At 72.3% G+C, this 56,732-nt stretch carries 52 protein-coding genes (1 of these 52 running past the window's edge); 15 read left to right on the top strand and 37 right to left on the bottom strand.

Translation table 11 applies throughout. From position 1 onward, the window contains the following. Positions 1–184, top strand: partial view of an amidohydrolase gene (locus Pta02_RS09210; RefSeq protein WP_203874291.1) — the 3' portion only. Its footprint begins 1,445 nt before the window's first position; only the last 184 of its 1,629 coding nucleotides appear in the window; the start codon falls outside the window, past its left edge; its stop codon occupies positions 182–184. A 113-nt stretch (positions 185–297) separates the two neighbouring features. Here the strand turns inward: Pta02_RS09210 and Pta02_RS09205 are convergent, their stop codons facing one another. The 5 genes from Pta02_RS09205 to Pta02_RS09185 form a co-directional block, all read right to left on the bottom strand. Continuing rightward, positions 298–672 (bottom strand): spore germination protein GerW family protein, encoded by a 375-nt coding sequence (locus tag Pta02_RS09205; RefSeq protein ID WP_203874290.1) that lies wholly within the window; start codon positions 670–672, stop codon positions 298–300. A gap of 115 nt (positions 673–787) precedes the next feature. Beyond that, positions 788–1,246 carry a hypothetical protein gene (locus tag Pta02_RS09200; protein ID WP_203874289.1) on the bottom strand — a complete coding sequence of 153 codons (459 nt, stop codon included), beginning with the start codon at positions 1,244–1,246 and terminating at the stop codon, positions 788–790. Position 1,247: 1 nt separating this feature from the next. Beyond that, entirely contained in the window at positions 1,248–3,881 is a 2,634-nt protein-coding gene (locus Pta02_RS09195) for a molybdopterin oxidoreductase family protein (protein WP_203874288.1), read from the bottom strand. Between the two features lie 187 nt (positions 3,882–4,068). Continuing rightward, positions 4,069–5,169, bottom strand: a complete 1,101-nt coding sequence (locus tag Pta02_RS09190; protein ID WP_203874287.1) for a winged helix DNA-binding domain-containing protein — start codon at positions 5,167–5,169, stop codon at positions 4,069–4,071. Positions 5,170–5,254: 85 nt separating this feature from the next. Continuing rightward, on the bottom strand, positions 5,255–6,049 hold the full coding sequence (locus tag Pta02_RS09185) for an alpha/beta fold hydrolase (protein WP_203874286.1): 795 nt from the start codon (positions 6,047–6,049) through the stop codon (positions 5,255–5,257). Positions 6,050–6,103: 54 nt separating this feature from the next. Between Pta02_RS09185 and Pta02_RS09180 the strand changes: the two genes are divergently transcribed. Both Pta02_RS09180 and Pta02_RS09175 read left to right on the top strand, forming a co-directional pair. Then, the gene (locus Pta02_RS09180) at positions 6,104–6,739 is read left to right on the top strand and encodes a TetR/AcrR family transcriptional regulator C-terminal domain-containing protein (protein ID WP_203874285.1); all 636 of its coding nucleotides are present in this window, start codon (positions 6,104–6,106) and stop codon (positions 6,737–6,739) included. A gap of 189 nt (positions 6,740–6,928) precedes the next feature. Further along, a complete protein-coding gene (locus tag Pta02_RS09175; protein WP_203874284.1) occupies positions 6,929–7,276 on the top strand; it encodes a DoxX family protein in 348 nt (115 codons plus the stop codon). Positions 7,277–7,301: 25 nt separating this feature from the next. Here Pta02_RS09175 and Pta02_RS41860 read toward each other — a convergent pair whose 3' ends face one another. Beyond that, positions 7,302–9,842, bottom strand: a complete 2,541-nt coding sequence (locus tag Pta02_RS41860; RefSeq protein ID WP_203874283.1) for an ATP-binding protein — start codon at positions 9,840–9,842, stop codon at positions 7,302–7,304. A gap of 204 nt (positions 9,843–10,046) precedes the next feature. Here Pta02_RS41860 and Pta02_RS09165 point away from each other — a divergent pair, with 204 nt between their 5' ends. The 3 genes from Pta02_RS09165 to Pta02_RS09155 all read left to right on the top strand — a co-directional run bounded on the left by Pta02_RS09165 (position 10,047) and on the right by Pta02_RS09155 (position 12,820). Beyond that, positions 10,047–10,412, top strand: a complete 366-nt coding sequence (locus Pta02_RS09165) for a DsrE family protein (protein WP_203874282.1) — start codon at positions 10,047–10,049, stop codon at positions 10,410–10,412. A 102-nt stretch (positions 10,413–10,514) separates the two neighbouring features. Beyond that, positions 10,515–12,485 carry an ATP-binding protein gene (locus tag Pta02_RS09160; RefSeq protein WP_239130003.1) on the top strand — a complete coding sequence of 657 codons (1,971 nt, stop codon included), beginning with the start codon at positions 10,515–10,517 and terminating at the stop codon, positions 12,483–12,485. Positions 12,486–12,511: 26 nt separating this feature from the next. After that, a complete protein-coding gene (locus Pta02_RS09155; protein ID WP_203874281.1) occupies positions 12,512–12,820 on the top strand; it encodes a hypothetical protein in 309 nt (102 codons plus the stop codon). A 70-nt stretch (positions 12,821–12,890) separates the two neighbouring features. Here Pta02_RS09155 and Pta02_RS09150 read toward each other — a convergent pair whose 3' ends face one another. Then, the gene (locus Pta02_RS09150; RefSeq protein ID WP_203874280.1) at positions 12,891–13,670 is read right to left on the bottom strand and encodes a crotonase/enoyl-CoA hydratase family protein; all 780 of its coding nucleotides are present in this window, start codon (positions 13,668–13,670) and stop codon (positions 12,891–12,893) included. Between the two features lie 96 nt (positions 13,671–13,766). Next, positions 13,767–15,794, bottom strand: coding sequence for a hypothetical protein (locus Pta02_RS09145; RefSeq protein ID WP_203874279.1), 2,028 nt, complete (start codon positions 15,792–15,794; stop codon positions 13,767–13,769). Between the two features lie 232 nt (positions 15,795–16,026). On the opposite strand from Pta02_RS09145, the gene Pta02_RS09140 reads away from it, so the two are divergent. Next, a complete protein-coding gene (locus Pta02_RS09140) occupies positions 16,027–17,205 on the top strand; it encodes an ADP-ribosylglycohydrolase family protein (RefSeq protein ID WP_203874278.1) in 1,179 nt (392 codons plus the stop codon). 11 nt (positions 17,206–17,216) lie between these two features. On the opposite strand, the gene Pta02_RS09135 is transcribed toward Pta02_RS09140, so the two are convergent. Continuing rightward, positions 17,217–18,269, bottom strand: coding sequence for a zinc-binding dehydrogenase (locus Pta02_RS09135; protein WP_203874277.1), 1,053 nt, complete (start codon positions 18,267–18,269; stop codon positions 17,217–17,219). 240 nt (positions 18,270–18,509) lie between these two features. Between Pta02_RS09135 and Pta02_RS09130 the strand changes: the two genes are divergently transcribed. Continuing rightward, entirely contained in the window at positions 18,510–18,761 is a 252-nt protein-coding gene (locus Pta02_RS09130; protein ID WP_203874276.1) for a hypothetical protein, read from the top strand. 60 nt (positions 18,762–18,821) lie between these two features. On the opposite strand, the gene Pta02_RS09125 is transcribed toward Pta02_RS09130, so the two are convergent. Next, positions 18,822–19,028, bottom strand: a complete 207-nt coding sequence (locus Pta02_RS09125; protein WP_203874275.1) for an EF-hand domain-containing protein — start codon at positions 19,026–19,028, stop codon at positions 18,822–18,824. A gap of 179 nt (positions 19,029–19,207) precedes the next feature. Between Pta02_RS09125 and Pta02_RS09120 the strand changes: the two genes are divergently transcribed. Beyond that, positions 19,208–20,734, top strand: coding sequence for an N-acyl-D-amino-acid deacylase family protein (locus Pta02_RS09120; protein ID WP_203874274.1), 1,527 nt, complete (start codon positions 19,208–19,210; stop codon positions 20,732–20,734). After that, a complete protein-coding gene (locus tag Pta02_RS09115; RefSeq protein ID WP_203874273.1) occupies positions 20,731–21,585 on the top strand; it encodes an IclR family transcriptional regulator in 855 nt (284 codons plus the stop codon). Before Pta02_RS09120 ends, Pta02_RS09115 begins: the two co-directional genes overlap by 4 nt. Before the next feature lie 136 nt (positions 21,586–21,721). Here Pta02_RS09115 and Pta02_RS09110 read toward each other — a convergent pair whose 3' ends face one another. The 5 genes from Pta02_RS09110 to gap all read right to left on the bottom strand — a co-directional run bounded on the left by Pta02_RS09110 (position 21,722) and on the right by gap (position 25,534). Then, entirely contained in the window at positions 21,722–22,069 is a 348-nt protein-coding gene (locus Pta02_RS09110) for an RNA polymerase-binding protein RbpA (protein ID WP_012892502.1), read from the bottom strand. Positions 22,070–22,149: 80 nt separating this feature from the next. Then, positions 22,150–22,380, bottom strand: a complete 231-nt coding sequence (secG, locus tag Pta02_RS09105) for a preprotein translocase subunit SecG (RefSeq protein ID WP_068899030.1) — start codon at positions 22,378–22,380, stop codon at positions 22,150–22,152. Between the two features lie 136 nt (positions 22,381–22,516). Continuing rightward, the gene (tpiA, locus tag Pta02_RS09100; RefSeq protein WP_203874272.1) at positions 22,517–23,302 is read right to left on the bottom strand and encodes a triose-phosphate isomerase; all 786 of its coding nucleotides are present in this window, start codon (positions 23,300–23,302) and stop codon (positions 22,517–22,519) included. A 40-nt stretch (positions 23,303–23,342) separates the two neighbouring features. Further along, a complete protein-coding gene (locus Pta02_RS09095) occupies positions 23,343–24,530 on the bottom strand; it encodes a phosphoglycerate kinase (protein WP_203874271.1) in 1,188 nt (395 codons plus the stop codon). Then, on the bottom strand, positions 24,530–25,534 hold the full coding sequence (gene gap, locus Pta02_RS09090) for a type I glyceraldehyde-3-phosphate dehydrogenase (protein ID WP_203874270.1): 1,005 nt from the start codon (positions 25,532–25,534) through the stop codon (positions 24,530–24,532). The genes Pta02_RS09095 and gap overlap by 1 nt, the downstream gene beginning before the upstream one ends. 231 nt (positions 25,535–25,765) lie before the next feature. On the opposite strand from gap, the gene Pta02_RS09085 reads away from it, so the two are divergent. Then, a complete protein-coding gene (locus tag Pta02_RS09085) occupies positions 25,766–26,269 on the top strand; it encodes a hypothetical protein (RefSeq protein ID WP_203874269.1) in 504 nt (167 codons plus the stop codon). A gap of 164 nt (positions 26,270–26,433) precedes the next feature. On the opposite strand, the gene whiA is transcribed toward Pta02_RS09085, so the two are convergent. The 7 genes from whiA to uvrA all read right to left on the bottom strand — a co-directional run bounded on the left by whiA (position 26,434) and on the right by uvrA (position 35,796). Beyond that, positions 26,434–27,414, bottom strand: a complete 981-nt coding sequence (gene whiA / locus Pta02_RS09080; RefSeq protein WP_203874268.1) for a DNA-binding protein WhiA — start codon at positions 27,412–27,414, stop codon at positions 26,434–26,436. 93 nt (positions 27,415–27,507) lie between these two features. Beyond that, positions 27,508–28,485: a gluconeogenesis factor YvcK family protein gene (locus tag Pta02_RS09075; protein WP_203874267.1), complete on the bottom strand. Its 978-nt coding sequence runs from the start codon at positions 28,483–28,485 to the stop codon at positions 27,508–27,510. 119 nt (positions 28,486–28,604) lie between these two features. Continuing rightward, positions 28,605–29,477 (bottom strand): RNase adapter RapZ, encoded by an 873-nt coding sequence (gene rapZ / locus Pta02_RS09070; RefSeq protein WP_203874266.1) that lies wholly within the window; start codon positions 29,475–29,477, stop codon positions 28,605–28,607. A 56-nt stretch (positions 29,478–29,533) separates the two neighbouring features. Beyond that, complete coding sequence (gene uvrC, locus Pta02_RS09065; RefSeq protein WP_203874351.1) at positions 29,534–31,603, bottom strand: excinuclease ABC subunit UvrC; 2,070 nt, start codon at positions 31,601–31,603, stop codon at positions 29,534–29,536. A 221-nt stretch (positions 31,604–31,824) separates the two neighbouring features. Next, positions 31,825–32,301 (bottom strand): Rieske (2Fe-2S) protein, encoded by a 477-nt coding sequence (locus tag Pta02_RS09060; RefSeq protein ID WP_203874265.1) that lies wholly within the window; start codon positions 32,299–32,301, stop codon positions 31,825–31,827. A gap of 149 nt (positions 32,302–32,450) precedes the next feature. Continuing rightward, complete coding sequence (locus tag Pta02_RS09055) at positions 32,451–32,873, bottom strand: Rieske (2Fe-2S) protein (RefSeq protein ID WP_203874264.1); 423 nt, start codon at positions 32,871–32,873, stop codon at positions 32,451–32,453. A gap of 82 nt (positions 32,874–32,955) precedes the next feature. Further along, positions 32,956–35,796 carry an excinuclease ABC subunit UvrA gene (gene uvrA / locus Pta02_RS09050; RefSeq protein ID WP_203874263.1) on the bottom strand — a complete coding sequence of 947 codons (2,841 nt, stop codon included), beginning with the start codon at positions 35,794–35,796 and terminating at the stop codon, positions 32,956–32,958. A gap of 290 nt (positions 35,797–36,086) precedes the next feature. On the opposite strand from uvrA, the gene Pta02_RS09045 reads away from it, so the two are divergent. Both Pta02_RS09045 and Pta02_RS09040 read left to right on the top strand, forming a co-directional pair. Beyond that, positions 36,087–36,890 (top strand): maleylpyruvate isomerase family mycothiol-dependent enzyme, encoded by an 804-nt coding sequence (locus Pta02_RS09045; RefSeq protein WP_203874262.1) that lies wholly within the window; start codon positions 36,087–36,089, stop codon positions 36,888–36,890. Next, on the top strand, positions 36,887–37,528 hold the full coding sequence (locus Pta02_RS09040; protein ID WP_203874261.1) for an MBL fold metallo-hydrolase: 642 nt from the start codon (positions 36,887–36,889) through the stop codon (positions 37,526–37,528). The genes Pta02_RS09045 and Pta02_RS09040 overlap by 4 nt, the downstream gene beginning before the upstream one ends. 100 nt (positions 37,529–37,628) lie before the next feature. On the opposite strand, the gene pssA is transcribed toward Pta02_RS09040, so the two are convergent. The 13 genes from pssA to Pta02_RS08975 form a co-directional block, all read right to left on the bottom strand. Continuing rightward, the gene (gene pssA, locus Pta02_RS09035; protein WP_203874260.1) at positions 37,629–38,456 is read right to left on the bottom strand and encodes a CDP-diacylglycerol--serine O-phosphatidyltransferase; all 828 of its coding nucleotides are present in this window, start codon (positions 38,454–38,456) and stop codon (positions 37,629–37,631) included. Beyond that, on the bottom strand, positions 38,443–39,090 hold the full coding sequence (locus Pta02_RS09030) for a phosphatidylserine decarboxylase (RefSeq protein WP_203874259.1): 648 nt from the start codon (positions 39,088–39,090) through the stop codon (positions 38,443–38,445). Before Pta02_RS09030 ends, pssA begins: the two co-directional genes overlap by 14 nt. A 128-nt stretch (positions 39,091–39,218) precedes the next feature. Then, positions 39,219–40,211 carry a TerC family protein gene (locus tag Pta02_RS09025; protein WP_203874258.1) on the bottom strand — a complete coding sequence of 331 codons (993 nt, stop codon included), beginning with the start codon at positions 40,209–40,211 and terminating at the stop codon, positions 39,219–39,221. Positions 40,212–40,587: 376 nt separating this feature from the next. Then, on the bottom strand, positions 40,588–41,733 hold the full coding sequence (locus Pta02_RS09020; RefSeq protein ID WP_239130001.1) for a glycosyltransferase family 4 protein: 1,146 nt from the start codon (positions 41,731–41,733) through the stop codon (positions 40,588–40,590). A gap of 144 nt (positions 41,734–41,877) precedes the next feature. After that, positions 41,878–43,683, bottom strand: a complete 1,806-nt coding sequence (gene murJ / locus Pta02_RS09015) for a murein biosynthesis integral membrane protein MurJ (RefSeq protein WP_275423568.1) — start codon at positions 43,681–43,683, stop codon at positions 41,878–41,880. Further along, positions 43,683–44,546, bottom strand: a complete 864-nt coding sequence (locus tag Pta02_RS09010) for a hypothetical protein (RefSeq protein ID WP_203874257.1) — start codon at positions 44,544–44,546, stop codon at positions 43,683–43,685. The genes murJ and Pta02_RS09010 overlap by 1 nt, the downstream gene beginning before the upstream one ends. A gap of 5 nt (positions 44,547–44,551) precedes the next feature. Further along, a complete protein-coding gene (locus Pta02_RS09005; RefSeq protein WP_203874256.1) occupies positions 44,552–45,565 on the bottom strand; it encodes a copper transporter in 1,014 nt (337 codons plus the stop codon). Further along, positions 45,562–46,764, bottom strand: a complete 1,203-nt coding sequence (gene steA, locus Pta02_RS09000) for a putative cytokinetic ring protein SteA (RefSeq protein WP_203874349.1) — start codon at positions 46,762–46,764, stop codon at positions 45,562–45,564. Before steA ends, Pta02_RS09005 begins: the two co-directional genes overlap by 4 nt. Positions 46,765–46,879: 115 nt before the next feature. Continuing rightward, the gene (gene recN / locus Pta02_RS08995) at positions 46,880–48,592 is read right to left on the bottom strand and encodes a DNA repair protein RecN (protein ID WP_203874255.1); all 1,713 of its coding nucleotides are present in this window, start codon (positions 48,590–48,592) and stop codon (positions 46,880–46,882) included. Between the two features lie 88 nt (positions 48,593–48,680). Continuing rightward, positions 48,681–49,586, bottom strand: coding sequence for an NAD kinase (locus tag Pta02_RS08990; RefSeq protein WP_203874254.1), 906 nt, complete (start codon positions 49,584–49,586; stop codon positions 48,681–48,683). Between the two features lie 25 nt (positions 49,587–49,611). After that, entirely contained in the window at positions 49,612–50,430 is an 819-nt protein-coding gene (locus Pta02_RS08985) for a TlyA family RNA methyltransferase (protein ID WP_203874253.1), read from the bottom strand. Continuing rightward, a complete protein-coding gene (locus Pta02_RS08980; RefSeq protein ID WP_203874252.1) occupies positions 50,427–50,600 on the bottom strand; it encodes a hypothetical protein in 174 nt (57 codons plus the stop codon). The genes Pta02_RS08985 and Pta02_RS08980 overlap by 4 nt, the downstream gene beginning before the upstream one ends. Continuing rightward, positions 50,597–52,372, bottom strand: coding sequence for a phasin family protein (locus tag Pta02_RS08975; RefSeq protein WP_203874251.1), 1,776 nt, complete (start codon positions 52,370–52,372; stop codon positions 50,597–50,599). Before Pta02_RS08975 ends, Pta02_RS08980 begins: the two co-directional genes overlap by 4 nt. 122 nt (positions 52,373–52,494) lie before the next feature. On the opposite strand from Pta02_RS08975, the gene Pta02_RS08970 reads away from it, so the two are divergent. Beyond that, complete coding sequence (locus tag Pta02_RS08970) at positions 52,495–52,842, top strand: SCP2 sterol-binding domain-containing protein (protein WP_203874250.1); 348 nt, start codon at positions 52,495–52,497, stop codon at positions 52,840–52,842. Positions 52,843–53,243: 401 nt separating this feature from the next. On the opposite strand, the gene Pta02_RS08965 is transcribed toward Pta02_RS08970, so the two are convergent. Both Pta02_RS08965 and Pta02_RS08960 read right to left on the bottom strand, forming a co-directional pair. Continuing rightward, positions 53,244–54,263, bottom strand: a complete 1,020-nt coding sequence (locus Pta02_RS08965; RefSeq protein WP_203874249.1) for an HAD-IIA family hydrolase — start codon at positions 54,261–54,263, stop codon at positions 53,244–53,246. Positions 54,264–54,393: 130 nt separating this feature from the next. Continuing rightward, a complete protein-coding gene (locus Pta02_RS08960; RefSeq protein WP_203874248.1) occupies positions 54,394–54,870 on the bottom strand; it encodes a tetratricopeptide repeat protein in 477 nt (158 codons plus the stop codon). Positions 54,871–54,981: 111 nt separating this feature from the next. On the opposite strand from Pta02_RS08960, the gene Pta02_RS08955 reads away from it, so the two are divergent. Continuing rightward, positions 54,982–56,334, top strand: coding sequence for a DUF1015 family protein (locus Pta02_RS08955; RefSeq protein WP_203874247.1), 1,353 nt, complete (start codon positions 54,982–54,984; stop codon positions 56,332–56,334). The last annotated feature ends 398 nt before the right edge of the window (positions 56,335–56,732 follow it).

Raw genomic sequence — 56,732 nt, 5'->3', positions numbered from 1 at the left:
GGCGTACACGGCCGGGTCGGCCTGGATCAACCACGACGACGAGGCGGGCGTCATCGCGGCCGGCAACCGCGCCGACCTCGTCGTCCTGGACCGCGACCCGTTCACCGAGCCGCAGGCCGACATCTGGCGGGCGAAGGTGGCCATGACCTTCGTCGGCGGACAGCAGGTCTACCGGGCCCGATGATCCGTCCTCCGGCCGGGGCCCGCGGGCCCCGGCCGGACCGGACTCCATCGTGCCCGCCGGAGGTCCGGCGCCACGTGCTCACCGGGGCGGACGATCGGCGATCCGCCGGATCGTCAGCTCTTGCGGATCCGCCGGCCCCGCCGCCGCCGGGTGGTCATCCGCACGATCGCGCGGACGGTGAGCAGCAGGACGACTCCCAGGATCTGGCCGCCCAGGACGATCCGGTTGACGTCGACCGCGGGCTGCCAGCGGACCTCGCCGTCCTTGATGACGAACACCCCGGCCGGGGTCGCGCTGAGCCCGTACCCACCGCCGGAGCCCTCACCCGGGCGCTCGCCGCCCTCCTGCTTGCCCCTGCCGCCTCCCCCGCCGCCGGCGATCTTGGCGACCGGGACGACCGTCACCCCTTCACGGGTGATCGGCTCGCCGAAGACGCGGTTCACGGTGGCGTTGTCCTTCGCCTGGTCGATCACATCCATGATGTCCATCGCGATCCCCCTTGCCTATCCCGGTTCCCGGGGCTGCGTCCCCGGCCTCGCCCCCACGCTAGCCACCGGACGGCGCCGCGGACAGCCCTTGCCCGGCCGGAGGATCCGCCTGCGTTCAGGAGGCGACCACGAGCGCCTGGGGCGCGGCCTGCTTCATCCGGGTGCTCAGCCACGTCATCTGGGTGGCGGTCTCGCTCTCGCACCGGCTGACGACCTCCAGCAGCCCGGTGTCGCGCGCGCCCTGCGCGGCCTGCCCGATCAGCGTCCAGGAGATGTCGCACTCGGCGGCCATCAGGTACAGATCGTGCAGGTCGCGCAGGAGGCCGAGCCCACCGGAACGGGTTCCCGAGAAGAGCGTGGAGTGCAGCCGCTCGGGCTCCTGCGGGGCCTCCTCCGAATAGCGCCGGACGAACGGCTCCAGCCTGCCGGCGTGGTCGTCGCACTGCGCGGCCAGCCGCTCGCAGACGTGATGGACGTCGGGCTCGTCGCGGTGGTGCTCCCCGATCTCACGCAAGGCCCCGGCCAGCTCGATCTGGGAGCGGTGCAGCAGTCCCAGGTAGTGCGCGAGATGCATGTCACTCCTCCTCCGTCCGCCGCGGCACGCGGTCTCGTGGCGTGAAACGCTCGCGGTCGCCCGGATCGCGCCGGAGCCCCGAGCGTTCCTGCACCCCGGGCCCGCCGTCCCCCGGCCGCTCGAACGCCTCGGAGGCCTCGGCCGCCGGGCCGCCTGCCGTACGCGGGACACGCGGGTCGTGAGGGGCCGCGGCGCCCACGGTGGGAGCGGCCGACAGGGCGCCGTCCGCCCCGGCCACCTTGCTCACCCGGACCGCCGCGACCTTGTAGAGCGGCTGCTTGGACACCGGGTCCCAGCTGGTGATCGTCAACTCGTTGGCGGCGCGGGCGGTCCCGTCGCCGGGGCCGGAGTCGTCACGGTCCCAGTAGCCGTAGTGGAACGGGACGAACACCACCCCCGGCCGGGTCCCGCACACCCGCGCCCTGGCCTCCAGCGCTCCCCGGGGCGACTCGACCCGCACCGTGTCCCCCTCCGAGACGCCCATCGCGGAGGCGTCGCCGGGGCTGAGCTCCACCCACGGCTCGGGGGCCGCGTCGTTCAGCTGCGGGGCCCGGCCGGTCTTGGTCCGGGTGTGGAAGTGGTAGACGGTGCGGCCGGTGGTCAGCAGCAGCGGATACTCCTGTCCCGGCACCTCGGGCGAGGGCTGGTACGGCGCCGCCTGCAGGAAGGCCCGTCCCCCGGGCTCCTTGGCCCGGTACTGCTCCTCGCTGTACTCCGCGCCGGTGAGCAGGTCGTGGCCGTAGGTCTCGCAGTAGCCGGGGTCGGTGTTGAAGCGTCCCCCGGTGTACAGGCGCTCGGTGCCGCGCGGCGCCCCCGGGGTGCACGGCCACTGCACGCCGCTCTCGCCCCGCAGCTTCTCGTAGGTGATGCCGGTGTAGTCGCACGGGCGCCCCGCCGAGCACGCCTTCCACGCCTCGAAGGCCGACTCGGGATCGTGCCACTTGATCAGCGGCGCGCCGTCCTTGTCGCGGAAGTCCATCCGGCGCGCGTAGTCGAGGAAGATGTCCAGGTCGGGACGGGCCTCACCGGGCGGCTCGACCGCCTTGTCCGCGAGGTGCACCGTACGGTCGACGCTGGTGAACGTCCCCTGCTTCTCGCCCCAGGTCGCCGCGGGCAGGACCACGTCGGCGAAGCGGGCCGTCTCGGTCAGGAAGAGGTCCTGGACCACCAGGAACAGCTCGTCCCCGGCCAGGATCCGCCGGATCCTGGCCAGGTCGGGCAGGGAGACCGCCGGGTTGGTCGCCGAGACCCACAGCAGCTTGATCGAGCCCTGCTCGGCGTACCGGAAGACCTGCATGGCGTGGGTCGGCGGCGCCCAGTGCGGGATGACCGACGGGTCGACGTTCCACAGCTCGGCGAGCCGGCGGATGTGCTCGGGGTTGTCCCAGTTGCGCATGCCCGGCAGGTCGCCGTTCGCCCCGGCCTCGCGGGTGTTCTGCGCGGTGGGCTGGCCGTTCATCTGGTAGAGGCCGGCGCCCGGGCGGCCGAGCATGCCGCGCAGCAGGTGGATGTTGTTGACCTGGCAGGCCGCGGCGGTCGCCTGGTTGGACTGGTAGAAGCCCTGCAGCACGGTGGACAGCAGCCGGTCGCACGACCCGAGGAGCTCCGCCGCCTGCTCGATCAGGCGGACCGGCACGTCGCAGATCTGCGCCGCCCACTCGGGCGTGCACTCGGCCACGGTCCGCTGGAGTTCCCCGAACCCGAGCGTGTGGGCCCGGACGTAGCGCTCGTCGTACCAGCCCTTGTCGATCAGCACGTGGATCAGCGCGTTCATCAGCGCCATGTTCGTGCCCGAGCGGATGGCCAGGTGCACATCGGCCTCCCGCGCCACCGGCGTCTCCCGCGGGTCGACGGCCAGCATCGCCGGCGGCCGCGGCCCGCGGCGGCGATCCAGCATCCGCGCCCACAGCACCGTCTGCGTCTCGGCCACGTTGTGCCCCCACAGCGCGATCGCGTCGCAGTGGTCGACGTCGGTGTAGGAGCCGGGCTGCCCGTCGGTGCCGAAGCTGGCCTTGAGCGCCGCGGCGGCCGTCGCCGTGCAGAGCCGGGTGTTGCCGTCCATGTGCGGCGTGCCGATGCCGGCCTTGCCGATCACGCCGAGGGTGTAGTACTCCTCCAGGAAGAGCTGACCGCTGGTGTGGAAGCCGAAGTGCCCCCAGCCGCCCGGCCCGTCCAGCAGCTCCTTCGACTTGGCCACGATGAGGTTCATCGCGGTGTCCCAGTCGGTCTCGACCAGCTCGCCGCCGCAGCCGCGGATCAGCGGGCGGGTCAGCCGGTCGGGGCTGTTGTTCGCCTGCCAGCCGTACAGGTCCTTCGGGTCGAGCCGCCCGTGGTTGACCCGGTCCCCCGCCCGGCCGCGCACGCCCACGATGCGGCCGTCCTTGACCGCGATGTCCATCGCGTCACCGTTGGAGTGCATGATCGAGGCGGCCTGGACCCAGGCGTCCACGTCCTGCTCGCCGATCCCCTCCTGCAGGAACGTGTCCACCCGCACCGGCCAGGGACTGCGGCGGCCGAGATCCCCCGGGAGCACGTCCTTCAGGCGCCCCGGCAGACTCGCGGCCAGGCGCTCCACGACGGCGGGCGGGCCGTACGGCGTGCGGCTCCCCCATGGGTCGGCGATGCGATCGGACATCCGGCTGCTCCCTCCCGGCGGGCACACCACCTCGATGACCAGGCGGTCTACCCCGCCCGGAACCGGGTATGCGGCCCGGCGGAGAGGAAACCGGCGACCGGGGGGACGGCCACGGCCGGGACACCCGACCCGCTGGATCGGCGGAGGCACCTGTCCGGCGCCGGCTGCCCGGCCGACCGCGACGTGGTCAGGAGTCCTCCACGCGGACCTCGTGAGCGGTCGCGTCGGGTTCGAGGAAGCGCAGGAGTTCCTCGCCCTCGGCGGTCAGGGCGGCGATCGCGTCCTCGGGCAGCGGCTCGAACGCGGTAAGGATCAGAACGGCGCTCTTGCGCTTAGTCTCCGCCTGCCAGGTGCCGCGCACCCGGCCGTCCCACAGGAACGTCGCGCGCACCCGCAGGTTCTTGGTGGTGACGCGCGAGCGGTACTCCTCGGCCATCAGGCGGGTGCGGTCGGCGTGGGCCAGGACGAGGTTGTCGAAGTCGGGCAGGAAGCGCGCGGGGGCGGGCACGTCCTCCTGCGGCCGCGGCGCCTCGGGCAGGTCGAACAGCTCCCGGCCCTTCTCGTCGCGGAAGGTGACCAGTTTCGGACGCAGGCCGTCCAGTACGGCGCGCAGCCCCTTGAGCCCCGACCAGGTCTGCGCGTCGGCGGCGGTGGCCGGGCCGAACGCCGCCAGATAGCGCAGCACCAGCGCCTGCACCGGATCACCCGGCGGCTCCTGGCCCGTCCCTCCCAGCCAGGTCTGCGCCATGGTGAAGTCCGCCGAGGGCGGGAAGGCCCAGCGGTGCTGCGTGGGAACCATGACCAGCGGCAGCCGGGTCCGTACGGCGTAGCCCAGCGCGCGGTCGCCGGCCTCGGGGAACCGCTCCTGGAGCAGGGCGCGCAGCGCGGTGAAGTCGCGCGGCCCGTCGGCCAGGATCGTCCGGGCGACCGGCAGGAGCGCCTCCAGGTCCAGCCCGGCGGTCAGCTGCCCCCGCCCGTTCAGCGCCGCGGCGAGCACGGGATCCACCGCGGCGTGGAATGCGGCGTAGTCGGCCGCGCTCACCAGGTGCAGCGTGGCCCGCATCATCATGCCCCGCACGACGGACCGCTCGTGCAGCGCCCGGTGCAGGTCCTCCCGCCGGAACCCGTCGATCCGCGTCCACAACCCGGTGAAGGGATGCCTCGCCTCCTGCGCCTGCATCCCGCCGAGCCGTTCCACCGCCGTCACGACCTCGGCCTTCTGCCGGGCGAGCAGCATCTGCCGGGCCAGCGTCGCACGGTTGAGCCGCCGTGCCGTCAGAGTCTCCATGGACTCATCATGGCGGCCATACCTGACAACCGGCGGCAGGTACGGCGAGTGCCTTCCGGACCAGGCCTCGGGCGGCATCAAGTGATCAGCGGGAGACCTTCCGGTACTGCTCCTCGATGATCCGGGCCACCCGGTCGGGGGCGCGCATGTGGCCGCCGTGCCCCTCGCGGGGCAGAGTCACGCGCTCGGTCTCCGGCAACACCCCGGCCAGCGCGTCGAGCCGCTCGCCCAGATGCGCGGGGCTGGTCTCACCGCCCAGCAGCACGGTGGGGACCTCGATCGCCCGGTAGGCCTCCAGGCGCTCGCCCAGCTGGTCGATGGCCTGCAGGTCGTCGATCTGGCGGGGCACGAAGGCCCGGAGCTTCGGATGGACACAGGTGATCGCTCCGATGAGCCGTGCCTGCCATCGCGGCAGCCGTACGACGTCCCGCATGAAGATCACCATTGCCCTTCCCCGGCGCCCGCGCCTCAGCGCGGCCCGGGCCGCCGCGGTCGCCGGGCCGCCCAGAGACGACCCGACCACGACGGGCGGCTCGTAGAGCACCAGGCCGGTGAAGGCCCCGGGCAGGGCGAGCGCGGCCTCCAGTGCGAGTACGCCGCCGGAGGAGTGCCCGACGAGCAGCACCGGCCGGCCGCCGAGTGCGGCCACCACGGTCCGCACGTCCTCGATCTCTTGCGCGATCGTGATCGGCGGCGGCAGGTCCAGCCGGTACCGCCGGCGGTGCAGGCGCACGACCCGCAACCGGGGCGTGAGCCGGTCGGCGACCTTCTTCCAGCGCGAGCCGTCCTCGAGGCCTCCGTGCAGCACCACGACGACCGGCCCCTCGCCCTCGTCCACCGCGCGGACCTGCACCCCGTCCGCGGACGTCGCAAGAATCATGGTCTCTCCTTAGCACCGCTAAGGAGAATTTAGCACTGATAAATTGATGGGTCGATGGGCGAGAACAGACGACCGGGACTGACCCGGCAGATCATCGTCGACACCGCGCTCCGCCTGCTGGACGAGGTCGGCCTGGACGGCCTGACGGTGCGCCGGCTGGCCGTGGAGCTGGGCGTGCAGTCCCCGGCCCTGTACTGGCATTTCCGCACCAAGCAGGAACTGCTGAACGGCATGGCGGCCGTCATCGTGCTGTCGGCCGGAATGGGCCCCCCGCGCGAAGGCGAGTCCTGGCAGTCCTGGCTGGCCCGCCGCGCCCGCTCCTACCGCCGGGCCCTCCTGGCCCACCGTGACGGGGCCCGCGTCGTCGCCACCGCCACCGATCTGGGCCCCGAAGCGGTCGGCAACCTCAACACGGAGATGGCGGCGATGCTCACGCACGGGTTCACACCCGTGCTGGCACTGCGCACGATCACCACGTTGAGCCACTACGCCCTCGGCTTCGTCCTTCAGGAACAGGCCGCGCCCGCGGCGGGCGGCGCTTGGCTCGACCCGCTCATCGCCGTCCTGGACGACGCCGAGGCGCCGCTGGTCATCGCGTTGGAACAGAGCCCGCCCGCGCACTGGGACGCGAACTTCGAACACGGGATCCAGGCCATCATCACCGGCACTTCCCCGTCCGGCCCACCCTGAGCCTCCGGCCCACCCGGCAGGAATCGTCGAAGCGACGCCTTCGAGGCGGGGTGAACCTGGAAGGCCGGGCTCAGGCGCCGTCCTCAACCCGGCGACCCGCCTCACACGAGGGCATGTCACGTCGCGGGCGGGCGATCTCGTCCGTGAGGCGGACAACCGATCCGTCACCCTCACGGACAGGGGATCTCAATGTTCACCGCCTATCTCACGGTCACCCTCCTCGCCTCGGCCGTCACCGGCCTTGCCGCCGTCGCCAACCTCATAGGCCATGAGTACCCCAAGAAGCAGGCGGACAAGATCCGCGTGCCCCGGTCCTGGACGCTCCCGCTGGGCGCACTGCTGGCCGCGGGCTCGCTGGGCCTGCTGGCCGGGTTCGCCGTACCGGTGCTGGGCACGCTCGCCGCCGCCGGCCTCGTGCTGTACTTCCTCGCCGCGTTCGGCGCCCACCTGCGCGCCCACGCCTACGACCTCGGCCCCTGGGCCCTGTTCTTCTCCCTGGCGGTGGCCGCCCTGAGCGTGAACCTGGCCTACCACTGAGCTCGCCCGGGCTCAGCCCTCGTCTTCAGTCGCTCTGAAGAAGACCTGTTCCCAGGGGAGGGCCGGGGCTGTCCAGCTGTTCGGCCGGGGGCGTGCCGTACCCGGCGGCGAAGGCGGCCTCGAAGTCCGCCGGGCCGATCCGCTCGCGCAGCGCCGCGGGCAGCCGGGGGTCGGGGACGAGGCCCTCCCAGGGTGCGGGATCGAGCCGTTCGGCGGCGCCGAGCAGGGCGGCGGCGCGCTCGAAGCGGCCGGTGGCGTGGTCGGCTCCGGCGAGCAGGCGCAGGCCGGTCGCGGTGATGCGCACGTCCCCGACGCCGAGGGCGATCCGGGTGCCCTCGGTGAAGTGCCGCCGGGCGCTCTCGTGTTCGCCGTCGAAGGCCGCGGTACGGCCCAGGCCGAGCAGGCAGCGGACCGCGCAGCGCAGGTCGCCGATCCGCCGGAACTCGGCGAGCAGGCCGGCGAGGCGTGGCCGGGCGGTCGCGTGGTCCCCCAAGTGCTGGTCGAGGGTGGTGCGGTAGAGCTCGGAGTGCAGCCGTTCGTGGTCGTTGCCCCCGGTCCGGGCCAGGCGCGCCGATTCGGCCAGCCAGCCCGGTACGTCGTCCAGGCGGATCCGGTTCTCGATCGCCCGGATGCCCATGTGGTTGAGGCAGTTGGCACGCTTGACGTGGTCGCCGAGGCGGCCGAACAGCCCGGCCGCGTGGGCCAGCCGGGCCAGGGTCGCCTCGGGGTCGGAGGTGAGCGCGAGGGCCGAGTTCCCCAGGGCCAGGGCGTGGTGCCAGTCGTCGCCCAGCCGTTCGAAGATCTCGGCCGCCCGGTTCAGCTGCCCCAGCGCCTCCACGCGCTGCGAGCCGTACAACATCGTCCAGCCGCGGGCGAGCAGGGCGAGCGCCCGGTCGTGATCGGCCCCGCCCTCCCCCCGGTCCCGATCGGCTCCCCCTCCTGCCATCCGGTACGCCCGCTCGGCGAACTCCCGGGCCCGGCCGGTGTCCTGGAAGGACAGCACGACGGCGCAGGTGATCGCGGCCCGGAAGCCCAGGTCCCCCTCCGGCAGGGGCCGCCGGAGCAGCCTGTCGAGCCAGTCGAATATCTCGCCGTTGCATCCCACGACCTCCCACGCCGTACCGATGCCGGCGATGAACTCCCAGGCGGCCGTGGCGTCGTCCCGGTCGAGGACCCAGCGCAGCGCCGCCCGCAGGTCCGCCGAGCGGCGGTCGATCCAGCGGAGCGCGGCGGCCTGGTCCCGGCCGCGAAGGTCCGGCACGCCGGCCACGGCGCCGCGCAGGTGGTGGCGGGCGTGCTGTTCGTGCGCCTCCTCGGCGGCGCCGCGGGCGAGCAGCCGCCGGTGCGCGAACTGCCGGACGCTGTCCAGCAGGCGGTACTCGGTGGTCTCGTCCAGGTGCCGGGAGGAGATCAGCGACCGGTCCAGCAGCCGCGAGAAGATCCGGAGCAGCTCGGCCGGGTCCAGCGGCGGGTAGGCGAGAACCCCCGCCGCGGTGCCGTAGTCGAACGCGCCGGGGAACACCGAGCAGCGCTCCAGCAGCAGCCGCTCATCCTCGCCCAGCAGCTCGTAACTCCAGGTGAGCGCCTCCTCCAGGGTGCGGTGCCGGTTCGGTGCGCCCCGCGCCCCGTCGGTCAGCAGGGCGAAGCGGTCGTCCAGCCGGGCCAGCAGGTCGGCCGGGGTGAAGAACCGGGTCCGGGCGGCGGCGAGTTCGATGGCCAGCGGCAGGCCGTCCAGCCGGCGGCAGATCATCGCGACCTGCCGGGCGTTGCCGGCGGTGATCTCGAACCCGGGTGAGACGGCGGCGGCCCGCTCGGCGAACAGCCGCCCGGCACCGGAGTCCAGTACGGCGGCCGGGTCGTCGAGCGCGGGCAGCGGCAGCGGCGGGATCTCGTAGACGACCTCCCCCGTCAGGTGCAGCGCCTCGTGGCCGGTGGCCAGCACGTGCAGATGGCCGGTGGTGGCCAGCAGGTCGGCGAGCAACGCCGCCACGGAGCCCGTCACGTGTTCGCAGTTGTCCACCACGAGCCAGTGCCGGCCCTCGGCGAGGGTCTCGCGGATCAGTTCGCGCAGCCGGTGCTCCTCCCCGGCGATGCTCAGAGCCTCGGCGAACGTCCGCTCCACGGCGTCCCCGGGGGACAGCGGTGCGAGGTCGACCAGGACGGCCGGGGGCAGCGCGGTCGCCTCATGGGCCAGATGCAGCGCCAGGCGGGTCTTGCCGGTGCCGGCGGTACCGGTCAGCGTCACCATCCGGTGCGCGCCGAGCAGCCGGCGCAGGTCGCCGGTCTCCCGCTCGCGGCCCACGAACGACGACAGCGGCCTGGGCAGGACGCCGCGGGGCTCACGGCCGGCCCGGAAGCGGGCCGCGGCGCCGACCAGGGCCAGCCGGTTGCTCCCGCCGAGCTTGCGCAACAACGACGAGACGTGGCTCTCCACGGTCCGTTCCGACAGCCGCAGTCTGTCGGCGATCTCCTGGTTCTGCAGGCGTTCGCCCACGAGCCACAGGATCTCCCGCTCGCGCGGCGTCACCCCGGCCGCCCGCAGGTCGGGGAAGGCGTCCGAACCCATGAATCCGAGTATGTCGTCATCCGGGCGGGTGTCCATGTCCGGCACCGAGCGGGTTCTCCGTGACGGATTTCCGTACTGAGCACGGATGCCCGGCGCCCCGGGCGCGCGGTGCAATTGCCGCATCCGGCGATACCCCGCGCCCCGGGACGCCCCGGGCGGGAGACGCGCCGGCACGTTCCATCACATCCGTCGAAGGAGAGCCGTATGGCAGGCAAGGCAGTCATCAGTTTGACCACCGGGCTGGAGGACCCCGAGCGGGTCACGGTGGCGTTCCTGGTCGCGGTCGGGGCGGCCGAGCAGGGCCGTCCGACGCTGATGTTCCTCACCAAGGAGGCCACCCGGCTGGCCCTGGAGGGCGTCGCCACCGCAGTCGCGTGCGAGGGCTGCCCGCCGCTGGCGGACCTGCTGGCGCGCTACGCCAAGGCGGGCGGGCAGTACATGGTCTGCCCCATCTGCTTCGACTCCCGCAGGCTCGACAAGAGCGGGCTGATCGAGGGCGCGGAGCTGGCCGGCACCGTCCCGATGTGGCAGTGGATCGGCGACGAGGGCGCCACGACCTTCAGCTACTGAGGGCGTTAAGCGGCCGTCAAGTCACCGCCTACCGGGTCGTCGCATGGTTGGGCACCGCAGCCGGGTGAGATCGCCGAGCCCGGCCCGGCCGGGGGGATGTCTGTGAACATCACGTACCACCTGCGAGAGCGCGCCGAGGCCCGCGGTGACGTCGAGTCGTCGCTCATGGCGGCCGAGCGCGCCCTGTACACCGAGGGCGACCTGCAGACCGCCCGATGGTGGTTCGATCTGGCCTACGGCGCGGCCGAGCGGCTGCGCGACGGCCCGGCGATGGCACGGGCCGCCGTGGGCCTGGGCGGGGTGTGGCTGCAGGAGCACCGCACCGCCGCCGAGGCGGCCACGACGCGGATGCGTCAGCAGCGCGCCCTGGCGGCCATCGATCCGAAGGCTCCACTGGGGGTACGGCTGCGCGCCAGGTTGTGCGGCGAGGAGGACTACCGCCGCGGCACGCACGACTCGATCCTGCGGGTGCTGGCCGAGGCCAGGGACAGCGGTGACGCGGTGGCGCAGGCGGAGACGCTGAGCATGGCCCACCTGTGCCTGATGGATCCCCGCTACCGGGAGCTCCGGCTGGAGCTGGCCCAGGAGCTGATCGCCGTGGCGGCCCGGACCGGCCGCCGCGGCGATGCGCTCATGGGACTGATGTGGCGCAGCGTCGATCTGCTGCTGACCGCCGACGCGCACGCCGAGCGGTCCCTGCAGGAGCTGCGCGACCTGCTGGCGGTGGAGGATCACCTGGCGGTCGGGTTCGTGGTGGACACGATCGAGGTCATGCTCGCCATCCGCGCCGGGCGGCTCATCCAGGCCGAGACGCTGGCGGCCTCCTGCGCCGAGCGGGGTCACGCCGCCGGTGACGACGACGCCGTCGGATGGTACGGCGCGCAGATCGCCGCGATCCGCTGGTACCAGGGCCGCATCGGCGAGCTCGTCCCGGTCCTGGAGAAGCTGGTGCGCAATCCCGCTCTGGGCTCGGCCGACTACGCCTACTTCGCGGTCCTGGCGGTGGCCGCCGCCGCCGCCGGAGACGAGAGCCTGGCCCGCGGCATGCTGGCCAGGCTGCGCGGAGCCGGGCTGACGGAGCTGCCCCAGAGCAGGAGCTGGCTGGCGGCGATGCACGGCGTGGTGGAGGCCGCCCATCTGCTCGACGACGGCGACACCGCCGCCCGGGCCTACGACCTGCTCACGCCGTTCGCCCGGCTCCCGATGATCGCCAGTCTGGGCGTGGTGTGCTTCGGCTCCACCCATCTGGCCCTGGGTACGGCCTCGCTCACCGCCGGGCGGCTCGAGCGGGCCGTGGGGCACTTCGAGCAGGCCGTCGAGGACAACCTGGCGCTCGGTCACTGGCCGGCCGTGACCCTGTCCCGCTGGCGGCTGGGCCACGCGCTGCGGATGCGGCACGGGGTGCGGGACGAGGCGGCCCGCAGGGCGCTGACCCTGGCGGAGCAGGAGGCCGACCGGCTGGGCATGGTGCTGTCCGCCGAGGCGACACCGCACGCGGTACGGCCGGGCGGCGGACCGGCCTCCGCGGTGTGCCGGCGCCGGGGCCGCAAGTGGCTGCTCGAACTGGCGGGCCGGAGCGTCCTGGCCGACGACAGCGTGGGCATGCGGCACCTGGCGATCCTGATCGCCAATCCGGGCCGGGAGATCCGGGCCGTCGATCTCGTCACGGGCCCGTCCCCGACCGGCGAGGAATCGGCCGTCCCCGGCGGGGAGGTGCCCGGCGAGGAGGCCGTGTCGGCTCAGCCGCTCCTGGACGAGCAGGCCAGGAACGCCTACCGGGAACGGCTGTCCCACCTGGATGCGGAGATCGAGGAGTCCGAATCGCTCGGTGAGGTGCGGCGCGCCGAGACCCTGCGCTCCGAGCGTGACTGGCTGCTGGCCGAGCTGAGCGCCGCCACCGGCCTGGGCGGGCGCGCGCGCCGGTTCACCGACGACCAGGAGCGGGCCAGGATCGCCGTGGGGAAGGCCATCCGGCGCGCCCTGGCCCGCATCACCGCCTCCGACCCGATGATCGGCGAAGAGTTGCGGGCCACCGTCCACACCGGTCTGCGCTGCTCCTATCACCCCCGCTGACCACCGGTCCGCACGGATGGAACGGGATGTCACGCCCTCCGGTCGTGGCGCCGTCGTCGAAAGGCGGCGCCCGGACCACTCAGGAGGAGTTCGATGCACCGCTCGATTCGCGCTCTACTCGCCGCGGCCGTGATCGCCGGCGCCGGATCGGCGCTCCCCACGGGAAGTGGTACCACGCCCCTTCCTACAAGTGGTGCGGCTACGGTGAGCACGCCAAGGAGTTCGCCTTCCGCAGGCACGATGTGAGCGCCGTCAAGGTCCGCGTGAGCCAGATCGGCAAGCACGGCCACCACGTGTTCGGCAAGGGCGAGTGGCACTCCGTCCCCGAGGCCTGACAGCCGCCCCGTCTCCCGCCGGCCCCACCCGGCGGGATCGTCTCAGCCGTCCCGGAGGCTCCCCCGGCTGTCAGACCTCGTCGAAGGAGCCGTGCCGGCCGGCCCCGGCGGCGAAGCGCGCCGCGCCGGCGGCCGTGTCCGCGCTCAGCGAGACCCGGCCGTGGCGGAACTCGGCGGCCAGCGCCCGCTGCTCGTCCAGGCCGTACTGCTCCAGGACCGAGGCCCGGTCGCGGCGCATGCAGGTCTGCGGGAAGGCGGCCAGCCGCGCCGCCAGCTCGCGCGCGGCCTCCATCGCCCGCCCGGCCGGGACGACCCGGTTGGCCAGGCCCATCCGCAGCGCCTCGGCGGCGTCCACCGGGCGGCCGGTGAGGATCATGTCCATCGCGTGGCTCTCGCCGATCAGGCGCGGCAGCCGTACGGTGCCGCCGTCGATCAACGGGACGCCCCAGCGGCGGCAGAAGACCCCGAAGACGGCGGTCTCGTCGGCCACCCGCAGATCCGCCCAGATCGCGAGTTCGAGTCCGCCCGCCACGGCGTGCCCGCTGATCGCGGCGATCACCGGTTTGGACAGCCGCATCCGGGTCGGCCCCATCGGGCCGTCGCCGTCCGGCTCGGCGCGATTGGCCTGCGCGGTGCCCAGCGCCTTCAGGTCGGCGCCGGCGCAGAACGTCCCGCCCTCGCCGTACAGGATCGCGACGGCGGCCCCGGGATCGGCGTCGAAGTCACCGAAGGCCTCGGCCAGCGCCCGCGCGGTCGGCCCGTCCACGGCGTTGCGGCGCTCCGGCCGGTTGATCCCGACCAGCGTCACCGGCCCGTCCCTGCGCACCACGACCGTCCCGTCCGCAGTCATCGGCTTCCCTCCCATCCGGATGGCGCGGCCGTCCCGGACGGTCGGGCGCCTGATGCCCGTCAGCATATTGAGACCCGGGGACTCCGGCAGAGAAGATCAGCGTTTCCGCTTCCTGCCGCGGCCGGTGGGCCGTCCCCGGCTCCCGGGGGCGGAAACGCGGGTCGGGCGTGACGGGTGGCGGATGCGCATCGGCCCGGCCACCAGGGTACGGAACTCCTCCATGGCCACCCGGGCCGGATGACCCGACCGCAGGACCGCCTCGGCCAGCTCGGGCGCGTCCCTGCCGGCCGCGGCGGTGAGCTGCTCGCGCACGGCCTCGGGCCCGCCGAGTTCGAGCAGGGCCAGCAGGCCTGCGGCGAGCATGAGCATCTGCTCGTGGTCGGTGAGGTCCTCCGGCCGCAGCTCGCCCGCGGTGATGAGGGCCTCGACGGCGGCCGGCCCGAGCACGGGGTCCGAGCGCAGCCGCCGCAGCAGCTCCGGCCCGTCGTCCAGCGCCCCGGCCAGGATGTTCAGCATCGCCGAGGCGCGCGTCAGGAACGGGCAGTCCCGTACGGCCTGCAGCAGAGGTTCGAGGTCCCCTCCGTGGGCGGCCAGCCAGCCCTCGATCTCCAGCCTGGCCGTCTCCTCGGAGTAGTGCTGGGCGACCACGCCGAGCATCTCGGCGGGTGCGGCGCCGGCCAGCTCCCCCACCACCGGCACATCGCGCCCCCGGGCGAGCATGCGCTCACGCATCGCCCAGGCACCGATGGGGGCCAGCCGTACCAGCGGGCCGGATTCGGCGAGCGCGGCGCGGAGCCGATCGCAGACCTCCGGCGGGAGCGGGCGCGGCACGCCCTCCTGCGCCTCGAAGTCCTCGCGGAGATCCTCCGAGAAGGCCTCGTCCGCCACGCCGTGGCTCAGCTCCACCGCCCCCAGTTCGGCCAGCACCGCCAGCGCCCGGTCCAGGTCCCGGTCGACCCGGGCCCGCCAGGCGTCGTGGCGGAGGTCGTCCTCGTCGGGAGAGAACCACAGGTACTCGCTGCAGGCGAGCCACACCGTCTCCCGCAGCCGGACCACCGGCATGGGGGCGGGCATGCCGTAGACCGAGTTCAGCACGTCATCCATGATCTCTTCGAATATCTCGCTGAGCAGCGAGACGGGCGCCCACCCGGGCTGGGCGCACACGGCCCGCCCCACCTCGAAGAACGTCTCGAACGCCCGCCGCCACAGCGCCAGGGGGTCGCGCAGCAGCGGTGCGGCCTTGGCGACCCTGAGCAGCCGTCCCCTGCTCACCCGGACCAGACGTGCCTTCTTCGCCCAGGTCAGCAGCAGATCGGTCTCGGGCATGTCGGTCGCCGTGCGCACTGTGAGCTCCTGCTCACCGGTGCCGAGCAGCTCCGCCAGCGAGCGGGCGTCCCGCAGCCGCAGGTTCCCGGCTCCGGTGAGCTCCCTGCCCTCGGTACCCGCCCAGCCGGCCACCGACACCAGCCTGCGTACCGCCACGCTGTCCCCGGCCGCCTCGGCGAGCTCACTCCCGGACGGCATGCTCACCGGGAGCTGGATGAAGGCCCGTTCCCTGTCGGGCCTCGGCTCCGTCATCTGTCTCTCCACCAGGCGGTCGAGCGCTTCCTGGTCGTAGCGCACCCGTCCGGCGTCGAGGTCGCGCCGGAACCGGGCGAAGGACCTGCCGTCGGTGAGGTCGACCCCGTGCTCCAGCGCCGTCATCGCCCAGAACTTCGCCAGCCCCCACCGGGTCATGTCCATCAGCACCCCGGGGTATTCGGCGGCCGCCTCGACGACGGCCTCCTCCAGCTCGGCGAGCGTGGCGCCGCGCGGGTCGCGCAACCCGGAGTCCGCGAGATAGCGCAGAAGCGTCATCAGGCTCCGCGGAGCGCCGGCCAGCTCCTGCGCCGGAGCGGTCACCTGGCCGGGGATCAGATCCAGCAGCGTGTAGCGGACCTCCTGCGGGGTCCAGTGGCCGAGCCGCCCGTCGACGCTCTCGTGCCGGGCGTCGAGCGCGACCGACAGGATCAGCTCGTCGGCCGGGAGCCCGTGCTCCGCGGCCCAGGCGGCGCACCGGCGGATCAGCAGTTCCCTGGCCGCCTCGAACTCCTCGGACTCCTCGGGATCGAAATGTGTCCGCACCGGTCGATCTCCTTCCGTGGGCAGCCGATTCGAGCGTTCCACACCACGAACCGTCCCGCGACCCGATCAGGGCAAGATCACAGCGGGGGCACATCTCCTCCAGGGGATTCGTCACAGCCCCGGCACGCGCCTGACCCATGCGATGACCGCCCGGCCTGGTGTTTTCCGGCCCGGCGTCGTACTTTTCTCCCTCCGGGCCCTCCGGCCGAGCTTCCACCCAGAAGGACCGATCATGAACGACTCGCCCGAGACGGTTCCGTACGGCTCCCGCGTGCGGGGGTGCCTGCTCGGCGGTGCCGTCGGCGACGCGCTCGGCAATCCCGTGGAGTTCATGTCGCTGGGACAGATCCGTTCGCGTTTCGGTCCCGCCGGGCTCACGGAGATGATCGAGACCGAGATCACCGACGACACCCAGATGACGCTGTTCACCGCCGAAGGGCTGATCCGCGCCCGGCTGCACGACGGCGACGCGCTCACCGCCGTACGCGAGGCCTATCTGCGCTGGCTCGACACCCAGGCGCACGCGGCGCCGTACTCCGGGGAGGCCGGATTCCGCACCGGCTGGCTGCGCACACAGAAGTGGCTGTACGCCCGCCGCGCGCCCGGCAACGCCTGCCTGTCCGGGCTGGGCTCCGGCATCGTCCCGCCCCCGCCCGGGTCTCCCCTGGCCGGGTCTCCTCTGGATCACGGACCCGTCAACCCACGTTCCAAGGGCTGCGGCACCGTGATGCGCTCGGCGCCGTTCGGTCTCCTGCCGCAGGCGTGGGAGCCCGGCGCACCCGCGGGGAACGGTGATGTCACGGCCCCCGCACCCGGATCGCTCGACGACCCCCTCACCCTGGCCGTCGCCGCCTCCCGGATCACCCACGGCCACCCCACCGCCGCCATCTCCTCCGGCGCCCTGGCCTGTCTCGTCGGCAGGCTCCTCCAGGGAGACCCCCTGCCGCGGGCCGTCGCGATGGCCGAGGGGTGGCTGTCCGCCTTCGACTCCCAGAGCGCCGAGCACCGGGAGACCGGCCTGGCCCTGCGCGCCGCCCGGCGGCTGGCCGGGAAGGGGGATCCCACCCCGGAGAAGGTGCAGAGCCTGGGCGGCGCCTGGGTCGCCGAGGAGGCCCTGGCCATCGCCGTCTACTGCGCCCTGGTCGAGCCGGATCCGCGCCTGGCCCTGCTGCTGGCGGTCAACCACTCCGGCGACGCCGACTCCACCGGCGCGATCTGCGGAAACATCATCGGCGCGGCCCACGGCGAGGACGCCGTGCCCACCGACTGGGCGCGCGCGGTCGAGGGACGCGAGACCATCCTGCAGGTCGCCGACGACTTCACCGCCGCCTTCACCTCGACGGGCGGCCCCGTGCCCCGTGCCGGCTCCGCCTCCACCGGTGACCTCGCCTCCCGCTATCCGGCGAGCTGACGGATCCGTCCTCAGGGCGTGAGGATCAGGCGGACCGGGTTGCCCTCCTTGCGTTCCAGGCGCCCCACCGCGGCGGCCGCGTCCGCCAGGGGGACGGTGCCGCTGATGGATCGGGTCAGGTCCAGGCGGCGATGGCGGGTGAGGTCGACCAGTTGGTCGACGTGCCCGGGCCCGGAGCCGTAGTGCCCCAGGATCTGCTGGCCGAAGTAGGAGAACGGGATGCTGTGGGTGAGGGTGAGCGGGGCGGGCGTCAGGCCGACCAGCACGAGCCTGCCGCCGGGCGCCAGACAGGAGACGGCCTGTTCCCGTACGGCGGGCACCCCGGCCATGTCGAGGGCCAGGTCCAGGCCCCGCCCTCCGGTGGCGGCCAGCAGCCGGTCGCGCAGGTCGGGCGCGGCGGGGTCCAGGGCGAGGTCGGCGCCGAAGTCCCGGGCGCGCTCGCGGGCGGCCTCGATCGGGTCGACGGCGATGATCGGGGCGGCGCCGACCAGGCGCAGGAGCTGGACGGCGTGCGCCCCGAGCCCGCCCACGCCCCACACCCCGACCGGCACGGCGGGTCGGGCCCTGCCCGTGACGACGATCGCGGCCCAGGGGGTGGAGACGGCGTCGGGGATGATGGCCGCCTGCTCGAACGGCAGGTCGTCCGGGATCGCGACGAGGGTGTGCTGGGCGGCCAGGGCGTACTCGGCCCAGCCTCCGTCGTAGTCGACCCCGCGGGTGCGGACCTGCTGGCACGGGTCGACGAAGCGCACACAGTTGGCGCACCGCCCGCAACGCTCCCCCGCCTGCAGCAGGACGCGCTGCCCGGCCGCCCAGCCGCCGGGGACGTCCGGCCCCAGGGCGTCGATCACGCCGGAGACCTCGTGGCCGAGGGTGACCTTGTCGGAGGCCAGGAAGAGCGGGTTCAGGCTGCCGTCGATCAGGTGCACGTCCGACAGGCACACGCCGGCCGCCTTCACCTTGATCCTCACCTCGCCCGGTCCGGGCTCGGGGACGGGCACTTCCTCGACGGCGAAGGTCTTGTTCCGGACGTCGAGGCGCCCGGCGAGCATGGTGTCGGTCATGAGGTCTTTCCCGGTGCGTGGGAGTGAGGTGTCCCGGTGCGCGGACGCGCGCCGCCGATGTGCCCCTACCCGGCGGCGCTCCGGAACTGCGTTGACGCGAGTAATGATCTCCCCAGCCACCGGTGGTCCCCGCGGCGGGTCCCGGCCGCGGTTCCCCCGCCGATATCCGGGCAGGAAGCGGGAGACCCTCGGAAAACGCCACAGAGGCAGAAAGCGGACTACCAGGTAAGGAGGCGCCCCATGGCGCTCATCGACCGCGAATGCGTCCGGCGGCTGCTGGAGTCACCGGATCCCGACGCCACCCTGGTCTTCGTTCGGGGGGACTGCATCGTCCTGCCGGAGAAGGAGATCGACGACGCCCACCGCGGGCTGGTCATCGCGAGCAAGCGGGACCTGACCAGGCTGATGCCCGGCGGCGACACGCTCACCGAACAGCAGATCGACACCCTGGCCGACCGGCTCGACAACATCGTGCGGGACCTGGGCGCCTGACGGGCACCGGTGATCCGGGCGCTCCGCCGCCGGGCGACGTGCCCGGCGGCGGCGTGCCGGTCAGTCCTGCGACATCATCCTGACGAACTCCTCGAAGGAGAAGCGCCCGTCGCCGTCGGCGTCGCCGACGCGGTTCAGCGAACTGATCGCCTCGGCCGGCAGGTCCGGGAAGTGCCGGACGAGCTCCTGCTCCGTGATGAACCCGTCACCGTCGCCATCGATGGCGGTGAACGCCTCCCGCAGCTCCGCCAACCGCTCCGCCGACATGTGTCCCGCCTTTCGCTGTCCGAATCAGCAGACAACCTACGAGATTTCATAACGAGGACGAAATCCCGCCCCGCCGCACGACGTCCACGGCTCGCACTGCGCGGCATCCATGTTGTGCACTGCACAATGATGTGCCGCGAACGTGACAGCACGCCCTGGTTTCTCCTACTTTGACCAGCGTGTTCGACGTGCTCATTCATGGCGGTCTGGTGGTCGACGGCACCGGCGCCCCGCCCTACCCCGCCGACGTCGGCGTCCGCGACGGCCGGATCGAGACGGTCGGCGGGCCCTCGGCCGAAGCCGTCCCCGCCGCCGTCGGCATCGACGCCACCGGCCGGCTGGTGGCCCCCGGGTTCGTCGACGCCCACGTGCACGGCGACGCCACCGTGCTGGACCCCGGCGTCCAGCTCGCCGCACTGCGCCAGGGCGTCACCACCTTCGTGCTCGGGCAGGACGGGCTGTCCTTCGCGCCGTCGTCACCCTCGACGCTGCGCTTCGTCACCCGCTACTTCGCCGCGATCAACGGGGCCCACCCGGCGCTGGGCGACGGGCCGGTGAGCGTGGCGGAGCTGCTGGCCTCCTACGACGGCACCACCGCGCTCAACACCGTCTACCTGGTCCCGCACGGCACGGTCCGGCACGCCGCCGGCGCCGACCCCGCCGCGATGCTGCGCATGGTGGAGCGGGGCCTGGAGGAGGGCGCGGCGGGGCTGTCCAGCGGCCTGGAGTACATCCCGGGCCGGTACGGCGACGCCGCCGAGCTCGCCGCGCTGTGCGCGCCCCTCGCCCGGGCGGGCCTGCCGTACGTCACCCACATGCGCGGCTACGAGCAGGCGGCGGCCGCCGGCATGGCCGAGGCCCGCGCGATCGCCGAGAGGTCGGGGGCGGCGCTGCACGTGTCGCACTACCACGGCCCGGGGGCCGAGCTGGCGGGCATGGTCGACGACGCCCTCGCCGCGGGACTGGACGTCACCTTCGACAGCTATCCCTACCTCAGCGGGTTCAGCATCCTGGCGATGGTCGCCCTCCCCCGCGACCTGGACGACCCCGACCTCGACCGCATCGTGGCACGGCTGCACGAGCCGGAGGTACGGCGCCGCCTGGCCCGCGAGACCGACCCCACGCTCTGGCACCGCGCCGTGCTGGCGCACGTGCCCGTCGCGGACCTGGCCTGGGCCGAGGGCCGCAGCGTCGCCGAGGCCGCGGCCGAGGCCGGGCGGGAGCCCGCCGCGTTCTGCGCCGAGCTGCTGATCGCGACCCGGCTGGCCGCCAGCTGCGTTTTCGCCCAGCCGCCGGGCAACGACGACGCCTCCATGCGCCTGCTGCTGCGCCACCCGGCCCACCTGGGCGGTTCCGACGGCATCCACATCGGCGGGCACCCGCACCCCCGGGGCTTCGGCGCGTTCGCCCGCTTCCTCGGCCGTCACGTCCGCGAGCTGGGCGACTGGACCTGGCAGGAGGCGGTCGGGCACCTGGCCGCCGGCCCGGCCCGCCGTTTCCGCCTGCACGACCGCGGGGAGATCCGCCCCGGCATGGCGGCGGACCTGGTCGTGATCGATCCGGACCGGGTGGGCGACGTCGCCGACTACTCCCGGCCGCGCGTCCTGGCCGAGGGCATCGACGACGTGCTGGTCGGCGGCGTACCGGTGCTGGCGGGCGGCGCCCTGACCGGCGCGCGTCCCGGACGCCCGCTGAGGCCGCGATGAACGGCCCGGACCCCGCCTCCCCCGCACCCGCCCGTTCCTCCGCCTCCGGCCCGGGCCGTGACCGGGCGCGGCCTCCCGGTCAGGAGCGCAACCAGTCGGCCTCGCTCCGCCGGGCGCTGGCCGTACTGGAGTACGTGCGCGACCACGCGAGCGCCGGGCAGGGGCTCTCGCTGTCCCGGCTGGCCGAGGCGCTGGGCCTGTCCAAGAGCACCGTGCTGCGGCTGACCGTCCCGCTGGTGGAGGCCCGGCTGCTGGAACGCGACCGCAGGAGCGGCGCCTACCGGCTCGGGCACGGCACGCTCCGGCTCGGTCAGGCCTACCTGTCCACCCTCGACCTGCGCACGGTGGCCGCGGAGGAGACCCGCGAGCTGATGCGCGAGGTCCGCGAGACCGTCCACCTGGTCGTCTACGACCCGCCGTACGTCGTCTACATCGACAAGGTCGAGAACGAGGCCGCGGTGCGCATGGCCTCGCGGATCGGCAGCCGGGCGCCGCTGTACTGCACCGCCGTCGGCAAGGCGATCCTCGCCTGGCAGCCGGAGGAGGTCGTGGAGGAGACCGTGGCCGCCGGGATGCCCGCCCTCACCCGTTACACGATCACCGATCCGGTACGGCTCCGCGCCGAGCTGACGCGGATCCGCCAGCGCGGCTACGCCGTCGACGACCGCGAGAACGAGCCCGAGGTACGGTGCGTGGCCGCGGGCATCTTCCGCCACGACGACAGCGTGACCGCCGCCGTCTCGGTCTCGGGCCTGACCTCGCGGATCACCGCCGCCCGGGTGCGGGAGCTGGGGCCGCTGGTGGCCGGCACCGCCCTTCGCATCTCCCGGAAGCTGGGATCGCAGCGCTGAACCGCCGTGATCCGCCGGATCGCGGTGCCGGCCTGCGAGCCGAGCCGGTCCGCCGCCGGAAAACGAACGGGCCCCCGTGGTGGTTCACCACGGGGGCCCGTTCGCGTCGTGTCCTGCCGGTGGAGCCGGCCGGTGACTAGTAGATCGGACGCGAGGAAGAACGCAGGCGCTCCAGGGCCTCGGCCAGGATCTGCGCGCCGTCCTTGTCGCTGCGACGCTCCTTCACGTAGGCCAGGTGCGTCTTGTAGGGCTCGTTACGCGGAGGCGCGGGAGGGTTGGCCTCGTCCTGACCGGCCGGGAGCCCGCAGCGCGGGCAGTCCCAGAACTCGGGGACGGCCGCGTCGCTGGCGAAGCTGGGGCGCGTCTCGTGCATGTTGGCGCACCAGAACGGAACCCTCACACGAGGCGCCGCCTCTCCGCGCTCCGCCTCCCCCATCGGGCCGGCCCCGACACGACTGCCACGGATCGCGTTGCCACTACCCACGGATGAACTCCTCGCTCGATGGCCCCGCCACTCGGGAAAACGGGGGGCTGTACCACTGTCACGCTTTACGGCAAGCCGAATCAGGGCTTCAGGAGCAGGCCCAGCGCGATGATGCACACGAACCAGACCACCCCGGTGATGATGGTGAGCCGGTCGAGGTTGCGCTCCACCACGGAAGAGCCGCCGAACGACGACGAGAAACCGCCACCGAACAGATCCGACAGACCGCCGCCCTTGCCCTTGTGGAGCAGGACGAGCAGGATCATCAGCATGCTCGACAGGATGAGGGCGATGGAGATTCCGATTGTCACCGTTGACCTGTTTCCTTATTGCTCGCACCCGCGTCCGGATGCGACTCCTTTGTAGGTACGCCCTGAGGCGTGACGATTCAAACTTGCTCTAAGAGGGTACGACCTGCTGTCAAGTCGTACCCTCCGAACGGCTCAGTCAGCCCGACATCTCATCGAACCGGCAGAGCTTGACGAACTCCCCCGGGTCGAGGCTGGCGCCGCCGACCAGGGCTCCGTCGACATCGGGCTGGGCCATGATGCCGGCGACGTTGTCGGATTTGACCGAGCCACCGTAGAGGATACGGACGCCCGCGGCCAGCTCCGCGTCATACAGCTCGGCGAGTCGGCCGCGCAGGGCCCCGCAGACCTCCTGGGCGTCGGCCGGGGTGGCCACCTCCCCGGTCCCGATCGCCCAGACGGGCTCGTAGGCCACCACGACCGAGGCGGCCTGCTCGGCCGGGACGCCCTTCAGCGCCCCGTCGAGCTGCGCGAGGCTGTGGGCCACGTGGCCGCCGGCCCTGCGGACCTCCAGCCCCTCGCCGACGCACAGGATCGGCGTGAGCGAGTGCCGGTAGGCGGCCCGCACCTTGGCGTTGACGAGCTCGTCGTCCTCGCGGTGGTACTGCCGCCGCTCGGAGTGCCCGATCGTGACGAAGGTGCAACCGAGCTTGGCGAGCATCGCACCGGAGATCTCCCCGGTGTAGGCCCCGCCGTCGAACGCCGACAGGTCCTGCGCGCCGTACACGATCCGCAGCCGGTCACCGTGCACCAGCGTCTGCACGCTGCGCAGGTCGGTGTAGGGCGGCAGCACGGCCACCTCGACCTTGTCGAAGTCCTTGTCGTTCAGCGCGAACGCCAGCTTCTGGACGGTGGCGATGGCCTCGAGGTGGTTGAGGTTCATCTTCCAGTTGCCGGCGATGAGGGGTTTGCGCCCGGCACTCATCTGTCGCTCATCGCTCCTCGCTGCTGCGTCGGTTCACTTGCTAGTCCTCCAGAGCGGCGAGTCCCGGCAGGGTCTTGCCCTCGAGGTATTCGAGGCTGGCCCCGCCGCCGGTGGAGATGTGCGAGAACCCGTCCTCGGGCAGGCCGAGCCGGCGCACGGCCGCGGCCGAGTCACCGCCGCCGACGACGGTGAACGCCTCCGACCGGACCAACGCCTCGGCCACCGCGCGGGTTCCCCCGGAGAACGCCTCGAACTCGAAGACGCCCATCGGGCCGTTCCAGAACACGGTCTCGGCGTCGGCCAGCTTGCCCGCGAACAGCTCGCGGGTGCGCGGGCCGATGTCGAGCCCCTGCCGGTCGGCCGGGATCGCGGTGGCGTCGACCACCTCGTACTCGGCGTCCTCGGCGAACTCGACGGCCGCCAGGATGTCGACCGGCAGGACGAGGTCCACGCCGCGCTCGTCGGCCTCACGCAGGAAGCCGCGCACCTTGTCGAGCTGGTCCTCCTGCAGCAGCGACTGGCCGACCTCGAAGCCCTGGGCCTTGAGGAAGGTGTAGGCCATGCCGCCGCCGATGACCAGCCGGTCGACCTTGGTGAGCAGGTTGGCGATGACGCCGAGCTTGTCGGAGACCTTCGCCCCGCCCAGCACCACGGCGTACGGCCTGGCCGGCTCCTCGGTCAGGCGCCTGAGCACCTCGACCTCGGCGACGATCAACCCGCCCGCCGCGTGCGGCAGGAGCTTCGGCACGTCGTAGACGCTGGCGTGCTTGCGGTGCACCGCGCCGAAGCCGTCGCTCACGTAGAGCTCGGCCAGAGCGGCCAGCCTCCCGGCGAACTCGCCGCGCTCGGCGTCGTCCTTGGAGGTCTCGCCGGCCTCGAAGCGCAGGTTCTCCAGCAGGGCCACCCGGCCCTCGGCCAGACCCTCCACGACGGCCTGGGCCGACTCGCCGACCGTGTCGGAGGCGAAGGCGACCTCGGTCTCCAGGAGCTCGCCGAGCCGGCGCGCCACCGGGGCCAGGGAGTACTTGGGATCGGGCGCGCCCTTGGGGCGGCCCAGGTGGGCGCAGACGATCACCTTCGCGCCGCGCCCGGTCAGGTCCCTGATGGTCGGCAGCGAGGCGCGGATGCGCCCGTCGTCGGTGATGACGTCCCCGTCCAGGGGGACGTTGAGGTCGGCGCGGACGAGCACGCGCCGACCCTTCACGTCGAGCTGGGACAGGTCCTTCATCAGAGGTCGGCGCCCACGAGCTCGATGAGGTCGGCCAGGCGGTTGGAGTAACCCCACTCGTTGTCGTACCAGCCGACGACCTTGACCTGGTTGCCGATCACCTTGGTCAGCGGGGCGTCGAAGATGCAGGAGGCCGGGTCGGTGACGATGTCGGCCGAGACGATCGGGTCCTCGTTGTAGCTGAGGATGCCCTTGAGCGGGCCCTCGGCGGCGGCCTTGAGCGCGGCGTTGACCTCCTCGACGGTGGTCTCGCGACCGACCTCGACGGTCAGGTCGGTGGCCGAGCCGGTGGGGATCGGCACGCGCAGCGCGTAGCCGTCGAGCTTGCCCTTGAGCTCGGGCAGGACCAGGCCGATGGCCTTGGCGGCACCGGTGGAGGTCGGGACGATGTTCAGCGCGGCGGCGCGGGCGCGGCGCAGGTCCTTGTGCGGGGCGTCCTGCAGGTTCTGGTCCTGCGTGTAGGCGTGGATGGTGGTCATCAGGCCCTTGGTGATGCCGAAGGAGTCGTTGATGACCTTGGCCATCGGGGCCAGGCAGTTGGTGGTGCAGGAGGCGTTGGAGATCACCGTGTGGCTGGCCGGGTCGTACTGGTCGTGGTTGACGCCCATGACGACGGTGACGTCCTCGTTCTTGGCCGGGGCCGAGATGATGACCTTCTTGGCGCCGTTCTCGGCGTGCACGCGGGCCTTGTCGGCGTCGGTGAAGAAGCCGGTGGACTCCACGACGACGTCCACGCCCAGGTCGCCCCAGGGCAGCTTGGCCGGGTCGCGCTCGGCGAAGGCCTTGATCGCCTTGCCGTCCACGATGATCTCGTCGGCGGTGCTCTTCACCTCGTACGGCAGGCGGCCCAGGATGCTGTCGTACTTGAGCAGGTGGGCGAGCGTCGCGTTGTCGGTCAGGTCGTTGACCGCAACGATCTCGATGTCCTTGCCGCTGGCGGCGACCGCGCGCCAGAAGTTGCGGCCGATGCGGCCGAATCCGTTGACGCCTACGCGGATGCTCACGGTGCCGATCTCCTCGTACGTCGGTGCGCCGGCCGAGCGGGCCGGCGACGTGGCGGGCTGATACCTCACCGAGAACCCTATCGGACCGTGATTGGTTTAGACCATTGGTGGTCCCCCCTTGGCCTGACCCTGCATTTCCCGAAAATTCAGGGCTTCTGCCGGACTTTTCCAGTAAAGTCCCGCACTCGTCACAGTAAGCACCTCAACCGCACGGAAACCATGAGGACAAACATGGCCCCCCAACCACGTAGCGGCCTGGTGCCCGGCATCATCGTCGGACTCCTCGCCGCCGTCTTGGGCGCCGTCATCTACGGCGCGATCGTCACCGTCATCGAACGCGAGATCGGCTACGCCGCCGTCGGCGTCGGCGTCCTCGTCGGCCTGGGCATGATGGCCGTCAAGCCGACCAGCCCGGTGCTGCCCGCACTGGCCGCCCTGTTCTCCCTCGCAGGCGCCGCCCTGGGCACCTTCCTCGGCGGCGTCGGCGCGGTGGTGAAGGCCAGCGGTGACGCGCTGTCCTACGGCGACGCCGTGAGCCTGGTCGCCAAGGTCTTTCCCGACGCCGTCAAGCAGGACCCCAAGGTCCTGTTGTTCTGGGTGATCGCCGGCGTCGCCGGCTTCTTCTTCGTGAACAAGCGCGTCAAGGCCGCCCGCGAGGCCCTCGCCGCGCCCTCCTACCCGCAGCAGGAGGGCACGCAGCCGGTCGACAACTTCAAGCCCCACAACCCGGCGTAGGCAGCTCCAGGCAGCGCTCATACGGCGAGCAGTCCTTATACGGCGAGAGCCGGGATCCTCATCGTGAGGTCCCGGCTCTCGCCGTGTATGCGCTCTCATGCGCCCTTATGCCACTCTGTCCGCCGGCGCCCGTGGACACCCGGGGGAGCCCCATACGGCGTCGCCTACGACGTGAGCATGTCCACCGTCAGGTTGGCCTCGGTGTTGGGGACGCCCATGTCCTGGGCGCGCTTGTCGGCCATGGCCAGCAGGCGGCGGATGCGGCCGGCGATGGCGTCCTTGGTCAGCGGCGGGTCGGCGAGCTGGCCGAGCTCCTCCAGGGAGGCCTGCTTGTGCTCCACCCGCAGCCGCCCGGCGATCACCAGGTGGTCGGGGGCGTCGTCGCCGAGGATCTCCAGAGCGCGCTGGACCCGGGCGCCGGCGGCGACCGCGGCGCGGGCCGAGCGGCGGAGGTTGGCGTCGTCGAAGTTGGCCAGGCGGTTGGCCGTGGCGCGCACCTCGCGGCGCATGCGGCGCTCCTCCCAGGCCAGCACGCTGTCGTGGGCGCCCAGCCGGGTCAGCAGCGCGCTGATCGCGTCGCCGTCGCGCACCACGACGCGGTCGATGCCGCGCACCTCGCGGGCCTTGGCGTGGATCTTCAGCCGCCTCGCGGAGCCGACCAGCGCGAGCGCCGCCTCCGGCCCCGGGCAGGTGATCTCCAGCGACATCGATCGACCGGGCTCGGTCAGGGAGCCGTGCGCCAGGAACGCTCCGCGCCAGGCCGCCTCGGCGTCGCAGGTGGCCCCGGCGACCACCTGGCGCGGCAGGCCGCGGACCGGGCGGCCGTGGTTGTCGATCAGGCCGGTCTGGCGCGCCAGGGCCTCACCGTCGCGGTAGACCCGCACGACGTAGCGGGAGCCCTTGCGCAGCCCGGCGGGGGCCAGCACGAGGACCTCCGCCTTGTGCCCGAACACCTCTCCGATGTCCTTGATCAGCCTTCGGGCCGTGACGTTGGTGTCGAGCTCCGCCTCGATCACGATCCGCCCGCCCACCAGGTGCAGGCCACTCGCGAACCGGAGAAGCGTCGACACCTCCGCCTTGCGGCAGCAAGGCTTGAGGACCGGCAGCCTGCTCAGCTCGTCCTTCACCACGCCTGTCATCGCCATGCGCGTTCGTCCTCCCCCTTGTGAACTTCCTGCGACCCGGCTTGGAGCAGGTTCACAGAAGTTTCTCGCACTCCGGAGCCGCACCGGCCAGGATCAACGCTTCTTGTGGAAAATCTCGCCCAGGACGGAGGCAAGACGTCGTGTGTCGTGCCGTGGCGAGCCGTCCGGGGCCGCGACGTCGGCCAGAACGAGCTCCCCGCCCAGTTCCACGACGGCCTTGTGCAGTTCCTCGCGGTCGTCGACCACGCCGGTGTCGGCCAGCACCACGTCGATCGGCAGGGACGGCGCGTGCCCGCGCAGCACCTCCAGGTGCTGCTGCGGGGAGAAGTCGTCGGTCTCCCCCGGCTGGGGCGCCAGGTTCAGGGCGACCAGGCGGCGGGCGCGGGTGGCGTGCAGGGCCTCGGCCAGCCGGGGCACCTTCAGGTGGGGCAGGACGCTGGTGAACCATGATCCGGGGCCGAGGATCACCCAGTCGGCGTCCAGCACCGCCTGGACCGCCTCGGGACAGACGGGCGGATCCTCCGGAACCAGGGAGATGGCCCGGACTCGGCCGGGGGTCAGCGCGCAGGCCACCTGGCCGCGCACGGTGCTCACCTCCCCGTCCAGCTCCACCTCGGCGGCGATGTCGAGCGGGACCGACGACATCGGCAGCACCCTGCCGTGGGCGCCCAGCAGCCTGCCCAGCCAGTCGAGGCCGGCGACGGTGTCGCCGAGCTTCTCCCACAGCGCCACGATGAGCAGGTTGCCCACCGCGTGACCGTGCAGCTCGCCCTCACTGCGGAAGCGGTGCTGGACGACCTCGCTCCAGGTCCGCCCCCACTCGTCGTCGCCGCACAGCGCGGCCAGGGCCATCCGCAGGTCGCCCGGGGGCACCACGCCGAGTTCGCGGCGCAGCCGCCCGCTCGATCCCCCGTCGTCGGCCACGGTGACCACCGCCGTCAGCTCGGAGGTGACCCGGCGCAACGCCGACAACGAGGCGTACAGCCCGTGCCCCCCGCCCAGGGCGACGACCCTCGGCCCCTCACCCGGCGGCGGCCCCTCAACCCGTGCCGACGATCCTTCGCCCGGCACCGGTCCCCCGATCCCTGCGAGCTCTCGCGCCGACGCCGGCCTCCCGGCGCCCGCCCGTGCTCCCACACCCGGCTGCCCCGGACCGCCGTCCTCCGCCGCTCGCCCGATCTCCGGCCCGCTCACTCCCGGCCCACATCCCGGTGGCTCACCTGGACGTCCATGCCGCCCCGGTCGCGCAGGCGCCCGGCGATCTGCTCGGCCATGGCCACGCTGCGGTGCTTGCCTCCCGTGCAGCCCACCGCGATGGTGGCGTAGCTCTTGCCCTCGCGGACGTATCCGGCGGAGATGATGCCGATCACCTCCTCGTAGGCGTCGAGGAGCTCCTTGGCGCCGGGCTGACTGAGGACGTATTCGCGCACGGGGGTGTCGAGGCCGTTCATGGGGCGCAGCTCCGGCACCCAGTGGGGGTTGGGCAGGAAGCGGCAGTCGACGACCAGGTCGGCGTCGACGGGCAGGCCGTACTTGAACCCGAAGGAGAGCACGTTGACCCGCAGCCCGGGGCGGTCCTCCCCGCCGAAGAAGGCGACGATCTTGCCTCGGAGCTCGTGGACGTTGAGGTTGGAGGTGTCGATGACCAGGTCGGCGTTGGCGCGCACATCGCGCAGGATGCCGCGCTCGCGGGCGATGCCGTCGACCAGGCGGCCGTCGCCCTGCAGCGGGTGGGGCCGGCGGACGTTCTCGAACCTGCGGACCAGTTCCTCGTCGCTGGCCTCCAGGAACACCACCCGCACCGCGACGCCCCTGCCGTCGAGCTCCTCGATGGCGGCGTTGAGGTCGGTGGTGAAGGCCAGGCTGCGCACGTCGACCACCGCGGCGACCTTGTCGGCGGCCAGCTTGACCCGCCCGGCCTCCTCGGCCATGGCGAACAGCAGCCCGGGCGGCAGATTGTCGATGACGAACCAGCCCAGGTCCTCCAGGGCCTTGGCCGCCGTGCTCCGGCCCGCCCCGGACATGCCGGTGACGATGACGAACGCGGGCTCTCTCCCACTCACGAGGTCTCCTTGATCGGCCGCGTCCGCGACGTCGCCGCGTAGATGGGCCCGCTCACTCACGATGGGTTCTCCCCCTTCAAGGCCGACACGATCGTCTCGGCCGTGGCGGGGCCGATCCCGGGAACCTGGCAGATCTCGGCGGCGGTCGCCTCACGCAGCCGTTTCACCGATCCGAAATGCTTGATCAGAGCCTGCCTCCGGGCCGGACCGAGGCCAGGAACATCGTCCAGGGCACTCTCCCGCACGCTCTTGGAGCGTTTGGAACGATGGTATGTGATGGCGAAGCGGTGCGCCTCGTCCCTGACGCGTTGCAGAAGGTAAAGAGCCTCGCTCGACCGGGGCAGGATGACCGGCAGCTCCTCACCGGGCAGCCACACCTCCTCCAGCCGCTTGGCCAGGCCGCAGACCGCGACGTCGTCGACGCCGAGCTCGTCCAGCGCCCGCCGGGCCGCGGCCGCCTGGGCCGGGCCGCCGTCGACCACCACCAGGTGGGGCGGGTAGGCGAACTTGCGCGGCCGGCCCGTCTCGGGGTCGATGCCCGCAGCCCCCGTCTCGGGGTCGATGCCCGCAGCCGCCGCCTCACCCGCCTCCGGCCCGCCGTCCGTCTGCGATCCGCCGTCGCCGCGCACACCCGATCCGCCGCCCGTCTCAGGCACGGCGCCCCTCTGCGGTCCGGCGCCGTCATGCACCCCGGCCTCCGTGCCGGTCTCCACGTCGAGCTCGCCGGTGGCCGAGCGCTCCTCCAGGTAGCGCTTGAACCTCCGGGAGATCACCTCGTGGATCGAGGCGACGTCGCCCTCGGTGGAGCGGACGGAGAACCTGCGGTATTCGCTCTTGCGCGCCAGGCCGTCCTCGAACACCACCATCGAGGCCACCACGTCGGTGCCCTGAAGGTGGGAGACGTCGTAGCACTCGATGCGCAGCGGCACCTGGTCGAGGTCGAGCGCGTCGGCGAGCTCCTGCAGCGCCTTGCTGCGCGCGGTCAGGTCGCTGGAACGCTTGATCTTGTGCTGGGCCAGGGACTCCTTGGCGTTGCGCTCGACGGTCTCCATCAGCGACCGCTTGTCGCCCCGCTGCGGCACGCGGATCTCCACCCGGCTCCCGCGCCGCTCGCCCAGCAGCTCGGTGACGGCCTCCGCGTCGGGCGGCAGGGCCGGCACCAGCACCTCCTTGGGGAGGGTCTCGGGGGCCGCCTCGCCGTACATCTGCAGCAGGAACCGCTCGACCAGCTCACCGGGCGAGGTCTCCTCGACCTTGTCGACCACCCAGCCCTGCTGGCCCCTGATCCGCCCGCCGCGGACGTAGAACACCTGCACGGCCGCCTCCAGGGCGTCCTCCGCCAGCGCGACCACGTCGCAGTCGGTGCTGTCGGCCAGCACCACGGCCTGCTTCTCCAGCGCCCGGCGCAGCGCCTCGATGTCGTCGCGGAGCCGGGCCGCCCGTTCGTACTCCTGCTCGGCGGCGGCCTGGCGCATCTCGCCCTCCAGGCGCTTGATGAACCGGCCGGTGTTGCCCGCCATGAAGTCGCAGAAGTCCTCGGCGAGCGCGCGGTGCTCGGCCTCGGTGACACGGGAGACGCACGGCGCCGAGCACTTGTCGATGTAGCCCAGCAGGCAGGGGCGGCCGATCTGCGCGGCCCGGCGGAACACCCCCGACGAGCAGCTCCTGATCGGGAACACCCGCAGCAGCAGATCGACCGTCTCCCTGATCGCCCAGGCGTGGGAGTAGGGCCCGAAGTAGCGGGTGCCCTTGCGCTTGGCCCCGCGCAGCACCTGGACCCGGGGGAACTCCTCCCCCATCGTGACCGCGAGGTAGGGGTAGGACTTGTCGTCGCGGTATTTGACGTTGAACCGCGGATCGTACTCCTTGATCCAGGAGTATTCGAGCTGGAGCGCCTCGACCTCGGTGCCGACGACCGTCCAGTCGACGCCGGCGGCGGTCGTGAGCATGGTCTGGGTGCGCGGGTGGAGGCCCGCGAAGTCGGCGAAGTAGGAGTTGAGCCGCTGGCGCAGGCTCTTGGCCTTGCCGACGTAGATCACTCGGCCTTCCGGATCCCTGAACCGGTAGACGCCGGGGGACTCGGGAATCGACCCCGGACTCGGCCGGAAACTCGCCGGCCCACCCACAGATCTCGCCACAGGTGAAGCCTATCGGCCCCCGCCGACAGGATCCCCGCCGTCGCGGGCGGGAGGATCGCCCGGCGCACCGGACCGGGCCCCGAGTCCCGGACGGTGCGCCGGGCATCGGGTGGACCCCCCACCCCGGAGGGGATCCACCGCGTACGCCCTTGAGTCAGGTCTGACAAATCTGGGTCCGCGCTGCAACGGGCAGCATTTGTCAGACACTTCTACGCCAGCGAGATCGAGTCGCCGTCGACCTTGATGGTCTTCTCCTCAAGGGGCTTGCTGGCGGGCCCGTTGGCGACGGAGCCGTCGGCGATGTTGAACTTGCTGCCGTGGCACGGGCAGTTGATCGTGCCGCCCTCGACGCCCTCGACGTCACACCCCTGGTGGGTGCAGACCGAGGTGAAGCACTTGAACTCCCCGGCCTTGGGCTGGGTCACCACGACCTTCTCGTCCTTGAAGACCTTGCCGCCGCCCTCGGGGATGTCCGCGGTCGTGGTGAACCCCTTGGGCTCGGAACCCCCGCCGGAGCCCGATCCGGTCTCCTCCGGCGCGGAGCTGGGCGCGGCGGACTCGCTCGCCTCGGTGGTCGCCTGGTCGGCGGTCGGCTGGCCGTATCCGGAACACGCGGTGAGCACGGCCGTCAGTCCGACGCCTCCGGCACCCAGCATCACCGCACGACGTGTCGTCGTCTCTGTCATCGTCACCCTCCCAGGTATCTCTTCTGTCGGTACGGCTCGCGTCCCGATGACGGTTCAGCATGCCGTACCGAATGTCAGAAGACTGTGAAGATTTACGCCTTCACCACGCCCGGGAGAGGCCTCCTGACCGGGAAAGTGTCCTTTTCTGGTCAGACCATTACGATGCCGTCACCCTGCACTTTCAGTGCGAACTCCGCCAGAGGGGCCTCCGCCGGGCCCTTGAGGCACTTTCCGGAGACGGCGTCGAACTCACTGCCGTGACAGGGGCAGCGGATGACCCCGTCGGCCGGGCGGGCGACCGCGCAGCCCTGGTGCGGGCAGCTGGCGCTGAACGCCTTGAACACCCCCGAGGTCGGCTGGGCGATGACGATCTTCCATTCGTGGATCACCTTGCCGCCGCCCACCGGGATGTCGGCGGTCTTGGCGATGACTTTGCCCTTGATGCCCGGCGGCACCACGGCCGGGCCCTGCTCCCCGGCGCACCCCGCCAGCGCCGCACCGCACACGACGGCACCGGCGGCGCCGATCACACGCCTGCGCGTGGGCATGGCGAAACCATCACTGCTGCTCATTGCGGCCCTTCTCGCAACGTCCCCCGTGAAACCGGGCTCCCGCCAAGGGTATTGACGCGGGAGCCCGGTCCCGAATCCGGGTTCAGGAACCCAGGATCTTGCGCAGGAAGCGGCCGGTGTGGCTGGCCTCGACCAGCGCGACCTCCTCGGGCGTGCCGGTGGCCACCACGGTGCCGCCCTTGGAGCCGCCCTCGGGGCCCATGTCGATGATCCAGTCGGCGGTCTTGATGACGTCGAGGTTGTGCTCGATGACGATGACCGTGTTGCCGCCGTCCACGAGCTTGCCGAGCACGCCCAGCAGGCGCCGGATGTCCTCGAAGTGCAGGCCGGTGGTCGGCTCGTCCAGCACGTAGACCGTCCGCCCGGTGGAGCGGCGCTGCAGCTCCGAGGCGAGCTTGACGCGCTGGGCCTCGCCGCCGGACAGGGTCGTGGCGGGCTGGCCGAGCCGGACGTAGCCCAGGCCGACGTCGTTGAGCGTCTTGAGGTAGCGCTTGATCGAGGGGATGGCGTCGAAGAAGTCGAGCGCCTCCTCGATCGGCATGTCGAGCACCTCGGAGATCGTCTTGCCCTTGTAGTGGACCTCCAGGGTCTCCCGGTTGTAGCGGGCGCCGTGGCAGACCTCGCACGGCACGTACACGTCGGGCAGGAAGTTCATCTCGATCTTGATGGTGCCGTCGCCGGAGCACGCCTCGCAGCGGCCGCCCTTGACGTTGAAGCTGAAGCGCCCCTTGGCGTAGCCGCGGACCTTGGCCTCGGTGGTCTGGGCGAACAGGTCGCGCACCTTGTCGAAGACGCCGGTGTAGGTCGCCGGGTTCGAGCGGGGCGTGCGGCCGATCGGCGACTGGTCGACGTGCACGACCTTGTCGACCAGGTCCATGCCGTTGACCCGCGAGTGGCGGCCGGGGACCGTGCGGGCGCCGTTGAGCTCCTTGGCCAGCGCGTTGTAGAGGATGTCGTTGACCAGGGTGGACTTGCCGGACCCCGACACGCCGGTGACCGCGGTGAACACCCCGAGCGGGAACTCGACGTCCACGCCCTTGAGGTTGTGCTCGCGGGCGCCCTTGACCGCGAGCTGCCGCTTGCGGTCGCGCCTGCGGCGCTCGGCCGGGATGGTGATGCTCTTGCGGCCGGACAGGTAGGCGCCGGTCATCGACTCCTCGCACGCCAGCAGCTCGGGGACCGGGCCGGAGACGACGACCTGGCCGCCGTGCTCGCCCGCGCCCGGGCCGATGTCGACGACCCAGTCGGCGGCGGCGATGGTGTCCTCGTCGTGCTCGACCACGATGAGCGTGTTGCCCATGTCGCGCAGCCGGATCAGGGTCTCCAGCAGCCGCTGGTTGTCGCGCTGGTGCAGGCCGATGGAGGGCTCGTCCAGCACGTAGAGCACGCCGACCAGGCCGGAGCCGATCTGGGTGGCCAGCCGGATGCGCTGGGCCTCGCCGCCGGCGAGCGTGCCGGCCGCGCGGTCCATGGTGAGGTAGTCGAGGCCGACGTCGAGCAGGAAGCCCATCCGGGCGTTGATCTCCTTGACCACCCGCTCGGCGATCTGCATGTCGCGGTCGGACAGCTTCAGCCCGGCCAGGAAGGCCGCGCACTCGCCGATCGACATCGCCGAGACCTCGGCGATGGAGTGCCCGTCCACCGTGACGGCCAGCGAGACCGGCTTGAGCCTGGCCCCCTTGCAGGCCGGGCACGGGATCTCGCGCATGAAGCCCTCGTACTTCTCGCGCATGCCGTCGCTCTCGGACTCGGCATGGCGGCGCTGCACCCAGGAGATCACGCCCTCGAAGGCGGTGTAGTAGGAGCGCTGGCGGCCGTAGCGGTTGCTGTAGCGGACGTGCACCTGCTCGTCGCTGCCGTGCAGCAGCGCCTTCTGCGCCTGCCGGGACAGGCGCTCCCAGGGGGTGTCGAGGTTGAACCCCATGGCCTTGCCCAGCGCCTCGATCAGGCGCTCGAAGTAGTCGCTGGTGTGGCCGCCCGCCCAGGGGGCCAGCGCGCCGTCGCCCAGGGTCGCCTCCGGGTCGGGCACGACCAGCTCGGGGTCGACCTCCATCCGCGTGCCCAGCCCGGTGCACTCGGGGCAGGCGCCGAACGGCGAGTTGAAGGAGAACGAGCGCGGCTCCATCTCCTCGAACGACAGGTCGTCGTAGGGGCAGTAGAGGTGCTCGGAGTAGAAGCGCTCGCGGTTCGGGTCGTCCTCGGGGAGGTCGACGAACTCCAGCGTGATCGTGCCGCCCGACAGCTGCAGGGCGGTCTCCACCGAGCCGGTCAGGCGGCTGCGCGAGCTCTCCTTGACCGACAGCCGGTCGACGATGACCTCGATGTCGTGCTTCTCGTACTTCTTCAGCTGCGGCGGCTCGTCCAGCCGGATCACCACGCCGTCGACCCGGGCCCGGGCGTAGCCCTTGGCCTGGAGCTGGCCGAACAGCTCGGTGTATTCGCCCTTGCGTCCGCGGACGACCGGAGCGAGCACCTGGAAGCGGGTGCCCTCCTGAAGCTCCATGACGCGGTCGACGATCTGCTCGGGGCTCTGCCGGGCGATGGCGCGCCCGCACTGCGGGCAGTGCGGCTTGCCGATGCGCGCCCACAGCAGACGCAGGTAGTCGTAGACCTCGGTGATCGTGCCGACGGTGGAGCGGGGGTTGCGGCTGGTCGACTTCTGGTCGATGGACACCGCGGGGGACAGTCCCTCGATGAAGTCGACGTCGGGCTTGTCCATCTGCCCGAGGAACTGGCGGGCGTACGCCGACAGGGACTCGACGTAGCGCCGCTGGCCCTCGGCGAAGATGGTGTCGAAGGCCAGGCTGGACTTTCCGGACCCCGACAGGCCGGTGAAGACGATCAGCGAGTCTCGCGGCAGGTCCAGCGAGACGTCCTTGAGATTGTGTTCACGTGCTCCACGCACGATGAGGCGGTCAGCCACGGCAGTCCCGACGTCTTTGTAGAGGGTTGAGAGCGGTCGCGGGAAGACTAGCGAGGGGGTCCGACAATTTCCGCTCCGGCGATCTGAGTGGAGCGGCGCCCGGGGACGGCGCCCGCCGCCCCGCGCGGGACGGGGTCTCCCGGCCACCCCAGATTACGACCTTCTCCGGAGTGCGGCAGGTCTCTCCTGCATCAACAGGCTGAAATGTCCCTTTATGCCCGGGTATGGCACATGCCCTGGTATGACGCACGCCCTGGTACGGCTCCCGCCGGAAATGGTGAAGTGTGAGGATGGATGTCCTACACGCACTCCAGACCGAACTCACCGCCTCCACCGGACGCCTCCTCGCCACCGTGGCCGGGCTGTCCGACGCCGCCGTGGCCGGGCCCTCCCGGCTGCCCGGCTGGACCCGGGGCCATGTGATCACGCACCTCGCCCGCAACGCCGACAGCCTCGTGAACCTCGTCGAGTGGGCCAGGACGGGCGTGGAGACCCCCCAGTACCCCAGCCCCGAGAGCCGGGACGCCGGCATCGAGGCCGGTGCCCCGCGGCCCGTCAAGGAGCAGCTCGCCGACCTGGAGGAGAGCGCGGAACGGCTGGCCGCGGCCTTCCGCGCCCTGCCCTCCGAAGCGTGGTCGGCGATAGTCGGCGGGCTGCGGACGGCCCCGCACCCGGCCTGGTACCTGCCGGTCCGCCGGCTGCGTGAAGTCGAGATCCACCACGTGGACCTCGACGCGGGTTACGGCTGCTCCGACTGGCCCGAGCGGTTCGTCCGGCGCGAGCTGCACGACGCGCTGGTGTGCTGGCCCCGGGAGCTCAGCACGGTCAGCGAGCTCGTGGTGGAGGAGGTCAAGGACGGCGACAAGCACCGCCAGGTCTGGCGCGACCTGGGCACCGGGCCGGTGGTCCAGGGCGACGCCCGCACACTGCTGGGGTGGGTGACGGGCCGTACGGCGGGGGCCGGCCTTAGGGTGATGCGGGAGGGGGCCTCGGGCAACCAGCCCGCCGCCGGGCCGCTGCCGGCGGCGCCGCCGTGGCTGGCCGTGTCCGCCGTCCCCGGCCTTCCCGCGACACCTCCGGAGGAGTACCCATGACATATACCGGCGACGTGCAGGTCGGCGGCCCCGCCGACGTACGCGAGCTGCCCGCCGTAACGATCTCGAAGCTGGCGGTCGGGCCGTTCGACAACAACGCCTATCTGATCCGGTGCAACGACACCGGCGACGGGCTGCTGATCGACGCCGCCGCCGAGGCCGACCGGCTGCTGGAGCTCGTCGGGGACATGCCGATCGGCCGGATCGTCACCACCCACCGGCACGGCGACCACTGGCAGGCCCTGGAGGAGGTCGCCCGGGCCACCGGCGCCCTGGTGATCGCCCACCCGCTGGACGCCCCGGCCCTGCCCGTCCCGGTCTCGCTGGAGGTCGAGCACGGCGACAAGGTCACCGTCGGCGTGGTGGACCTGGAGGTCATCCACCTGCGCGGGCACACGCCGGGCTCGATCGCCCTGCACTACAACGGCCACCTGTTCACCGGCGACTCGCTGTTCCCGGGCGGCGTCGGCAACACCGAGAAGGACCCGGCCCGCTTCACCCAGCTGTTCACCGACGTCTCCGAGCGGGTCTTCGACCGCTTCCCCGACGAGACCTGGGTCTATCCGGGCCACGGCAAGGACACCACGCTCGGCGCCGAGCGCCCGTCCCTGCCGGCCTGGCGCGAGCGGGGCTGGTAGCCCCCGCGCGACCGGCGTCCGTCACACGAGACGCCACCGAACGACCGGCGCCACCGGCGTCCACGCGGCCCCGGGGTCCTGTTCACCCCGGGGCCCGGGGTCAGACGCGCTCGGACTCTTTGCGCTCCTTGCGCTTCTCACGCTTGAACATCAGCACGCGCAGCGGGATGGCCGCCACGATCGCCACCTGCATGACGGCGCCGACCTTGATGAGGTTGTCGCCCCCGGCCAGCCCCGCGGCCCAGATGGTCAGGCAGGCCACGTTGATCATCATCCACGCCAGTACGGCGGCGGCCAGGTTGCCCTTGGGCTTGGGATACTCGATCCGGCTCACCATGAGGTAGGCGACGCCGAAGATGGGCAGCACCGCCCAGATCGAGGGCGGGAACAGCAGCACGATCGAGACCACGGTCATGGCGCCCATCGGGATGGGCAGTCCCATGAAGTCACCGCTCTTGGTCTTGACGCAGGCGAAACGCGCCAGACGGATGACGCCGGCCAGCAGCACCGACGCCGCGGCGATCATCACCATGACGAACGGCACCCGCGGGTTGAAGCCCGCCCAGATGACCACCATGAAGGCGGGGGCGAAGCCGAAGCTGATCACATCGGCCAGGTTGTCGAGCTCGGCGCCCATGGCCGAGGCGCGGAAGCGGCGGGCCACCAGGCCGTCGAACAGGTCACAGGTCGCGCCGAGCAGCAGCAGGACCACCGCGGTGCCGAAGAAGCGGGGATCGGCGGAGAACTTGCCGGTCTGCTGGAGCGACGTGATGGCCGACCAGGCCAGGACGCACACGGCCAGGAAGCCGCACAGCGCGTTTCCCAGCGACAGGGAGTCGGCGGCGGAGAGCCTGAAGGCCTTACCGACGGGCCCCCGTGGCTCGTCGTCCGCCTCGTCCATCGACCAGCTCGCGTCAGCCGTGGTCAAGGCCGGTCACCCCCGCGACGGTCTTCTGCCCCACCGACACCGCCGGAGCGATGCCCTCGGGCAGGTAGACGTCCACTCGCGAGCCGAACCTGATCAGCCCGACGCGCTCGGCCCTGGCCACCTTGGCGCCCGCCTGGAGATAGGGCACGATGCGGCGGGCGACCGCGCCTGCGATCTGGACGAACTCGAGGTCGCCGAGCGCGGTGTCCAGATGCCACACGACCCGCTCGTTCTGGTCGCTGTCCTTGTTGAAGGCGGGCACGAACCCGCCGGGCACGTGCTCCACCGAGGTGACGGTGCCGGCCATCGGCGCGCGGTTGACGTGCACGTTGAGCGGGCTCATGAAGATGGCCACCCGAGTGCGGCCGTCGGGCCACGGGTCGATGCTCTGCACCACCCCGTCGGCGGGCGACAGGATCCGCGCGGTGCCGGGAGCGCGCTCGGGATCGCGGAAGAACCAGAGCATGCCGCCGGTGAGGGCGGTCAGCGGGGCCGCGGCCAGCGCCCAGCGGCGGTCGCGGCGGGTGAGCAGAGAGGTCGCGGCGGCCGCCACCACTGTCGGGAGCAACCACGGAGAGACGCCACGCGCCAGCCGTACGCGGCCTGGCTGCTGGCTTGCTGAATCGTGGGACACAGGGAACCTTTTGTGATGTCTTGCGGCGTTAGACCGGTATGTCTACCCGCCCTGGTGGAGGATGCTACCGATCTCTCAGTCCTTTTAGGTCGCGACGAGACAAGCAAACCGTCTCCCCCGCCATTCCGCTAGCCCTGCTTGGCCTCCGAGGAGGTGGGGATTTGGTTGCCTTTGCGGACGTCACGCCGGGACTTGGCGAGGCTCGCCAGGGTGGTGATCACCATGGTGACGCCGATGACCGACAGCGACAGCGAGATCGGCACCTCGGGTGCCCACGAGACGCCGCTGGAGTGGAGCGCCTCAAGGATCAGCTTAACCCCGATGAAACCGAGGATGAACGCCAGTCCGTAGCTGAGGTAGACCAGGCGCTGCAGCAGCCCGCCCAGCAGGAAGTACAGCTGGCGCAGGCCCATCAGGGCGAACGCGTTGGCGGTGAAGACGATGAACGCGTCGGTGGTGAGACCGAAGATCGCCGGGATCGAGTCGAGCGCGAACAGCAGGTCGGTGGTGCCGATGGCGATCATGACGATCAGCATCGGGGTGACCAGGCGCTTGCCGTCGACCTTGACGATGACCTTGGAACCGACGTAGTCGTCGGTGTGCGGCAGCGCCCGGCGGGCCCAGCGCAGCACCGCGTTCTCGGTGAACTCCTCCTCGTCGTGGCCGTGCTGGCGGACCAGCTGCACCGCGGTGTAGAGCAGGAAGGCGCCGAAGATGTAGAACAGCCACCCGAAGCTCGCCAGGGCCGCGGCGCCGGCCGCGATGAAGATGCCCCGCATGACCAGCGCCATCAGGATGCCGACCAGCAGCACCTTGTGCTGGTGGATCTTGGGCACCGCGAAGCGGGTCATGATGATGTAGAAGACGAAGAGGTTGTCGACACTGAGGCTGTACTCGGTGATGTAGCCGGCGAAGAACTGTCCCGCCGATGTCGCCCCCGCCGTCGCCCAGAGCACGCCGCCGAAGACGACGGCGAGGGTGACATAGAAGCCGACCCAGAAACCGGCCTGCCGGAGGGTGAACTCCCGGGGCTCACCGCGGTCGACGATCCACAGGTCGAAGGCGAGGACTACGAGAAGACCGCCGATGACGGCGATCCAGGCCCAAACGGGTACAGTCATAGTGGTATAAACCCTCCGGCGCGCATGGCTGATTGCCGGAGGTCTCTCCCGCCCAGCGAAAATCATGCGCGGACCGACAGCCCCGGGGGCCTCGTGGATCGAGGCGACACCGTGATGACGAGACTGCCGCGAAGGGATACTCCCCCCCTAACCAAGCCAGTATAGGGATCTGGCTCGGCGGCACCTAATTCAACCGCCTCCGCCGCCGGATTCTTCCCCCCAGCTCGGACCGCCTCCGTCCCCGGGGAACGTCGGCTCCCCGGCGTGGAGGACCGGCGCGGCCCTCTCCGCCAGACGCCCGCGCCCGGCGCGGAGGAGCGGGCCCGGCTCTCCCGGGAAGGCGAGCGCCCGGCGCGGGCGGGTGGCGCGGTTCTTCTCAGGGGCGCCGGAGCCCGGTGTAGACGGCCAGTACGGCCTCCAGCGCCTCAGCCTCGCCGGGCAGCTCGCGGCCCCGGCGCACGGCCTCCTCCGCCAGGCGCCGGGCGAACCCGTCGTCGGCGAGCACCCGGCGGACCGCCTCGCTCATGGCGGGGGCGTCACCGTACGGCACCAGCGTCCCGGCGCGGCCCACCATCGGCGGGATCCCCCCGACGGCGGTGGCGATCACCGGGGTCCCCGCGCGCAACGCCTCCTGGACGCTCAGCGGCTGACCCTCCCAGCGGCTCGGCACCACCAGCGCCCGCGCCGCCCCGAGCAGGTCCCCGACGTCGTCCCGGTTGCCCAGCAGCCGGACCGGCAATCCCCGGGCGTCGATCCGCCGCTGCAGCTCATCCCGTAGCGGCCCCTCCCCCGCCACGAGGAACAGCGCCTCCGACCCGGATCCGTCCTTCCCCGCCTCCCGGCTCCGCGTCTCCGGCTCCGCAGGGGTTGCGGAGGCGACGGCGGCCGCCACCTCGAGGAGGGTCTCCAGGCCCTTCTGCTGGGCGAGCCTGGCCACGGTCAGCAGGATCGGCCGGTCACCGGCGCCGAGCTGCGCCCGGACCTCCCACGGCTCCCGGTCCGAGGAGGGCAGCGGGGGCGCGGGCACGACGGCGGGCTCGACCTGCCGGGCCCCCAGGGCGGTCATGCGCTCCCCCAGATCGGGGGAGACCACCAGGACCCGGTCGGCGCGGCGGGCGACGATCCGCTCCAGGACGCCGTAGATCGCACCCACGGCCCCGCCCGCCGTGGCCGCGTTGTGCAGCGTCACCGCCAGACCGGTCCCGGTCCCGGCCAGAGCCAGGGCGGCCAGCGCCCCGGCCCGCAGCCCGTGGGCGTGTACGGCCTCCGCCGAGCGCAGCTCCCGCAGAGCGCGCACCGCCCGCAGATCGCCGCCGGGACGCGGCCGGTCGGAGATGGGAACCGGCAGGAAGCGGGCACCGAGCCGGGTGAACCCGAAGCTCTCCTCGGTGCTCGGCGGTCCGGCCACCACCACCCGGTGCCCCCGCCGTACCAGCCCGCCGGCCAGCATCGCCACATGCCGCCCGACCCCGCCCGCGCTGGTCCCCAGCACGAACGCCACACGCATACCAGGCTCCGTCATCCCCGCCTCCTCCCCGCCCGCCGGCGGCGCCGCCTCCGTCATGCCCGGTTCCTTCCCGCCGTCCGCGTTCCCGGCTTCGCCGTACCGCCCGCCGCTCCCGCTTCCGTCGCCCTCGACCGGTCCCCGGCCGCCTGCGGTCCCGGCTCAGCCACCGGAGTCCCCGACCGTGATCCCGTCTCCGCCGCCCGGCCGCTCGCCGCCGCTCCCGGTGCCGCCGTCCCCGGTTCCGCCGTCCCCGGTTCCGCCGCCGTCCCCGGTTCCGCCGTCCCCGGTTCCGCCGCCGTCCCCGGTTCCGCCGCCGCGGCGGCTGCGGCGCAGCGGCAGCCGGGCCAGCAGCGCACGGGCGTCCGGGCGGTCGAGCACCGCCGCCACCGCCGCGAACGCCGCCGTCCCCGCCACCGCCGCGCCCACCCCGAGCGGCACGCACACCCACGTGGGAACCTCGCCGGCCGCCGTCACGACGGCCAGCCCGGCCCCGTACGCGGCGGCTCCCCCGGCCACGGCGGCCGCCAGCGCCCGCCAGTTCCCCGCCAGAGCCGCGCCTCCCCGGGCCCGCAGCACCGTCAGGGCCAGCAGGATCCCGCCCACCGTCATCCCGATCGTGCTGCCCATCGCCAGGCGCCCCACCACCTCGGCCGATCCGTCGGCCGTGCGGGCCAGCAGGATCTGCGCCACCAGGGCCGTCCCCCAGCCTGCCACGGAGGCCAGGGCCGCCGATCGGCCCCGGCCGCAGGCGTACAGCATCCGGGCCAGGTGGAGCATCAGCGCGTACCCGACCAGCCCCGGCGCGAACCAGCTCACGCCCGCAGCCATCTCCTGCGGGACGCCGCCGCCCGGCGTGCCCTCCAGGAACACCCGCGCCACCGGCATGGCGACCGCCGCCATCACCCCGGCCGACAGGCCCATCACCAGCACGATCACCCGCGTGGTCGAGGCGGCCAGGGTGTCGAAGCCCTCCCGGTCCCCCTCGGCCGCGCGGGTGGACAGGGTGGGGAAGGAGCTGGTCGCCACCGGGACGGCGAGCACCGCGAACGGCAGCTGGTACAGCGCCCAGGCGTAGGTGTAGACGCCGACCGCCCCGTCTCCGCCCAGGTCGTTGGTCAGCCCGACCACCACGGTCAGCGTGATCTGCTGGACGACGAGCACGGCGAGACCGGCCGTGGCGAGCCGCCGGGCCTGTGCCCCCGCCCCCGGCGGGAAGGACAGCGACGGCCGCAGCCTCAGCCGCAGGCGGCTCACCGGGCCGATCACGGTCACGACCATCGCGGCGGCGGCGACGGTCGCCCCGAGGGACAGGGTCAGCTCCCCCGCGGTGGTCAGCGCGCCCAGATCGCCGGCGGCCTCGGCGTCGATCGAGGTGAAGGCCAGGTGGGAGACGACGATCAGCAGACTGGAGACCAGCGGCGCCAGGGCCGGGCCCAGGAACCGCCGGTGCGCCTGGAGCACGCCGTACAGGACGACGGCCAGGCCGAAGAAGATCATCCGGGGGGCGAACACCACCAGCATGTCGGCGCCCACCGCGATCACCTGGGAGACGTCGCACGGGCGGGCACCCGGTTCACTGCCGACGTCGCCGACCAGCAGCGAGACGACCGGCCCGGCGAACACCGCGATCAGCAGGGTCAGCGGGACTAGCGCCAGCAGCGTCCAGGTGAGCAGCGCCGAGGTGATCCGTCCGGCCTCGGCCCTGGCCTGCGGGTCCTCGGCGGACCGCGAGGCCGCCGAGGCCAGCACCGGCACCACCATCCCCGCCAGCGCGCCCCCGGCGACCAGCTCGAAGACGATGTTCGGCACGTAGTTGGCGGTGTTGTAGGCGGTGCTCAGGCAGGAGTTGCCGACGGTGTGCGACTGGACGTAGTACCTGCCGAACCCGACGATCCGGGCCACCACGGTCACGGCTCCGATGAGGATCGCCGCTCCCGCGATCCCCTGACCGATCTTCCTGGTCATCAGTGGACGGGTGCCTGCTCCACGGGGCGGCGGCCGAGCATGTCGATCCGGTTGAGCACGCGGTTACCGGCGATGACGCGGGTGAAGCTGATCTTCTCCGAGGCGGCGGTCAGCGCGACCACGGTGCCCAGCACCGCCAGGCGGCCGGGCCGGCCCAGGGTGAGGGCGGCGGCCAGGCCCAGCAGCGCGCCCAGCGCGTTGGCCCCGGCGTCGCCCAGCATCGCCCGCTCGCCCAGGTCCTCGGGCAGGAGCGCGGCGGCGGCGCCGGCCGGCAGCGCGGCGACGGCCGCGGCGGCCGGGGCGTCCCCGAGCACGGAGGCGGCCAGCAGCGGCGCGCCGCAGATCAGGCCGACCTTGATCGCACGGCCGGGACGCAGGTCGAACAGGTTGGCCAGGTTCGCGCTCCCGGCGACCAGCGCGCCGTTGACCGCGATGTCGGCCGGGCAGCGCGAGGTCAGGGCCGCCGCGGCCAGGCCGGTCACGCCGATGCCGATGATCTTCATGGCACCGCTGGTGACCTCACCCTTGGCCAGTGCGCCCAGGTGTCCCCTGAACCCCTTGGAGGAGGTCACGCCGTACAGGTCGTCATAGGCGCCGAGCCCGCCGGCCCCGGCGGCGGCCAGCAGCGCGGCCGCGCGCACCCGCGCGGGCAGGCCGGGGACGACCGTCGCGGCCGCGGCCGCGCCCGCGACGAAGGCCGGCCCCTCCAGCAGGGTGATCGGCTCGCCCCGGTGGTTGGTCCGGTTCCAGGTCTCGGCATCACCGATCGGCGGCCTGCGCCTGAAGGCGGCATAGGCCGCGCGGGCGGCCACCGCGCCGAGCGCGGCACCGGCCAGAGCGCCGACGAGAGCGCGACGAGCCATCGGGATCATCCTCCGGAAGGGGCCGTGGGCGGCGTGGACGGGGAGGCCGTGGGCGCCGGCGCGCTGGGCTCGAAGGCGGAGGCGTCGGGGCCGAGGCCGTACTGGCCGGTGACCCCGGACAGCTGCTCCCGAAGAGCGTAGACCACCACGACGCGGCCCGCGGGAATATCGGCGGTGTCCACGCTGGAGACCTTCTCCGCCGCCACGGCGTTGTCGCGCAGCGCGGCCACGACGCCGCCCGCCGAGGTCGCGCGCAGGAGGCCGGTCAGCACGCTGCCCCGGGAGCCCTCGTCCAGTCCGAGCGCCAGCGACACGATCGCGCCCGCCTGGGTGGCGGCGCTCTCTCCGGTGTACGGCTCCGCGGGGGCGACCAGCACCGCCAGGCCCGCCCTGGCGATCTGTTCCGCCCCGCCGGCCTGGGCGGCGGGTCCGAGGGTGACGTTGAGCAGGTCCGCCCGCTGGAAGGCGTCGAGGACCCCGCTGCCGGGCGGGTCGTCCTTGCCCGCGGTGTCCGGGACCGTGTTCACGAGCGCGCCGGTCAGCACCGCGGCGGCCTTGTCGTAGGCGGTGTCCTCGGCGGGGAAGACCATGTCGACGGGCTTGACGCCGGTGGCCAGCCGGTCGATGAAGACCGACTGGGTGGGGTCGACGTATTTGTCGGTGAGGGTGACCTGGCCGGTCACCGTCGCCCCCGCCAGCTCGATCATCTGCTGGACGGCCTCGCTCATGCCCGGCGCGGCGCCGGGGGCCTCCACGATCACGACGCTCTCCCCCGCCAGGCCGCCCTCGACGAGCTCGGCGGCGTGCGAGGTGACGAAGGCGTCGTTGCCCGTCTTCATGTCGGTCAGGATCTCGTTCGCGGCGCGCAGCTCGCTGTTGCCCTTCTGGAGCGTGTCGGCGACGGCCTCGGCGGCCTGGATGGTGGGCTCTTCGAGCAGGGTCGTGCCCAGCACGATGCCGACCGACAGCGCGACGAAGATCGCGATGATGGAGACGAGGTGATAACGGAAATCGATCACGAGAAGAGTCCGACCAACCAGAAGACGAAGGCGTTCCAGGCGTCGTCCAGCCAGATCCTGCCCACCGGGGTGGAGAAGACCGCGACCCCCATGGTGATCAGTGCGACGACGGCCAGGATGAGCAGGGACGGAGTGGAGATCCGGCTGCGGTAGAGCCGGCTGACGCCCTTGGCGTCGATGAGCTTGCTGCCCACCCGCAGGCGGGTGAGGAGGGTGCTGGCCATGCCCGAGCGCCCCTTGTCGAGGAACTCCTCAAGAGTCCAGTGCGTGCCGACCGCGACGATCAGCTCGGCGCCCTTGTCGTCGGCGATCAGCATCGCGATGTCCTCGCTGGTGCCGATCGACGGGAAGATCTCCGCGGACAGGCCGAGCTGCTCCACCCGCTCCAGGCCCGGCGCGCGGCCGTCCCGGTAGGCGTGCACGACCAGCTCGGCGCCGCAGGTCAGCGCCTTGGTGGAGACCGAGTCGAAGTCCCCCACGATCACATCGGGGACGTAGCCCGCCTCCAGCAGCGCGTCGGCGCCGCCGTCCACCCCGATCATGACCGGGCGGTACTCCCTGAGGTAGGGGCGCAGGGCGGCGATGTCCTCCTTGTAGTGGTATCCGCGCACCACGATGAGGACGTGCCGGCCGTCCATGGGGGTCTTGATGTCGGGCACGCCGGCCCCGTCGATGAGCAGGTCGCTCTCGCGGCGGACGTACTCCATCGTGTTGACGGCGAACGCCTCGATCTGCACGGCCAGCCCGGCCCGCGCCTCGGCCATGGCGGCCTCGACGGACTCGGCCGTCTGCACGTCGCCCTTGCCGACCATCTCCTCGTCGAGGTAGACGGCGCCCTCGTGCAGGCGGATCAGGTCGCCGTCCCTGACGCGCTCGAACAGCTCGGGCGTCGCGTTGTCGACGAACGGCACCCCGGTCTCGACGATGATCTGCGGGCCCAGGTTGGGGTAGCGCCCGCTGATGCCGGCCGCGACGTTGACCACGCCCGCCGCGCCGCACGCGACAAGCGCCTCCGCGCTCACCCGGTCGACGTCGACATGGTCGATGATCGCGATTTCCCCGGCCTTGAGACGCTTGGTCAGTCTCTTGGTCCGGCGGTCGATCCTCGCCACTGCCGTCACCCCGGGAAGGTCGCTGACCTTCCTGCGGCGGAGGTAACCCGTGAGCTTGCGCTGAAGCTCGTCAGCCGGCACCTTCATCATGACCATCCTGCCAGAGGAAACGGGCAGGTGAGCCATGTCCCCGGCCGCGTGTCAGCCTTGTCACAGCGGATCGGCGGCCGATCACGCCTCCCGGAACCCGCGTTCCGGCCGCTCATCCCTTGTCGGCGGCCGCTATCGCCAGGAGCTCCTCGGCGTGCGCGCGGCCGAGCTCGGAGTCCTCCAGACCGGCCAGCATGCGGGACAGCTCGCGGGTCCGGCCGTCCCTGTCGAGGGCGACCACGCCGCTGCGCACCACGGTGCCGTCGCTGTCCTTCTCCACGACCAGGTGCTGGTCGGCGAAGGCGGCCACCTGGGGCAGGTGGGTGACCACGATCACCTGGGCGGTGCGGGCCAGGCGGGCCAGGCGCCGCCCGATCTCGACCGCCGCCTTGCCGCCCACGCCCGCGTCGACCTCGTCGAAGACGAACGTCGGCACCGGGTCGGCACCGGCGAAGACCACCTCGATGGCGAGCATGACCCGGCTCAGCTCGCCTCCGGAGGCCCCCTTGTTCAGCGGCAGCGGCGGCGAGGCGGGGTGCGGGGACATGCGCAGCTCGACCTCGTCCACGCCGTACGGGCCGAAGTCGCCGGCCGCGGTGATGTCGACCACGACGCGCGCGTGCGGCATCGCCAGCGCGGTGAGCTCCTCGGTGACGGCCCGCCCGAACCGCTCGGCGGCGGCCGTACGGACCCGGGTGAGCTCGGCGGCCAGATCGGTGAGGCGGGCGGTGAGCTCCTCCTGCTCGCGGGTGAGCTCGCCGATCCGGTCGTCGTCGCCCTCCAGCTCGGTCAGGCGCAGCGCGGCCTGCTCGGCCCAGTCGAGCACCGCCGTGGTGTCCTCGCCGTACTTGCGCACGAGGTGGGTGACCACGGCCCGGCGCTCCTGCACGGCCGCCAGCCGGGCCGGGTCGGCCTCGACCGACTCGGCGTAGGCGGCCAGCTCGGTGGCGACGTCGGAGATCAGGTAGCCGGCCTCGGCGAGGCGGTCGGCGATCCCGGCCAGCGCCGGGTCGACGTCGCGGACCGCCTCCACGGCGGCGCGGGCCTGCCCCACCAGCGAGACGGCGTCCTGCAGGCCCTGCTCACCCGACATCGGGTCGCCGAGCAGCGCCGTGTGGGCCGTCTCCGCGGCGCTCCTGAGGGAGTCGGCGTGGGAGAGGCGGTCCTCCTCCTCGCGGAGCGCGACGTCCTCACCCGCCTTGGGGTCGGCCTTCTCGACCTCCTCCAGCCCGAACCTGAGCAGGTCGGCCTCCTGGGCGCGCTCCTTGGCCCTGGCGGTCAGCTCGGTCAGCTGCTCGGAGATCTGCTTGTGGCGCCGGTAGGCCTGCTCGTAGGCGCGCAACGGCTTGACCAGGTCGTCACCGGCGTAGCGGTCCAGGGCGGCGCGCTGGCGGCCGGGCTGCAGCAGCCGCTGCTGGTCCATCTGGCCGTGCACGGCCACCAGGTCGTCGGCCAGGTAGGTGAGCGTGCCCACCGGGACGCTGCGCCCGCCCAGCCAGGCCCGGCTGCGGCCCTCGGCCGAGACGGTGCGTGAGATGATCAGCTGGCCGTCCTCGATCTCACCGCCGACGTCCTCGACCTGCTGGGCCACCCGGCTCTTCGGGTCGACCAGGAGCGTGCCGTCGACGACGGCCTTGTCCGAACCCGGACGGACCCGGGCGGGGTCGGCGCGCCCGCCGAACAGCAGCCCGAGGCCGGTCACCACCATGGTCTTCCCCGCGCCGGTCTCGCCCGTGACCACGGTGAATCCCGGTGATAGCTCCAGGACGGCCTCGTCGATCACGCCGAGTCCCTGGATGCGGACCTCCTCGACCCTGGGTCGCACTGGTCCCTCCCGTCACATCGAATTCACCGAACACCAGTGCGGTGCGCGGCACGATCCTACGCGTTCGGAGCCGGCATCGCCCGACACACTATGACCGCACCCTGCCACGCCAACCCTGAACGGGGAGGTCGAATTTGGCGACCAGCCGATCCGTGAACGGCGCCCCGGTGTCCTCCACGCCGTGCAGCCGCGCGAGCCGTACCGGCACCTCGCCCCGGCGCACCTCGACCCGCGCGCCGGCGGGCAGATCGTAGCGCCGGCGGCCGTCGCACCACAGCACCGCGCCGGCCGTCTGCGGCTGGACCTCCAGCGCCAGGGCGGAGCGGGGCGAGACGACCAGCGGCCGGGCGAACAGGGCGTGGGCACTGATCGGGACCAGCAGCAGCGCCTCCACCTCCGGCCAGACCACGGGCCCGCCCGCGGAGAACGCGTAGGCGGTGGAGCCGGTCGGGGTGGCGCAGATGACGCCGTCGCAGCCCCAGCGCGACAGCGGCCGGCCGTCGATCTCGGCGACCACCTCCAGCATGCGCTCGCGCTTTTCCACGGTGGCCTCGTTGAGCGCCCACGTGTCGGCCAGCAGCTGGCCGTTGAGCCGGGCCACGACCTCGATGGTCATCCGCTCCTCGACGTCGTAGCGGCCCTGCACCACGCAGTCGACGGTGACCGACAGGTCCTCGGCCTCGGCCTCGGCCAGGAATCCGACGTGCCCGAGGTTGACGCCCAGCAGCGGCACTCCGGCGGGGCGGGCCAGCTCCGCGGCCCGCAGCAGGCTGCCGTCGCCGCCCAGCACGATCATCATCTCGGCGTCCTGGACCGCGGCGAGACTCGCGGACACCATCTCGGCGCCCGCGCAACCGATCTCCTCGGCCTCCGACTGGAGCACGCGCACGGTGAAGCCCGCCTCCACGAGCCGGCTGATCACCATCCGGGCGCTGTCGACGGCCGCCTTGCGCCCGGTGTGGGCGGTGACGAGCACGATGCGCTTGGCTGTCATGGGCTGCTCTCCGGGGGGGTCGTCACTATCGGGGGCCTTCCGCCACCGCGCGCGCGATCTCGGCGGCGACGTCCTCGACCGGGGGCGCACCCTCTCCCTTGCCCAGCCAGATGACGTACTCGACGTTGCCCGACGGGCCCGGCAGAGGACTCGCGGTGACGCCCCGCACGGTGAGGCCGAGCGACTGCGCGGCCTCGGCCACATCCTGCACCGCCTCGGCGCGCAGCGCGGGGTCCCTGACGACCCCGCCCGCCCCGACCCGTTCCCTGCCGACCTCGAACTGCGGCTTGACCAGCATCGCGAAGTCGGCCGCGGGGGCCGCGCAGGCGGCCAGGGCGGGCAGCACCAGCCGCAGCGAGATGAACGACAGGTCACCGACCACGAGCGTGGGGGGCTCGCCGACCATGTCCGGGGTCAGGTCCCTGACGTTGACCCGCTCCATGACGGTGACCCGCTCGTCGGTCCGCAGCGACCAGGCGAGCTGGCCGTAGCCGACGTCGACGGCCAGCACGTGCGCCGCGCCGTTGCGCAGCAGTACGTCGGTGAAGCCGCCGGTGGAGGCTCCGGCGTCCAGGCAGCGGCGGCCCTCGACGACCAGCCCCCTCGGGCCGAACGCCTCCAGGGCCCCCAGGAGCTTGTGCGCCCCCCGGGAGACGTAGTCGGGCCCCTCCGCCGCCTCGGCGACCACGATCGCCGAGGCGGTGTCCACCTGCGTGGCGGGCTTGCTCGCCGACCGGCCGCCGACGGTGACCCGGCCCGCCTCGATGAGCTGGGCCGCGTGCTCGCGGGAACGCGCCAGCTTCCGGCGGACGAGCTCGCTGTCCAGACGCGCGCGGCGGCTCACCGCGGCTGGTCCGGGATGTCGTCCGCCGCGGCGAGCGCCCGCTCCAGCCCGGAGAACACCTCCTCGAACACGCTCACGTGCGCCGCCACGGGCAGGCCGTCGAGCGCGGCGAGGGCGCCCAGGGCGGCGTCCACCCGCTCGTCGCCGGTCTGGTCAAGCGCGTCCGTCATGCGCTCCCTCCGGAGGTCCTCTTCGCTGCCTTCGCAGCCTTGGGGGTTTTCGTGGCGTTGCTACTGGCCTTGGGGGCTTTGGCGGCCTTTGTGGTCTTTGTGGTCCCCCGGGCACGCGGCGTGCGAGCCGTCCCGCCCGTGGACCCCTCGACCGTATCGGAACCGGCGCCCCCCGTCGCACCAACGGCCGTATCGGAACCGGCGCCGCCCGTCGTGCCGACGGTCTCATCCGGGTCCGCAGCGGAGACCTTGGCGGTCGCCTCGGCGGCCATGCCCAACTTGCCGCCCTTCTTCTCAGCCCGGCCTCCTGCGGGCTTCGCGTCGGCTTCGGAACCGGCAGAGCCTGCGCCCGCGGCGGTCTCGCCGCCCGCAAGGCTCTCAGCGTCCATGGTGACCATGGCACCCGCGGCACCCGCGGAGATCATGGCATCCATGGCATCCGTGTCCGCCGCACCCTTGGCACCCTTGGAAACTCTGGCGCTCTTGGCACTCTTGGCGCCACCAGCGGAGCCCCTGACGCCCGGGGAACCCGTGGATCCCGCATGGCCCTCGGCGGCCGTGGAATCCCCACCCGCGGAGCCCCCGGCATCCCCTTGCCCCGGCACGGCCACTGAAGCCGTCTCCACGGCCCCCTTCACCGCAGCCGCCGTACGGGTGCCCCGACCGCGCGAAACGGTCTCCTTGTCCGCGGAGGCGGCCTTCCGCGCCGAGGCCCGCCCACTCGGAGCCGTCTCCCCCGCCGAGGTGGCTTCCGCACTTGAAGCGGTCTTCCGCGCCGAAGGCCGTCTGCGCGGGGCGGTCTCCTCGATCGTGGCGGCGGTCTCCGGAACGGAGGCGGCCTTCCGCGCCGAGGCCCGCTTACTCGGAGCCGTCTCTCCCGCCGGGGTGGTTTCCGCACTGGAAGCGGCCTTCCGCGCCGGGGCCCGCCTGCCCGAAGCAGCCGTGCTCCGCCCGCCTGGAGCCGCTTCCTCCGTCGTGACAACGGTCTCCGGAGCGGAGGCGGCCTTCGTGGTGGCCTTCCGAGTGGAGGCACGGCTCCGCGGGGCGGCCGAACCGGTCGCCGCGGGCTGCTCCGTGCCCTTCGCCGTGGCGGTCTTCCTTCGGGCGGTCTTCGCAGCGGTCGCCGTGCCGCTCTTCTCCCCGGCGCCCTCCATGGTGGACAACGTCGCCCCGGCGCCCAGGAGGTCGTCGATGAGCTCCTTCGCGGGGCTGGTCACCAGCGAGCCCCCCGCATCGTCCGTCGCCACGCGGACCACCGACTCCGTCCCCGCGGTGCCCGTCTCGGCGCCCCGGGGAACATTGGAGCCCATCCCGCCAGTTTTCGCCGGCTCGGCCTGCTTGGCCACGGGACCGTTCCCGTCGATGATCGCCTTGATCGCCGACATCGTCTCCGCGACTCCGGCGGCGGCCCTGGAGGTGGCGGTCCTCGGTGAGGCCGCCGTGGACATGATCGCTTCTCCGGCCTCGGAGAGCACGGCTTCCAACTGCGCGATCCGGCTCCCGAGCCGGTCGATCTCCTCGGAACGGGGCAGGTCGAGCCTGTCGAGCAGGCGTCCCACCTCAGACTTGATCATTTCGTTGAGCTGGTCACGGTTGGCCTTGCCCGTCGCGACGAGTTCCTTGGCCATCTTGTCGACCTGGCCGGACATCTGGGACAGACCGGTTTCCCCCGAGGCGAGCAGGTCGCGAACTATCGCGCGGGCCTTGCTCGTTGTCATCTCTGTGAGGCCGGTAGCTCCCTGTACGTACCCCCGCAGTGCTTCGAACACCATGGCAGAAGCCTCCTTTCCAGCGCACCCCCACGCGCTGGATAGCACAGTGTGTCTATATGGAACGCTACCGTCCGTAGATGAGAGGGATTCTGACCGGCCCGGAAAGAAAGGAGCGCCACTCGATGGCGACCGTCGACGAGTGCCGGGTGGCACTGCGGAAACTCGGCGAGCAGTTCGACGAGGTTGACCAGGAAAGCCGCGCCAAGCACGTGGTGGAACGCAGCATCAGCTGCCATGTCAGCGATCTGGGGGTCACCTTCTACGGCCGCATCCACCATGGCGGCCTCGGCCCCTTCGATGACAGCCCTCCGGCCGACGCCCCTCCGGCCGATGTGAAGCTCACCATCGCCAGCGACGACCTGGTCGCCCTGGTCAACGGCGAACTCGACATGGGACGCGCCGTGTTCAGCGGCCGAGTCAAAATCGACGCCAGCTTCGGCGACCTCCTGCGCCTCCGCAAGCTCCTGTGACGACCGCCCCGGCCCCGACGGGCCGGGGTCGGCACGGGCATTCCCGGCCCGGCCGGAGAGTCATCCCTCCGCCCACAGGAAGTCCCGGCCCGTCTGAACGGGAAAGGGCCGGTCCGGGCAGGACGACCGGCAACCAGACTCCGGCTCCGTGGAAACCGCCACGCCCACGTGAGGACAGCGGACGCCTCAAGAGCCGCCCTGCTCAGCGGGGAGAGACCGATCCGAGGCAGGGCAGCGGATAGCCCCCCGGCACCCGGGGAACCTCCTGGCCAGTGCCCGGCAAATCCGTCTTATCGCGAGAGGACCGTTTTCTCCCGGGAGAACGCCTCCGCCTTTCGTTTCCCGGGCAGGGTGTCCGGGAGTTCCCTCCTCGGCGCAGAGGGCTCTTCGGGACAAGACGGTCAGCGGGAGGAGAGATCTGCGAAGGGTGAGGAGGCGAGGGCGGGCTTGACGGCGTCCTCGTCGGCCTTCGCATCGCCGACGCCCTCCCAGACGGCGGCGCAGGCCGCCCGCAGTCCTTCGACGGGGTCGCCCTGCCCCTCCAGGGACAGGCCCCGGTCCGCCGTCCAGGTCGCGAGCCATTCTCCGCAGCGCCATCCCTCCGCGCTCCGGCGAGGGGAGACGTACGGCTCGTGCAGAGCGGTCAGGCCCGCGCCGACGTAGGTGGGGCGGTGCCGCGGATCGGCGGTCAGCAGATCGAGCGGGCCCGCCACCCCGGTCAGCACCAGCAGACTGTCCACTCCGGCGTTGACCGCCCCCTCGACGTCGGTGTCGAGCCGGTCGCCGACGACCAGCGGCCGTCGCGCGGCGGTCCGCAGCATCGACTCGCGGTGCAGCGGCGGCTCGGGCTTGCCCGCCACGACCGGCTCCACCCCGGTCGCGGTGGCGATCACCCGGGTCATGGCCCCGTTGCCGGGCAACTCTCCCCGGCCCGTCGGCATGGTCGAGTCCGCGTTCGCGGCGACGAACAGCGCGCCCCGCCGTACGGCCAGCGTGCCCTCCGCCAGCAGGCCGTAGGAGAGGTCGGGAGCGATGCCCTGGACCACCGCCACCGGCTCCTCGATCGCGGTGCTGACCGGCCGCAGCCCGTGGGCTCGAAGCGCGCCACGCAACCCCATCCCGCCGACGACCAGTACGGCCGCGCCCGGCTCGACGCGCTCGGCGACCAGACGCGCGGCCGCCTGGGCCGAGGTGACCACGTCGTCGGGGGTCGCCGGAGCGCCGAGCGCACTGAGGTGCTGGGCGATGGCGCCGGGGGTGCGGGAGGCGTTGTTGGTGACGTACGCGAGCCGTACGCCGCGTTCCTGTGCCTGCCGCAACGCCTCCGGAGCCCCCGGTACGGCGTCGCGACCGAGGTACACCACTCCGTCCAGGTCCAGCAGCAGGGTGTCGTAGGCATCGATCAGCGTCTGTGAATGCACCCGTTCATTCCATCAGTCCGTCCGGCACGGCCGTCGACCACCTCATCCGCACACCGCCCCCGCCCGGCACGGCCGTCGGCTGTCCCATCCCCGTACCGGCCCCGCCCGCCGTACGGTGCGGTATGCCGGGTCACCGGTCGGGGCGACGCACCTGTTCGGCCCAGCGGCCCTCAGGGTCGTTCTCGCGGGCACGCAGCGTGGCGCGCACGCTCTTGAGGGCCGACACGTAATCCTTCTGGTCGGGCCTCATCGCGACGGCGATGGCCAGCGGCTCCTGAGCGCCCTCCATGTCACCGGTCCTCCACAGGGACAGGCCCAGGCCGAAGTAGGCGTAGTCCTCCGCGGGATTGCTGTCGACGATCCAGCGGAAGCTGTCAGCAGCGTCGGCGTACTGCCGGGAGTTGAACTGGGCGCGGGCGAGGGCCTCGCGGATGCTCCGGGACTCGGGCTCGGCGTCGGCGGCGCGTTCCAGCAGTGCGGCGGCTGCCGCGGGGCTGCCCTCGGACAGGAGTTTCATCCCCCGCTGGAACCAGTCGTAGACCTCCCCCGCCGGCGCGCCCGCCTCCGATTCGGGGGAATCAGACGGACCACCATGTCCTTGGACCATTGTGTGAGGCCTCCTTCATCAGCGGACGACCGACCTGACCGACTCCTCGACGGACCAGAAGCCACTGCTTCCTCGGAGCGGCAACTGGACGCTTCGGGCCTTTATGGCAGCATGCCCCCTATGGCGCATCCTGAACTGCCGGTGCCCGACGGACTGGTGCTACGTCCGTTCCGCGGTGTGCGGTTCGCGGTCGACGATCTGGCCGCGGTGACGTCGCCTCCCTACGACCTCATCGGAGAGACCGGTGTCCGGGAACTACTCGATGCCCACCCCAACAACGTCGTACGGCTGATCCTTCCCGGGACCGATCACCACAGGTATGCCGAGGCCCGGCAGACCCTGCACTCCTGGCTCTCCTCAGGGGTCCTCGTCACCGACGAGGAACCGGCGGTGTACGTCTACGAGCAGAGCGGTCCGGGGATCCTGCAGCGCGGGCTCATCGCAGAGGTGGCCCTGGCCGCTCCCGAGCAGCGGACGATCCTGCCGCACGAGGACGTCATGCCCGGTCCCGTGGCCGACCGCCTGGCGCTCATGCGCACGACCGAGGCGAACCTGGAACCCATCTTCCTGCTCTACGGAGGGCGGGACGGCACCGCCACCCGTCTCGTCGACCTGATCGCCGCCTCCCGCACGCCGCTGGTCGAGACCGAGACCGGCGACGGGATCGCCCATCGCCTGTGGGCCGTCACCGACCCGGACGAACTCGCCGCCATCGACACCGACCTGCGCCCCCGCCAAGCGCTCATCGCCGACGGACACCACCGCTACGCCACCTACCGCGCCCTCCAGGCCGACCACCATCTCACCGCCGGACCCGGGGACGGCGCGGCCGTGCGTGGGAGGACCGGCGGCGGCACCGGCCCGGGCAGCCGGCCCCATGGCGGAGCCCAGCCCTGGGACTTCGGTCTGGCCCTCCTGGTGGACTCCGACGCCTATCCGCCGGATCTGAAGGCCATCCACCGGGTCGTCCCGGGACTGCCTCTGGAGGAGGCGGTGAACCGGGCCAAGACAGCGTGGCAGGTGCACGAGCATCCCGACCTGGCCATCGGTCTCGCAGCGCTGCGGGAGGCCCGGGAGCCCGCATTCCTGCTGACGGCCGGAGGATCCGCCCATCTGATCACCGATCCCGACCGGCGGCGGGTCCAACGCGCCATGCCCGCCGGCCGGTCGGCTCGCTGGCAGGCCCTGAACACCTCCGTCCTCGCGGAGTTCCTGCTTCCCCGGGTCTGGGGGACGAGGGACGACGAGCAATCGGTCCGCATCGTGCACCACGATCCCGAGGCCGCGGCGCGCCTCGCCCGTGACTGCGGAGGCACCGCCGTACTGATGAACCCCCTCGCGGTCGACGACGTGCTCGCCGTCGCGGCGCAGGGAGAGCGGGTGCCCCGCAAGTCCACCTCCTTCGGTCCCAAACCGCGCACCGGCCTGGTCATGCGCCTGCTCACTCCCAGCCCGCAGCGTTGAGCATCGCCCGGCCGGACCCGACGTCAGGAGAGGCCTCCTCGGACGGGGCGGGGGAAGCGGTCGCCCGGACGGTTTCGCCATCGTGGAGCACCAGCGCGGGCCCGGCGTGGGAGGGCGGGGAAGGCGGATCGTCCGGCGGCGGGAACCCGAGCGGACGGGGCGACGCGGGAGCCGGGAGCGAGACTTCACCGACGGCATCCCGATCCTCGTCGCCGGAAAGATCGGGAGCAGAACCGGCATCGGAGAACACCGCTGCGGGACCGGCGAGGGAAAACGCGGGAACGGACCCGGCGTCGCGAGGTATGGATGCGGTCCCGGCATCGTGGGGCACGGGTGCGGTCCCGGCATCGTGGGGCACGGGTGCGGTCCCGGCATCGTGGGGCACGGGTGCGGTCCCG

Source organism: Paraplanobispora takensis (assembly GCF_016863195.1).
In the GTDB taxonomy this organism is placed as follows: Bacteria; Actinomycetota; Actinomycetes; order Streptosporangiales; family Streptosporangiaceae; genus Planobispora; species Planobispora takensis.
Note: the sequence above shows the minus strand (reverse complement) of the source record. Positions and strands in the feature narration are given on the sequence as shown.

Coding starts and splice junctions, on each gene's coding strand:
- Pta02_RS09150 (WP_203874280.1), bottom strand. CDS start 13,670: ATGACTGCGGACGGGACGGTCGTGGTGCGCAGGGACGGGCCGGTGACG.
- whiA (WP_203874268.1), bottom strand. CDS start 27,414: ATGGCGATGACAGGCGTGGTGAAGGACGAGCTGAGCAGGCTGCCGGTC.
- Pta02_RS09140 (WP_203874278.1), top strand. CDS start 16,027: ATGAACGACTCGCCCGAGACGGTTCCGTACGGCTCCCGCGTGCGGGGG.
- Pta02_RS08970 (WP_203874250.1), top strand. CDS start 52,495: ATGGCGACCGTCGACGAGTGCCGGGTGGCACTGCGGAAACTCGGCGAG.
- Pta02_RS41860 (WP_203874283.1), bottom strand. CDS start 9,842: ATGGGTTCGGACGCCTTCCCCGACCTGCGGGCGGCCGGGGTGACGCCG.
- Pta02_RS08990 (WP_203874254.1), bottom strand. CDS start 49,586: ATGACAGCCAAGCGCATCGTGCTCGTCACCGCCCACACCGGGCGCAAG.
- steA (WP_203874349.1), bottom strand. CDS start 46,764: ATGAAGGTGCCGGCTGACGAGCTTCAGCGCAAGCTCACGGGTTACCTC.
- Pta02_RS09180 (WP_203874285.1), top strand. CDS start 6,104: ATGGGCGAGAACAGACGACCGGGACTGACCCGGCAGATCATCGTCGAC.
- Pta02_RS09055 (WP_203874264.1), bottom strand. CDS start 32,873: ATGAGCAGCAGTGATGGTTTCGCCATGCCCACGCGCAGGCGTGTGATC.
- tpiA (WP_203874272.1), bottom strand. CDS start 23,302: ATGAGTGCCGGGCGCAAACCCCTCATCGCCGGCAACTGGAAGATGAAC.
- Pta02_RS09205 (WP_203874290.1), bottom strand. CDS start 672: ATGGACATCATGGATGTGATCGACCAGGCGAAGGACAACGCCACCGTG.
- Pta02_RS09045 (WP_203874262.1), top strand. CDS start 36,087: ATGGATGTCCTACACGCACTCCAGACCGAACTCACCGCCTCCACCGGA.
- Pta02_RS08980 (WP_203874252.1), bottom strand. CDS start 50,600: ATGACGGACGCGCTTGACCAGACCGGCGACGAGCGGGTGGACGCCGCC.
- Pta02_RS09040 (WP_203874261.1), top strand. CDS start 36,887: ATGACATATACCGGCGACGTGCAGGTCGGCGGCCCCGCCGACGTACGC.
- Pta02_RS09190 (WP_203874287.1), bottom strand. CDS start 5,169: ATGGAGACTCTGACGGCACGGCGGCTCAACCGTGCGACGCTGGCCCGG.
- Pta02_RS09165 (WP_203874282.1), top strand. CDS start 10,047: ATGGCAGGCAAGGCAGTCATCAGTTTGACCACCGGGCTGGAGGACCCC.
- Pta02_RS09185 (WP_203874286.1), bottom strand. CDS start 6,049: ATGATTCTTGCGACGTCCGCGGACGGGGTGCAGGTCCGCGCGGTGGAC.
- Pta02_RS09095 (WP_203874271.1), bottom strand. CDS start 24,530: ATGAAGGACCTGTCCCAGCTCGACGTGAAGGGTCGGCGCGTGCTCGTC.
- Pta02_RS08975 (WP_203874251.1), bottom strand. CDS start 52,372: ATGGTGTTCGAAGCACTGCGGGGGTACGTACAGGGAGCTACCGGCCTC.
- Pta02_RS09175 (WP_203874284.1), top strand. CDS start 6,929: ATGTTCACCGCCTATCTCACGGTCACCCTCCTCGCCTCGGCCGTCACC.
- Pta02_RS09130 (WP_203874276.1), top strand. CDS start 18,510: ATGGCGCTCATCGACCGCGAATGCGTCCGGCGGCTGCTGGAGTCACCG.
- Pta02_RS09025 (WP_203874258.1), bottom strand. CDS start 40,211: ATGACTGTACCCGTTTGGGCCTGGATCGCCGTCATCGGCGGTCTTCTC.
- Pta02_RS09060 (WP_203874265.1), bottom strand. CDS start 32,301: ATGACAGAGACGACGACACGTCGTGCGGTGATGCTGGGTGCCGGAGGC.
- Pta02_RS08960 (WP_203874248.1), bottom strand. CDS start 54,870: ATGGTCCAAGGACATGGTGGTCCGTCTGATTCCCCCGAATCGGAGGCG.
- Pta02_RS09125 (WP_203874275.1), bottom strand. CDS start 19,028: ATGTCGGCGGAGCGGTTGGCGGAGCTGCGGGAGGCGTTCACCGCCATC.
- Pta02_RS09135 (WP_203874277.1), bottom strand. CDS start 18,269: ATGACCGACACCATGCTCGCCGGGCGCCTCGACGTCCGGAACAAGACC.
- Pta02_RS09085 (WP_203874269.1), top strand. CDS start 25,766: ATGGCCCCCCAACCACGTAGCGGCCTGGTGCCCGGCATCATCGTCGGA.
- Pta02_RS09200 (WP_203874289.1), bottom strand. CDS start 1,246: ATGCATCTCGCGCACTACCTGGGACTGCTGCACCGCTCCCAGATCGAG.
- Pta02_RS09020 (WP_239130001.1), bottom strand. CDS start 41,733: ATGACGGAGCCTGGTATGCGTGTGGCGTTCGTGCTGGGGACCAGCGCG.
- Pta02_RS08955 (WP_203874247.1), top strand. CDS start 54,982: ATGCCCCCTATGGCGCATCCTGAACTGCCGGTGCCCGACGGACTGGTG.
- Pta02_RS09155 (WP_203874281.1), top strand. CDS start 12,512: ATGTCACGCCCTCCGGTCGTGGCGCCGTCGTCGAAAGGCGGCGCCCGG.
- Pta02_RS09010 (WP_203874257.1), bottom strand. CDS start 44,546: ATGGCTCGTCGCGCTCTCGTCGGCGCTCTGGCCGGTGCCGCGCTCGGC.
- murJ (WP_275423568.1), bottom strand. CDS start 43,683: ATGACCAGGAAGATCGGTCAGGGGATCGCGGGAGCGGCGATCCTCATC.
- Pta02_RS09115 (WP_203874273.1), top strand. CDS start 20,731: ATGAACGGCCCGGACCCCGCCTCCCCCGCACCCGCCCGTTCCTCCGCC.
- Pta02_RS09195 (WP_203874288.1), bottom strand. CDS start 3,881: ATGTCCGATCGCATCGCCGACCCATGGGGGAGCCGCACGCCGTACGGC.